This is a genomic window from Suilimivivens aceti (assembly GCF_025567405.1).
Lineage (GTDB): Bacteria > Bacillota > Clostridia > Lachnospirales > Lachnospiraceae > Suilimivivens > Suilimivivens aceti.
On record NZ_JAOQKJ010000001.1, the window covers coordinates 173,015 to 230,685 of the forward strand.

The window sequence follows — 57,671 nt, forward strand, 5'->3', positions numbered from 1 at the left end:
TTCATGCTGTCCAGGATCACCAGTCTCTGTGAGGTGAAGTGGCGGTAGATCCTGCCCACAATTCTAACTCACTGCTATGCTTTTGCAGCAAATTGTTCTCAGCATATCACAGAAGCCATAGATTCCTCCGACATCATCCACCAGCTCTATGCCATCCTTCCGGATACATACCGGGCAGTAGTCACTGATAACATCCTCTAAAAAGCCATCCAGCGCACTCTCTGTTTCTCCTTTCCCATTTTTCCATACACCGTTTTCCTCTGAATGATAAGTGTCCTCACAGGTGATCAATACCTTCCAGTTGTCACCATAATCATAGCTGTAGATCAGCCACTGGCAGTCTTTCAATCAGTTCACGGCAATAAATATCTGCAAATGCATGCTCCACCTGGTCTACTGCTACATCCCTCAGTTTTAGTTTCCTCTCCAAAATCTGATATACCTGTTCTTCCTGCCCATTGGCCGGTGAGAACTCACTGATTACCTTCTGCAGCCTGTCCCACTCCTCACGGATGAGGAGTGGAAGGGTAGAAGGAATTGGTTTTAATTTGATCCCTTTAAAATGGTGCCATTACATAATTCGCATTTTACTTCCTTCTTTTTCCAATACGGTCTATTGTATTCTATTCTTTCAACATCTTCCGGATCCAACATAAAAGTTTCTTTCTTGGTTGTTTTATATTGCACCTCATTTTCCTTTTGAATATTCTTCCATCTATGTTATAATCATTTTAATTAATAAATTTACCAACAGAAAAAGGATCTTATTTTATGTTTAAAATACTTCATTTCATTTCAAAGAACAAATTACTGTTTTTTTCCTTGCTGTTTGCCTTATCTTTTATCTATATTATCCATGATGATTATATTGCCGCCGATGCTTATATCATCCCTTCTGACAGTTATACTTACATAACCAATGATAACCCTGTTGAAATCTCTATTCAACCAACTATGCCCATAAAGAAACTTAACTCAATTCTTTTCAGCATAGCCAACCCAACCACATTAACCTCTGATTATGAAACCACAATAGATCTCTATGGAGATAATAATATTATCTCCTCTATCTCATTTTCTAATGATACCTGTTATGAGATAACAGACTCTCTTGGAAATGCAACTGAGCTCTTTTTCGACACTATTGCTCCTATATGTTCCTATTCCGATTATAAATTTAAAATATCCAGTTCTGCCCCTACAGTCGAAAATGCCTATGGATTTCGGCTGAACAATGAGGGAACCATATGGAATCGCCTTACCTATGTGCTTTTAACAAAAGATCAGCAGAAACTTGTTTATACTCTGATTTTCATTGTACTCATTTCTTTTATATATGTTATATTATACATTTTAAATCGTAATTTCACTATCCCCCCTGAGAAAATATTTCTTTTTCTATCACTGGTGCTTTGTCCCTTCTACCTGTTCATAGTCCCTGTTTTTCAAACCCCTGATGAAGTAAATCACTTTGTCAGAGCTTACACTATTGCCCATGGTTATTTCTTGTCACCTTCCGGTGGCAATGTTCCTATCCCTCAAAATCTTGTTCCCTATGAATGGTATACCTATACCCCTTTTATATTGTTTCAAAATTTTCATATGACAATCGACTCATTCAACGCCATTTTACATAATAACGTCAACATGGCTCTATATTCTCCTGTCTCATACATTTTTCAGGTTATTGGCATTCGTATAGCTGATATTTTCTCAGATAACACCTATATTCTTGTTCTAGCCGGAAGTCTTGCTAACATTACAGGTTGTACTGTCCTTATTTATTACGCAATCAAATGGATTCCTTCCGGAAAAGAACTGCTTACATTTATTTCTCTCCTCCCCATGGCCCTTCAACTCAGATGCAGTCTCTCTGTTGATGCCATCACTTATGCTATACTGGTTCTTTTTCTGGCCTTTTGCCTTTGCAAACGCTGCCAAAATTCACTACTAAATAAGAAGGATATCATTATTCTTTTCACTCTGGTTTTCATTCTTTCATCTTGTAAAGTTGTTTACTTTGTTGCTATTCTCTTTATCTTCCTATTGCCATCACCCTGCTTTCAAAGCACAAAAAAGGAAGTACTTCTGAAAGCATTTGGCTGCTTTGAAGCACTTCTTTTATCTGTCGGATGGTTTTTTATAGCCAACTCTTATTTAGGTAGTACCAGAGCTGGTGGTGACGCATATGAAAAAATACATTTTATCCTGACCAATCCTGGACGTTACTTATATATTCTCCTAAAAACCCTTTGGCTTGACGGACACGATTTTATTTATGAACTTATTGGTTATAAACTGGGTAGCCTCAATATCGTTATCAATTCTCTGCTCATTTTCTGTATTATAATACTCTTTTTCAGAATTTATTATACGGAAAAGCAAAATAGGTTCTATCATGATTACGTAACAGAAGTAATATCCATAATTTCCTGTACTGGTATGATACTCCTGATTGCAACCAGCCTCTACATCCAATGGACTGATCTGTCCGCCTCAACCTACTCTATTCAGGGTCTTCAGGGACGTTATTTTCTTCCATTAGCGCCACTTTTATTCTGTTGCTTCTGTGTATCTGCAAAGACCGACTCAGTTACTGTTAAAAGCAACAAAAAACCTTCTGTTTCTCTCTTTGGATTATATGTTTTAAATCTTTTAGTACTAATTGAAATTTTCATCTTTAGTTCGTATTATAATAGGCTGTAGGATGTTTATTTATGCCTCCAAATCTTATATATTCCTATATGTTCCAAACATATATACTCTATATCGTTTTCAATTTTCCTGTCCATTTCTTCCTCACATGCTTCCGGCACAATATACACAGCTCCATCCTGATCTGCAATTCCATCCTCCGGATATCCATCTGCATTTGTCAGCCATTTACAGATATCCATAGTTTCGAAGGAATTGACTGCATACACATTTACCTTTCCATTCGATAATGCTGTCATTTTGTTTGCATTTTCAAAAGTGGAATATGCCACTTCGTATCCATTTTCTTCCAGATAATTTACAACCTCAAGCGCATCCGATGCTGTCGGTTCCTCCGCTTTCAGAATTGGCTGATAAACTGTATGTACATTAATTCCGATCACAATACCGGCAGTTGTAAGCGTTATTACAGTCAGCGCTTTCCATGCAGATATACCCGCCGTCATTCCTTTTCTTAAACATTCAAAGCTAAGAATTGCTGCAAATGCCATGGAGAAAATCCACATAAAATAATATCTTTCAGAACTTTCCACCGTCGTAAAAGCCACAATAAGGGCTGTTACAACCGGTGATGCCGCTGTAACCAGAAAACACCATTCAAGGCTGCTAAGTTCCTGCCATTTCAGCATATGTATCAGTAGTACAATTACCCATATCACTACATTCAGAACCAATAAGCCAAGACAAATATTCCTCACTGGATCCCCTTCACTGAATCCAACCGCTTTCCATGTACCCGGCAGAACCACCTGAACCAGCTTTGCAAAACCATTCCTGATATTTCTTGATATTTCCTGACCTGAGAAAAAAGGCATTTTAGTTCCAAGAAAGCTGAGTACCAGTAATCCACTTACCCACAAAAACGGTATTTTTTCATGCTGTTCTCTTTGAACGATTCCTTTCCCAAGACACTTTCTCCGGCAAATCTTCTCATACAGAATTCTTATCACTTCTATTCCAAACAAGGGTCCAAATGTAATCAGAATTCCTCTAGTTCCCTGCATCCCGAGCAGGAAAGCAAGTATCAGTCCAATTATACACTTCCCATACATCTTCCTGCGAAGACTTTTACTCTTTTTCCATTCTTTCTGAAGCAAAGAGCTGTAGCAATTCAGAATAAAAAAGAAGGCTATTACATGAATGGCGTAATATCCAGCAAATACATAAAGAAGCTCCAGGATTATTATATTTCCGGCAAATCCAAGACAGAATAAGCACATAAGCAGGCAGCTGATCCTACTACTGCCTGCTTTCTTCATGAAAAGCCATATAGCTAATACAATACCTATTGTCATCGTGCAGCAGGCAAGTCCCATGGAAAGATCCATATTTCCTGTTAATCCGTAAAACAGTGCCGCAGCCTGCGGTGTTGCTATGATCCTGGTTTCAGTAGAGGGATACCATGACACCGGAATAATCTCTTTGCTATCCCAAATTAACCTCCCAAGAACTGCCTCTGCACCAATATCAGAGTTCATCTTATAATTATAGTGAAATATATTGCATCCAAATACAACTATCATTGCTGTAATCAGGATAGCAGCAACCGGCCATTCCATTTTTTTAATTTCATTTCTTTTCATTGTACTCCCCTTTATAGCGTAAATATTAATTCCCCTAGCTGTATTCGGTATTATTCTTGAAATACCCCCATCATCATGCTAGAATAAAGAACATATTAGTACATTAGGTATCTTAAATATACTGATGAATGAGAAGGGATCTCTACAAATACTATGAACAAATTCAGCAAAATAAATCTTTTCAAATTAGCAGCAGCTTTTACATGTATATTCATTATTTTGTTTTCTGTCTTTACTATCGTCAAAGCATCCTCTTATTCCGTGTTAGCTGATGACGATTTCTGGCATGGCTATGACGTAGGTGTGTTCCATACAGATTTTATGAGTTATTTTATTGCCTCTCTCAAATATGCAAAGCATATGTATCTTACCTGGCAAGGAACATACTTTTCCATGTTTTTGCAGGCTTTCCTAAGCCCCATGAACAATTATGGCATGCCTCAGCTTCGCGCTGTTATGATTTTTAATTCCCTGAATTTCTTTGTTTCATTAATTGTATTTATCTACACTCTGCTCAACAGACTATTTAAGAAACAGTGGCTGCCAAAATTAGCAGTCTGCACCTGTGTTGTTTTCGCAATTACATCCTACAGTGCTTTCCAGGAAGTATTTTACTGGTTCTCCGGTGCTACTTCCTATACCCTTCCTGTTTCTTTTCTCTTTTACTCATTAACTGCGGTTTTATTACTGGATTCAACTACCAATTTGAAAAAGAAGTATATTTTAATTATCTGGTCTGTCTTTTCCGGAGTATTGGCTATGGGCGGCTCTCTCACTGTTGCTGCAGCCGGCTGCTACTTTATGCTCTTACTGACTGTATATGAGTGGATATCCTCTAAAAAATTACCATATATTAAACTGGTCATTTTTATCTGTTACTTTAGTGGGGCACTTATCAATGCCATAGCTCCCGGTAATTTTCTCCGTCAGCAAACCAGCGAAGGAAATGGCTTACAAATATTTGCTTCCTTAAAGAATTCATTTCTTGTATATGAATCAAACTTCAGATGGCTTTTTCACAGTACAAACTTCAGTTTAATCCTGCTTCTTATTCTTCTTTGTGGAATTTTTCTTTACAAGAATATAACTGTTAAAAACATTACTGGCTACACCTTTGTCAGCATTGCTGGTATCATTGCGCCTTTTGTTGTCATTTTCCCTGCTGTATTAGGCTATAATGTTCCCTGGATTCCCAATCGCTGTGTTTTTGTTGTAATCGTAGTTATGTCTGTTGCCTTCAGCAATCTGACACTCATTCTCAGCTATCATATCATGCGCACAATCACTGATTCAAACAGATCTCTTATTGTGATCGTCACTCTTATGCTGGCTTTTGTCACTGCTTCTGCAAACAGCTATACCCTGGCAGATTGTATGACAAGAAAACTCCATGATAAATTAATTGATGGCACCATTCCCAATTACTATTCCTCTTACATGGACATGATCCACTTATTTGAAGCTTCTGAAGGAGCTGATCTGCGTCTGGATCCTGCTCAGGTTCCGGCTGCTATTGATAACTTTTACTATTTTACATTATCTGCAGATCCTGATAATCGTACCAATAATGCCATTTCCTACTTCTACCATTTGAATTCCGTCAGTCAGACTGGCGAATAAATATTGTTCCTATTTTATATCCATCAATTTCTATATCATGGTAATCCTGATATCCATTTACTGCCACATCATTTCCCAGTAAGCCATGATAAGTTTCAATATAATACTTGGGATTTTCTGAAATATCAACAAGCTGGATCCTCTGCTTCTCCTCATCTGTCATAAAATTCATAAATATATTTCCGGCTGTACAAACCGTAATCTTTTCACTGTCATCATTTTCCAGAATGTATCTACAGAGATCCATATTTATCAGATTCCAATAATCTCTGTCAAATTCTGCTCCCCATTTTCTACAGGCTGCATTCAGATAAACCATTTCATATGGATGATTCCTTATGATCCATCCTGTCTGTATAACCATTCCTGCTATGCAGGCAAACACAATTACCACCTTCCAGACTTTATTTATGATACATTTCGTCAGGAAATACCGCATCCCATATACAATCATATAGACAAATAAAGGAAGAATAAAGTAAAAATGCCTCCAGCCATTATATAATGTAGAATGTAATATCACTGTCGCCAGCCATGGCAACAGGGCTGATAATCCTGCCCATATAAAATATTTATGTCTGAAAACAATATCCATATCTACAACACATTTTTTCTTCACTACACAGACTATTCCTGTCACTACAATAAGAAGAAACAATATATGATACCATACAGGAACAGATATCAGAACCCATACCGGTATATAATACCAGGGCAGCTGATCCTTATTTAATAGCTGTCCCATAAATACGATAATGCCATTCCATTGATCATAATCAGAGAATTTAGTAAAAACTTTTATCACTTCTCTTATAGGATGTTTCCATAATATGGGCATACATATAATATAAGTAAATATAAATCCTGCTGCCAAAATTGCAAATGCTCTTAAGCGTTTCTTCCTGCTTTTCCAACCTGTCTGACGCTTCATCTTCTGATAAATCATCTCGACTATAATATATCCAACAAGCAACATAGGAAACAAGAATCCTACAATCCTCACATTCGTAGTCAGCGCTGAAATGATTGAAAAAAAGATTATCCATGTTACAGCATAATCACTCTCTATCACCATGACTGTTGCATACATAGATATCATCACCATAGCAACAAATATCATATCTTTTATATTATAGAACTGTTCTGCAAAAAACCTTGGATACAGTGCAACCATTGCTGTACCAAGAAGGCTTAATCCCACTGACTCCAATGTTTTCCTGCAGGTTCTGTAAAAGCATATATATCCGGCAAAGCATACCAAAAATGTCCATAAATGCCGGATATGATACGCTTCTCCTCCTGGAAACCCCTTCATCCATTCCAAAACTGACGGCACAACCTGCATTGCGATTCCATAATATCTGTAATCATATTTTTCCAGGTCGCCATTTGCTCCATCCAGTGCATCCACACCCAAAGTATCTAGCGCATACTTTATATTAACAAAGGTACTCTCCCTTTCATCCCGCTCATCCGTTGATATACCATAATCCTTATATAAAAATATCCCAACAATCAGATATATCATAAATAAACCGCAGATAATACTCTTATGTATCCACTTCTGTTTCACAATCTGCTCCTTCCCAGCAGTCCTGTAGTTTTACCTCTTCTTAATACTCTGGCAACCTCCAGGCCTTTACACCCACTTTACCAATATAATCAAGGCTTACTTCTCCTGTATCCTGATTTATACGATACAGTGTACCATCATCGATCGTATCCGGATCAGCAAACAATTTCCCATAATCCTCAGAAAATATTTCATATGGATGCAAAATAAAAACATAATCATATGTTTTCAGTGTACTTTCCCATTCCTCTGCAGCCCAGATAAATGGTTCTTCATACAACTGTTCTTTCTTCTTCTCCAGTATCCTCTTCTGTTCTTCTATAGATTCTGCAGATCCCAGAAAATCACATCCGTGTTCTGTTTCTATTAATGGAGATACAAAATTCTTAAACATACAGATTTCCAATCCATCTGTATTATTACATACAAAAAATATCTTTTCTCCCCGTCTGGTAAATGTTCTTAACTCCTCCGACAATTCGTCCCCATAATATACATTTTCCTCTGTAACCTCATAATCCATATGTTTTAAGGCAAAAGCTTTCATTGGTGTCGCAACAAGAACAGCTCCCAGCAAACAGGTTAAAAGTATTTTTCTTTCCTTATTATTCTCATCATCACTTTTTTCCCACAATATCATTCCCAGCATGACTAACACGCTACCACACAGGTATGATCCCAAATATCTGTCATGAGAAGCATATGTAAGTGCTTCATTCTCCGGAAACGCAAATAAATACAACAGTTCCAGAAAAATACAATAAATAATTCCTCCTGCAAATACCATAATACTCACGAAAAAGATATTCTTTGACCGGTTATCCCAATATCTCCTTATCAATAAAAGAACCATCAATATGCCAAGTCCTATCCACATATCAAAATATGGTACCTCAAGATTACCAAGCTTAAATGTTTCTCCATCAAACATTTTAATCAGATAATTTTTCAATGAACGATAACGGTACTCTGGTGCTTCTCCTTTTATCAATTCTACTATTCCATTAACAGAAAGACCACTCGCCGATATTGTTTCTGCTGTTATATTCCTTCCTTTCTCATCCACTTCCGCCTCATCACCCATATCCTCTGCTACCTGTACTTCCTCTGTTTGTACAACTGGTAAAGATAGATAAAACTGCCAACTGAAGAAAATCAGGAATATGAACACTAACAACAGAGGTAACACTGTGCACATTTTCTTATTCCACTTTTTCTGAGAAATCTGTTTGTATATGCTGTCTGCCATCATAATAAGAACTACAAGTCCTGCGATAGCCAGCCCCATATCTTTTGTTAATACCAGTGCGGCCAACCCTCCTGCAATCCTCATATAATTAAATAACGATGCTTCTTCAGAAAGATAACAATATAATACATAAAACATCAATATAGCTAATAATGCATCTACATATATACTGTTATAAATATCTGTGAAGAAGATAACCGGTACCAATATACCTATTATCACTGCAACTACAACATTAGAAACCTTTTTGTTTCCTTTCTTGTAAAAAAGTACACTTCCTGCACTCAGCAGCATTGTCTGATATGCAATATAAACAATCTCCTGTGAATAAAGTCCATTCAAATAAACAAACAGATACTCTGCCAGTGTAGTAAATGGCATATATCTTACCAGTCTGACCGTTGTATCTATATGCTTTGCAAAGGAATCATAATAAAACATATCCTTTGCTGCTAATCCCCAATGAATGTACTCATCCCATCTGGCATAAAAGGCTCCATGACAATTCACCAAAATCACAATAAACAGGATCCCATAAATAAAAAGTCCCGGTGACACCAATGTCCTGATATCTATACGCCTTTTCATAATTATTACAAATGCTGCTATCAGGCAAAAAGCACTTATCAGATAAACAGTAGATATTCCCGTTGTCAATAAACTGAACAACCCAAACACATACAATATAAAAATCTCAATGATCAAAGACAGTCCGACTGTCTCCTCCCATTTTCTATCAAAGATCACCATGAAAAGCAGTGAAATACTGATCAACGGGAAAAATACCGCAAACATCCAGAATAATCTGGAGTTTTTTATAAACTCTATATCCAACGCAACTGCTTCATTGCAGGCTTTTCCATCTATCGTACAGCCTGCATAGTTACTTCCTGATGGCAGCTTCAACTCACCATATCCATCCGGCTCCACAAACCTGAATTGCAAACGATACCGTTCTCCTAAAACCACCTTTAAAGAAGGAAATTTGAATTCCAGCTCTCCTGATGACTGTTCTGTAAATTGCCTTTCTATCTCGGTATCAACTAACAATTCACTGTAATCATCATTATATATCTTTAGTTCGATCCCAGAACTAAAGCTCTCTTCCGTGAAATAGGAAACCTTTACACCCGTCAGCTTTTTTACATTAGGCTGCCAGGTCTGCTCTAAAACTTCCTGCGTTGTATTAAATGTTACTTCTGAATCTGGATGAGATACTAATGCTTCACTTAAATGGGCATCCTTTCGCAGAATGCAAATGCCAAATATCAGAATAATCGCAATAATAAAAATAATATTTATCCATTTGTTTTTATTCATAACACCTTTATCCCCTTTTTCTTTTAAGATTTTCTCCATACTATTCTGTCCACTCATCACCATAGGCATTTAGATGCAATGAACAATACTCCGGCTTAATCCTAAAACCATCTTTTAAGGTTGTTCCACGTAGTTCAACTCTTTCAACCATTTTTCTGTAAGGAACACATGGAAATACATCTGCACTGCATTGATCCCCTTCTGCCGGTATCCATACTTTCACTCCAGGTGCTAATTCCATTTCTTCTGTCAGATTCCACTCATAATCATCCTGCATTATAAGAGACTGATACTGCAATGACTGTATACTTCCCAAATAGCTAACCCCCACCGGGATAAGTACCACCATAATTGCAGCCTTGATAAGTAACTTCCCCTTTCGCATATTCAAACAATATTGTGCACATAAGCAGATAGGGATCAACAAGTATACCATTCCATATCTTATCAATGGAGCAGAAAAGAACCAGCTTAACAAAGCCAAAATACCATAAATCCCCAGGATATCCTGCCGCATATCTGTCTTCTTTTTTATTATCCTGTTAACAAACATAGCCAACCATATAATTCCGCATACAAATCCTAATACAATCAACGTTCTCATGGAATGATCAAACCAATGCGGAACCCATTCCCATAATGCCTCCTTTTTTTCGACACTGAATATGTCTCTTCCCCATGCTATAATTTCTCTGCTATCATATTCCAGTACTGATGCAGGCATCTTCCAGTCCACGTTAAAAAGATCTATCTGAGGATAAGGATACAATAAATATCCCGAGATTATAACATTCCTTGCAAGCCAGGGAATAACTATCACCAATCCTCCCACTATATGTAAAACGATTTCTTTCCATTTCTTCTCCTGTATAAGCTTTATTGCCGGCCAAATTGCCAGTATGACGCAAACAGCTGCAGATAACTTTAATGTAATTGTATAGACACCCAAAATGCACAAAAAGCCGTACATACTGCTATCCATAACATCACTTTCTATCAATTCACACCACTTTGTGCAGATATAAAGTATCATAAGCATGGGCAATATATCCGATGACGGCGAAGATATCAGCCCACTTGTATAGCATACATATATACCTGTCATCACCTTAAAAAGATCAGATAATCTGATTTTCCCATTCCATAATTGATTTGTTATGATTGCATAAATCAAAAACACCCCAGCCACAAATCCATTCACAGTATGTAATGGCTGTCCAACCAGCCAGTCCAGACTAAACAGCGCTTGCAAAGGCATAAATGCACTGTTATATGCAAACCTGTTATGTAAATTTCCAAGTCCAGGTACAACACCATATTCTTCAATCCATTTAATCGCCTGAAAGTGATACAACATTGTATCATAATGTACCGGTTTTCCAACTGTATAAACCAACATGCATATACATACAAAAAGAACCACAATCCACTGATATATAGATAGTCCCGGCCTACAAAATACGTTTTTGCGCCCCCCCCCTGTTCTTAAAACAGTACGTCATGACCAACACTATCCCAATTATCATCAATCCCAGACAGGCTTTCGCTCCAACCTTATAAAAAATGCTGAATACCTCTGCATAAATATTAACCATCATCAATCCACATACAAGATAAACATCCCATTGATCCAGATAATTTTTCTCTGCATGTCGATAGCCATAATGAATCATTCCATATCCCAGTATCAGGCAAATCCCTGCAATAATAATCCAACTAACCAATACAGACAGCATAGCTCCTACTCCTCTCTTATTTTGCCATAAATTTTATCCTGCTTACCGTCCATCCCATATAAGAAAACTCTTTTTCCTCCAGGATTTCTGTCTTCTGTGATAATTTTTCTGCTATATCCTGACCTGCACACGGTATATAATAATAGTACCCTACTCCATCAGCCAGTAAGCTCCTTATATCTGTTTCCTCTGTAATATTACACAATTCAAATGGCACACAATTCTTATTTTCCTGAAGAACCCTTTTTCTATGCTTCTGATCCCAATATTGTATCTGCGGTTCATCAGGTTCTGCGTAAATATAAACTCCTTCAAAAAACCATACTCTGCCATTTACAACAGGGAAGCAATTCATTGCTTCTTCATCTATTATATCTTCCATCGCCAGATCAAGTGCCTTATCAAAATACCTGTATTGTTGATTATAAACCATAGAATCGCTCAGATATTCCCACTCTTCTGTACTGACCATCTCTGTATTCCCCACATCATACTGTTTAAATACCAGATGTGTAATCGGATCCAGTATATAGTAATTCGATATTGTCATTAGTATTATAACGCTCATCAATACCCCGTATCTTATTTTCTCTGACGATATCATGGCTATTCCCAAAATAGCAAACAGATTTAATGCAACAATATGTGTGTCAATATATCTGGCATGATTTACAGTTTGAAAAGTAATGCTAAACACTACAAAAAAGAAATCACTGATCAGAATTGGTACTACCTGTTCAGATACCCTGTCTTTCTTTTTTACTATCCATACAATTGCTATTATACTCAGCAGGACCAATATCCAGTTAAAGTTAAGTAAAAACAGTACTTTTGATTTTTTCCATATATAATAAATATTTAGTGCAAATCCACCTACTCCATTCCAGTGTGGCATTATCTTATATGTATATAACCATATCAACCCTACTGCCAGCATTCCCCAATATTTTCTCTGGCACATGATATAGCGCACTTTTTTGTGTCTCCAGTAATCTACAATAACATAGCCAGCGCAATATGCTCCATATGCAACAACCGCCGGTTCTTTCACAAAGCACATAATAAGTGCAGCAAAAAAGTGAAAAATCCACCGATCTTTCATTGCAGAATAAATTACTACAGGATATAACATCATCACCCAATAATCCCAATAATTATATCCTGCCAGTCCAAGTATAAACGGTGATACTGCATAGCATACTGTCAGTAAAGCATACTCCCATTCTTTCCTGTCTTTAAATATCAGTCTGATAATTCCCCATACACTATAGATACTCATCAAGAGAAGAACTATTGTACCAATAGTCATCCCCAACTGCTGGCTTCCTACCATAACCCTGAGAATCTCGTTAATTCCTGTATATGACATGCATATATGATCACAAAAGGAAAGCGTCTCCAGATTAAAAATATGGGCAAGGCAAAGATCATCTATATACTGAAATAAATATGAGGCATCCCATCTTGGTTCTGAATCAGACTGAATCACAGCTATAACTGCACATGCAAAAAGCACTATAGCAATATACTTTCTCTCACTGATCCATCGTTTACCATCTTCTTTATTAATATGCACAAGGTTTCTTTGCCTGCAGCATATTAGAAATGCTATAAAGCATCCAAAAATAATCATCACATAGGAAATAAGATACTTTTCCCTTCCTACCTCCTGCAATTGATCCTTTCCGATTATAGCTAGTAATGAGAACATCACACCAATTCCAATGTCTAATAGTACCAGTTGTCGCAATTCACGTACTGAACCACTTCTCATCAACAGGTAATGTCCTATCCCCCATAATAAGACACCTAATCCCAGAAATAAAAAATGTAACCGGATAGGCTGTTCTCTATTTGCATAATTTGTAGACGCAAATAATGATAACATCGTGAACACAAGCGAGCATATTAATGCTACTGCTGCTAGATTTCTTTCTCTATTCTCTCTCATGTTTCTCCTCCCTGCAAACCATTATCATTGTATCAAATATTTACGATGCAGGAAAGTCTAATCCAAGTTTCTACATATAAAAAGTACAAGCCATTACTTTATATAACGACTTGCACTCATATTATACCATAATATAAAAATATAACTTCAAGATTTCATTGTTCTATCGAAATCTTCTATATATTCGGACACTTGGGACAAAATGGGCATTGTGAGATTTACAATTCTTCAAAACCGTTTTGAAATCATACTTAATTTATCACACTAACTATTGTCATTGCTATTGATATTATAGAAACGAATATTGAAATCACATTAATTTTCGAGTTTTTCTTTGTTTCCAAATTCAGTCTCAAAAATTCTTTTTGTATTCTAGTAATCAAATTTTCAACAACAAAACTTTCCCTCAATTTCTCATCAATTTTCTCTAATTTTTTTAAATCCCCCAACATTTCCTGCTGCTCCTTTTCACATTCAAAATAGGGATATTTTTCCAAGAGCTTATTTCTGGCACTTTTTATTTCTTTTATATACGGTTTTAATTTTCTCGCATATCTAAAATCTGCATTAACTCTATATATTATATCGTCCAGCCATGTCATTACATTTGGATATACTCTTTTCACAGATTGAACATTATTAGAATATCCTATATATATTTTTTCTATTTCTATATCCAAATCTACTATTTCATTTTCCATACACTGAATTGTGGTAAACAATCGTTGACACGCAATCTTCATATACGAATTTTTATCTCTTAAGTACAAGCTCGACAAATATATTGCAAAGATAATTATTATTACAAAATATGCTACAACCATAATTTCCATATGTATACCTCCTAGTTTATCTATCATTACCATCTCACAAAAATATTTTTATGCACATCATCTCTGTATTCACATTTTTTAGTCAAAATACCCAGAATCGCATGCAGCAAGCAATGCAAAAGCATATTTTTTAGCGCTATTTTTTACTAGTTTTTTGTTAATTAGAAAAACCCACATTAACAAATATCCTATTGTAAAAATCATGCTAAGTAATAGCTCTGCATTATCTACTAAAAAATAAGTTTGCTTCTGCAATTTCATTATTACAATATTACCAACTGCAGAAACAACACATATCATTATCCCAAATGGTTTTACACCCAATATGTTATAGGCGAATCCCAGATTAGTATTCTCTTCTGCAATCAATGGAAATTTTGTGCTATTTCTTGTTCTTGCTATCAGCCACTTAATTGCACTTTCAGATTTTTGCTTCATATCTGCAGCATTATCTGTTACTTTAAATTTCCTTAAATGCTTCTGAAAAAATTTATAATAACGTTCCTTCGTGAACTCATCGAGTGTAGTATCCTCTGGAATGAGAAAACTTTGTGCCGGCAATCCATCTGGAAAACATTTATGTAAAACTTTTCCTCCATTTAATCTAGCTATTAGGATTAGCAAATTTGAAAATGAAAAGGTGATCCCCGTAATAATAAGTGTGCTTGAAATATTACGAGCTACTGGAAATAGTATATATATTTGAATTATCAAAGGTGCCAACACAATGACTCCTACACTAATGCGGGATCTCATATTATACACCCCAAAAACATCCCTCATGCCAGTCCTCCTACTTATTAATAGTTATTTAACTCTAGTAAATGCACTATTTATCCGAGTTGTAATATCTGTAAGATGTCTGTTACCATAAAAAATCAATTCTGACTCTGTCAGATCAAAAGAAAAACCATACTTTGCTCCATTTAAAAGATTCGCAATTCTCTCTTGCCCCTGATGTGTCAAATATATGTTTTTACATAATTGACATAATCGAGAAAGCTGAATACCGCTATTACACGTAATAACCACAACGTTATTTTCATATATCTCTGATAAGCAATTATCTAAATAGTGCTCAATCTGAAAATTATGTCCTATAATAAACAGAACATCCAGAGAGCATGCAGGTATGCTCTCCAGAGTTATAAAGCCATTCTCCATTGGGTTCTGTTTTGTCCACAAATTCATGGAATCCCAAATATACTTCTGTCGTGCGTGAACAGTTGCTGCAAAACTTTCAGATATCAAATATCTCATCTTGCTCCTAAAGTCCTCCCAGTATATGTTGATTCTCTCATAAAAAAACTGGTATTTAGACAGATATTTCCATAATCCTTTGTATTATATACTCTATGTCCCGTGGTATTTAAATCATTAGACCCTCCATTAGTATTACCGGTATTGTCCGACACGATATACACTGTATCAATCTGATCACATTTTTGAGCAAATATTTTATCCGCCTGACACGCTTTACCATGATGAGGTAGCTGAATAATATCATAATCTCTCACTTTATCTTCAATAGCTGCGTAGGAAGCATCCCCTGATAAAAGCAGTGTATGACTACCAATTTCTACACTTAATTGGACACTGGTAGCATTATACGCTGTTTCACCATCCATGGTATCCCCTTCTCTACTGTCCAAATGCTTAGCCACAGTATTCAACATATAATCAAAATCTGGTCCAACTATCGAAATCTCATCTGCTTCATTAAATTCTTCCTCATAAATATCATGCAGATTACATCCCGACAAAGCAGCTATATTATCGTATTTCTCTAAAATTTCTTTTTTTATAGTGTCCTGCTTTCGACGTCCATCACCAATACGCTCAAAAATCTCATCCACATACTTTAAAAGCAACGTTGTCCATATTGCAGATATTCGACCACTATTAACAAGTACAGGAATTCCATCAAAATGATCAGAATCATTATGAGACAGAATCAAAGTTGCCTTTTCAAAGCAATTCTCGTCCATATACTGAATTACTTTTTCTGCGTGTCTTTCTGCCCCACAATCATAAATATACAATTCCGTACCAGTATTGATCAGTGTGCAATCGCCATAGTTCGTACTTTCCGCATTTTCATAATCTTTTGCGCTAAATACAATTATTTCTTTCATCTTTCTTATTCTCCTTCTTTAATATATTTTTATATAATAAACAATAATTAAAGAATTGAACAAACGTTCTTCTTGCAACGCTGTGCATCCCATGGTACTATACTTTTAGATTAATGCTTGTAGTACTTCAGGGATCAGCAGTTGGCAGCTGCTGATTTCTTTAGTTATTGGGTTTTTAACAAGTAATTATTTTTTTTATCATCTTATTTCAACATTAGAATACACTATATGCCATAATATGTCAACCAGGAAGTTTATTTTTTGTTATATTTTATAACATTCCACTAGTTTTTCGCTCATTTTCTATTGACCAAAGCCAAAAAAGGTGATATTTTATAACAAGCAGGAGGTTTTTATGTTTACCTATCTTGAATTAAAAAATTTTAAATCCTTTAAAGAAATCAGTATTAATTTTGAGAACAAAAAAGATGCTTTTAAACATATAATTGCTATTTATGGTGCAAATGGAAGTGGTAAATCCACAATTGTAGAAGCTTTTTTGGCATTGGAAAAAACATTGGGTACCATGCGTGTTAAGGATATGCTCCTAGATATACTAAACAATAAAATAACCCCGCCAGATGATATTCCTATAAAGCAAGAATTAATGCTAGAGTTTATTAAAAGAAGACTTGAGAATAACACTGTCGAAAAAATTATAGATGAATATAAGACGATTCATTCCACAGATCCTATGAAGTTGGAATTCGGTTTTATCATTAACGACTCACCCGGCTCTTATTTGATGGAATTTGATAATAATCATTTAATCAGAGAACGGTTAGAATATAAAATCTTGAAAAATAAAGGCTGTTGTTTTGATATTGAAGAAGATAAACTCGAAATAAATTCCAATATATTTGAATCAACAGATTTCTTGGAAGAATTCAAAAAACAGCTTCAAATGTACTGGGGAAAGCATACCTTCTTATCAATTCTTCAACATGAAGTAGATGATAAATCAGTGTCATATATTAGTTCGAATATTTCAAAAAACCTAATGTGTGTGTTAACCAGTTTTAATAGCATTAGCTATAAAGTATCCAACAGTAATGATGAAAGCAGCATTTATGCGAATCAGCTTCTGGCAAACCTTGAAAGCGGAACTATTGAAAAGACGGAAGAAAGGCAACTTGCTGCAGTAGAACAGTTTATAAATGATTTTTTTGTAAATCTCTTTGATGATGTTAATAAGGCCTTTTATCATAAAGAAGAAAAAAATAGCAAAATCAAATATTCGTTATTCCTCAATAAAAAAATGGATAATCATGATTTTGATATTGATTTTCAATACGAATCAAGTGGCACTCAAGAAATATTGAATTTGTTACCCTATCTTATGTTAGCTATTACTGGAAAATGCGTCATTATTGACGAATTTGGAAATGGCATTCATGATTTAATGGCCGCTGAATTAATTAGAGCGATTTCTCACAATATCAAAGGCCAATTAATTATTACAACTCACAATACTTTAATTATGGATCACTCAGATATAAGGGCAGATGCACTATATTTTATATTTGCAGACTCATCCAAAAAAAAGGTGAAATGTGTTACTGATATTGAAGAAAGATTACACCCAAACTATAACTATAGGAATCGATATTTTAACAATAAACTATACACATATGGATTACCTTCAAATACTAACTTTGATTTTAACGAATTTTCTAAATTATATGTAAATTAAATCATAACCACCCATCCAACGGGTGGTTTGCTCTAACCCTATAAGGGCTTGTTACCGGCCAGCGCCTAAAGACGCTGGCTTTCACTTCGTTCCAAGCCATCTTGCCTTTGCGTAAAGTAAATGCTCCATAGCAAGTACCTGTCAATAGCCTCACCGTAAATGCTCCATAGCAAGTACCTGTCAATAGCCTCACCTATCTGCCATAATAGTCTCACACTACACACAGTCAAAAAAGTTCAGCACTCAACTTTTTTGACCAGGGTCAGGAGGTTAGACTATGAACACTCAAACCAGTTTAGTTGCAGAACAGATCCGCCTACAGAAGTGGGCTGACCAGATCAGGGACTGCCAGAATCGTCCCTCTGGTATGAAAGTCGATGCCTGGTGCCAGGAACATGGCATCACAAAGGAGAATTATTACTATCGTCTGCGTCGAGTCAGGGAGGCATGTCTGGAACTTTGTGATCCATCTCCTTCCTTCGTGGAACTCACAGCACCTACAGAAAGTATACCGGCTAACGTATCTCCTACACATTCCCCTGTGGCTGCAGCACTTTATACAGAAAGCGGAATCACCATAGATATCTATAATGACGCTTCAGCGGAGTTTCTCAGAAACCTGATAGGAGCAGCCAGCCATGCTTAATGATGCTTCTGGATTTCAGAAAATATATCTTGCCACCGGATACACGGATCTGCGCAGAGGCATGGAAGGACTGGCAAATATCATACGCTTCCGTTTTCATCTGGATCCTTATGACAGAAATACCCTGTTTCTGTTCTGCGGCAAGAGGAGTGACCGTATCAAAGGTCTCCTTTGGGAAGGGGATGGTTTTCTGTTATTATACAAACGGCTGGATACCGGTGCTTTCAGCTGGCCACGAAACAGCGAGGAAGCGCTGGCAATTACTTCTGAGCAGTATACGATGCTCATGCAGGGACTGGAAATCATAGCCAAACACCCCATAGACCAGATTCAGGATCCAAAGAAGCTCTTCTAAGTTTTGTGCATTTCGCAGAATTTTTTTGTGGACAGTTTTGTCTCTCGGGGATTACTGTCCGTTGTTTATCCACAACGGTTCTGTCCTGCCACCCATACGGCCGGAATGGCAGGGCATTTGTGGACAACAGTACTGAAAATCTGAAAAAAGCAGTGATATCCCAGGTTTTCAGTACTGTTATCCACCGTCATAATGACGAACGGAAAACAGCCGCCAGCTGGTGGAAATGTATCATATCTGCTATAATGGGCTCAGTAAGAAAAGGAGTTCAGCTATGGCAGTCAGATACACGGAAGAACAACTGAATACCGTTGACAAGTCCCTTCTGATCCAGATGTTTCTGAACCAGCAGGAGCAGCTTCAGACACTGACCGCCGAGGTCGCTTCCCTCAATGAAAAGATGCAGCTCATGATGGAACAGATGATCCTGGCAAACAGAAACCGCTTTGGACGTTCTTCCGAAAAGATGACGGATGCCAGCCAGATCAGCTTCATGGAGGTGGATGGAACTATCGTCTTCTTCAATGAGGCAGAGGCCGTCTGTGACCTGGATACCCCGGAACCGGAACATCTGGAGAAGTCTGCTCCACGTCCGGTAAAGAAAAAAGGCAAAAAAGAACAGGATCTTTCCGGTCTTCCTACACACCGGATCGACCACTACATGACAGAGGAAGAACTCACTGCAGAGTTTGGCAAAAATGGCTGGAAACAGCTTCCGGATGCCATATCCCGGAGATACCGCTTCGTTCCTGCCAAAGTAGAGGTGGAAGAACATCACATCGGTGTCTATGCCGACAAAAAGGATGGACATATGGTAAAGGCAGAGCATCCAAGAGGGCTGCTTCATGGCAGTGCTGTTTCCCCGACACTTGCGGCAGCCATTATAAACGGCAAATATGTCAATGCCATTCCGCTGTACCGCCTGGAGCAGGAATTCAAACGCTATGGGCTGGTCATCACCAGACAGAACATGGCAAACTGGATGATCCGTCTCGGAGAGGAATACCTTTCCGTTCTCTATGACTATCTCCACCGGAAGCTGTATGATTACCATGTCATCCAGGCAGATGAGACACCAGTGCTCGTAAACCGTGACGGCCGTCCGGCAGGATCCAAAAGTTATATGTGGGTCTACCGTTCCGGATATATGTATCCGGACAGACAGATCGTCCTATATGAGTATCAGCGGACTAGAAATGCTTCCCATCCCCGGGAGTTCCTGAAGGATTTTTCCGGGATCTGTGTCACGGATGGCTATCAGGTCTACCACACGCTGGAAAAGGAGAAGGAAGACCTGACGATCGCAGGCTGCTGGGTGCATGGACGCCGGAAGTTTGAGGAAGCCCTTGCCACCATACCGGCCGAAGGGAAAAAGGAATCCGTTGCCTTTCTGGTAATGAAGCAGATCCAGGCAATCTACCGGGAAGAAGGTAAACTGAAAGAGCTCTCTTCCGAAGAAAGACTTGCGCAGCGTCAGGTGGTCATCCGGCCCCTGGTAGATGCTTTGTTTGCGTACCTGAAACAGAAAAAAGAACAGATCGTGGTAAAAGGGAAACTGCAAGCAGCCTTTACCTACCTTCTGAATCAGGAAAAATACCTCCGGGTATTTCTGGATGATGGAGACGTTCCGATGGATAATAATGCTTCGGAACGTGCCATCCGTGGCTTCTGCATCGGAAAGAAGAACTGGGAAGTCATTGATACCATAAACGGAGCCAAGACATCTGCTGTGATCTACAGTATCGCAGAAACAGCAAAGGCAAACAACTTAAAACCCTATGAGTACTTTGAACATTTGCTGACCGTGATCCCAGAACACATGGAAGACACAGACCGCAGCTTTTTGGAAGAACTGCTCCCTTGGTCACCAACTCTGCCGGAAAACATTCGAAAATAAAATTTACAGCAGGCCACGAAAGTGGCTTAAAGTTGTCAAGGTACTTGCTATGGTGCATTTACCTTGTTTCTTTAACTCATCTCTATTTTTATTAGACCAAAAATCTCCAATTACAACTATTTCTGCCTCAGGCGCTTTCCCTTTTATGTAAGTTATTAATTCCTCAAAATCAGACTCCCATGTTACTAAATCCTGTGCATTTTCACCTAATTGAATAGTAATTAAATCTATCTTTGGACTCAAATATGGCATTAACAATTCTAAAAACTCCGCTCTGTCTGTTCCAACCGTTTCCCAAGTCGAAAAATTATATACGTTAAGTGTAACATTATTATATTCCAAATAGTTTTTTATTCTGTGAACATAATCATTCTCATCACAAGTCGATGCCATACCCCTGTCATCATCCCACCAATATGAAGCTAAACCATGAACAGTTATACTATTTCCAATTGCCAAATAATTATATCCGTTCTCATTCCACTCTACAGATGGCAGTGTTTCTCCCAACGTACTTCTTAATATTGCCATTTCCCCAGAAAGTTTAGAAATATCAGCATTCAATTGTGCAATTTGTTCTTCCTGAGCTTTTTCATAATAATAAAACTTTCTAACTATAATTCCACTTCCCACACACATCATTGTACATATTATAGCTATGCCTATTTTCACTAAAAATCTTTTCATACTACCATTTTACCCTTCATTAACAATCGAACACTGTTCTCTGTCAGCAGCTTAGTGGCAGAACTTCTCATTTTATTTTGTGCTAAATCTTGACACAGGACCAATATACCACCATCACATACTTTCTCTCAATAATACAGTTCAATATATTTTTGAATTAATGTTAGCAAATATAATATTCTTTACTTCTTATTTCTTTCTATATTCCAACTCACTTTTACCAAACATCCTCTTTTTATTCAAACTTCCTTAAATATAATTTTATTTTTCATTATAACAAGGTAATGTACCATTTGATGCCATAAAAAAGAGTACATCATTTGTGCTATTTTTTGATATATAAATGTTTTCAAAATATTCTGCCAGTTCTTCTCTTAATGCTTCTTCACTATCAAGCAGTCCTATATAATACCCCCACTGTTTTCTATTTTTATCTCTTACTACTCCGCTTCCACTTAATATTCCTTTTTCTCCATCTAGTCTATCAACAATCTGCAAAAAAATTCTGCTTCTCTGTTCTTTTGTAAACATGCACATGGATGCAAACCATAAAACATTTGTAAACCCCTTATTACTTTTAGGCATATCTAGACACATATCTGCAACCATAAAATGTGCATTATAACTTTTTTTGTTTTTTTTCTCTTTAATTGCCAACTTAACATTTGCCTCTTTTATGGTTTCTTCTGATAAATCACACCCGATATAATTTACATTATTTAAATTTGAATAAAACTCCCTATAATACCAACCATTAGCACATCCCAGCTCCAATATATTTTTTTCCTTAAATGGCAACATCGCCTGAATACTGAAACATGGAACTTCTGCCCAAATAATATTTCCGTCTACTGGCCATCTATAATTTACATTTATATCTGGGTCATTAGAAAGACGTATATCCCCTTCTCCGTATAGTGCCGCTCTCAATTCATAAGAGTGTGTAGATAGTACTTTTAGCAAACGATTATTCTTGTCATTAATCTTCAAAAGAATATTATCTACTCTTTTATTTTTTGACAAAACATAAAATAATGTTATATAGATCTTCTTTAATGACATTTTTCTCATAGCATTTTACCCACCTTTTCTTGTAGAATCTATATATCAGATTCTTACAAATAAACTATACTTATTCATCTACCTGAATCTCACCATTCCTACTATTTATTGTAACTAATGGACTTCTAAAAATTTCATACTCACCCGATTCTATTCTTTCTTTTACACTATAAATAGCATTTTCTTTTGAAATATCTATATCTGCCAATATGTCCGGTCCATATTGCCACCATTGTATCTGTTCTAGCTGTTCAATAATCTCCTTATTAAACCTATATCGTATAATTTTAGCTGGATTTCCCCCCACTATCGCATATGCCGGAACATCTTGAGTTACTACAGCTCCAGCTGCAATTATAGCCCCATTTCCAATGGTAACACCATTCAGTATTATGGCTCCATACCCTATCCATACATCATTTCCTATACTGGGTAATGGCTTTTTCGCTTTCTTTACATAGACATCATGCATATACTGTTCAAAAGCTCTATCTTGACACTTCATAAAATCCTTTGCATAGGATGTCTTATCATCATATCTAAAAATTAAATGATTAGATAAGAAATCAGTTGGATGTCCTGCACATCCAATATGAACACCATGCGATATCATACAAAATCTTCCGATACTTTTTACTTCAATTGTACAATTTGTGGTTTCATGATGTATGGATCTCATATTAATAAAAGTAAATGCACCAATATATTCCGCTTCTATTTGACTTCTTCCTATATAAAGTGGAGCCTCCAAAATTGTTTTCTCGTACATTCCCCAAACACATATTTGAGGTTTTTCACATACTGTTAACAATTTTTTCCCCATTTTACTTTTCACATCAATAAGTTCTACCATATAATTTTCCTTTTCAGTTCGTTTACACTATTCACAGTTTCGAATTCATAATTGATACCCTCTCCGAATCCATAGCCGTATGTCACCCCTAAAAATCTAACATCTGCTCTTTCTGCCCCCTTTCTATCACTTTCACTGTCACCAATTAAAATAGTTTTTTCTTCTGTAGAATTACATAAATACACACATCTGCGTACCAACTCGGCTTTGTTCAAACTATCATCTAAATCCATACCACATACTGCATTAAAATATTTCAAAATACTATTTTCACTTAATATTATATTGGCAAATTTTTCTGCTTTAAGTGTAGCCATTCCTACCAAATAACCTCTTTTTCTAAGTTCTTTTAGCATATCTGCAACACCTGTGTAAAGCGAGGCCATATGTATACCCTTAACTGCATATCTTTCTCTATATATTTTTACAGCCTCTCTTGCCCCCTCATCTGTAAATCCAAAACAATTTATATATATTTCTAGCAGATTTCCACCTATCAATTTATACAATTCTCTATCGGTAGGTACTTGCCTCCCCATAGTTGATAATGTGTACTTGTGTGCATCTAAAATTCCTCCTGAGGTATCTGCTATCGTTCCATCTAAGTCAAATACAATTAATTTTGTATTTTGTTGGTGTAAGTAATTCATACTCCATCCCTTTCAATGCCATTTTTAATTGTTTAGAAATCTCCCTATTTTTTTTATTCACGGTATCATAATCAAGCATTTTTTTTATCTCATCCAATGCATAACATGATGAAGCATCTACATCATATCCATCAAATCCTGCCATATATACTTTCTTAACATCCAATTTTCTCAATACTCTTATTACCATTGCCCCTGCATTATCCAACGCATCTCCCTCTCCGAGTAACGAAGTATAATTAAAAAACAATCCCGCTTGTATTTTTTCTATCAAATTTGATGTTGCTATTACAAAATTACTTTTAGATATCTTCATATTAGTAATTCTTTTTTCATTTGATACAAATACAGCATCTACTTTGATATTTATGGGTATAAAATTTAGTGCAATAACAAATACATTCTGTTTTTTTATTATATTGTTAATATTCTTCTCATATTTAATTATACTTGCTCCCAACCCTAATATAAGTACATCTCTATCTCCAATCTTCCTAATTAGTTCCCGATATGACTCCTCATCATTAATTTCACATCCTTGTATTCTAATATATAATTGTTCAATCAACTCCGGATTATATTCATTTCTTTCATTCTCGGGAATTAAATTTAATATTTTTTCAATCTTTTCTATTTCTAATGTTTCTTTTTTTATCAAGTATGCTGCATAATTGGGATGGCACTTTACTGTCGCCGATATAAAATAAGGCAGGTCATATCCCCATCTATGCTCTGCATAAATAGGCATTAAATACTTATCTACTATCTTTAAAACTGGTGTCACTTCGTACTTTTGCTCAATATTTTTATTTGCATAATCTATAAACAATTCTGTTACGAGATTTCCAACTCCACGTCCCATTCCATAACATGCCGAATCTACAATGATTGTCCTCTTATTGTTCAATCTTATAAGCTCTTGTGCATTTGCAAATGACATCTGCAAATTATTATGTGAATGGAATCCTAAGCATATATCCTGAGAAAGATTATCATCAACCAAATAAAAAAGTTTTCTCATATCATATTGATACATAACACCCAACGTATCAACAAGATAAAACGCATAGGGTTTAAGTTTATTAACATCTTCTATTAATGTTAATAGATCTTTATCCTCATAAGAAACTGTTCCCACTGGTTGAACACACACTTTATACCCTTTATTCATCAATTCACGCACTGTATTTTGTGTCTGTTTCCATTCATTACGATGAAATGTAACTCTTATTATGTCTACAGACTTTTCGTCATGCTGAGAAATTAATTCAGGATTATAGTTGTGTTGTTCAATCATTGCCGCATACAAAATTTTAGATGCTTTGGGTGAAATCATATCTTTAATCTGATCTACATTCTGAAAAACCGATAAATCTTTGCAATAATCACACTCTCTTATAAATCCAGTTTCTATGATATCTACACCTGCCAATACAAGATTTTCAATAATCGCTCTAATATTCTTTTCTCCAAATTGCCAATTATTAATATAGCCCCCGTCTCTGAGTGTACAATCTAATACTTTTACCTTATTTATCATTGCCAATGTCTATCTCTCCATTTTTTATTTTTTCAGAAATGATATTTCTTACTTTTTCAAGATCCTTAAGTGTATCAACGGAAATTGATTCTGACTTCACATAATTAAAATGTAAATCAACTCCATTAGCCAAAAATCTAAGATGATCAATATCTTCCACTCTTTCTAAGTCATTCATCGGCATATTAACAAAAAAATCTAATGCTTTTTTATTAAAACACTCAACCCCAATATATTTTTTATAATCAAAATATAAAGATCCCTTAGGGTACGGAACGGGCGTTCTCGACATATATAAGCATCTTCCCGTCATATCTGATACTACCAATTTTATTTTGGATGAATCCATCGTTTCTGCCGGATCAGTTAACACCCTCATTGCCCCTCCGAAAAATGGTTCATTCTGTATTCGTGAGGGCAAAATTGGCAAAATACACTCCTTAGTAATTAATGGCTCATCTCCATTAATGCATATATAATAATCAGCCTTAATCTTTGTCGAAACCTCATGAATTCTAGATATATGATTTGGATGATCATCTTTCGTCATAATGTAATTAATCCCAAATTCCTGGCAAACTTTTTGTATTCGTTTGTCGTCTATTGCACATATAATGTCATCAAATACTTTCAACTGTATTACCTGATAATATACCCACCATAGCATAGGTTTTCCACATATGTCTTTTAATGGTTTTCCCGGTAGCCTTGTTGACGAATATCTTGCTGGTATTATTGCCACTATTTTCATGTCCATCCTCCATCATTTTTATTAGTTGTCATATTTTTTATTATACTTTGAAATTCTCTTTTAGTTTTGGGCAAATATGCCAATTTCTTTTCTTTACATATCTCACTGATCATTCTATAGTATTTATCATCTAATTGTGGTAAATAATAATCTATACAATTTATCAGCATAACACTTCTTTGATCTACATTCCAATATAACTTTGCTAAGAAAGCTGCATTGGAAGCAATACACACGGTTATTACATTCTGTAGGCAATTATTTAACGCTAATAACTCCCATGGTATCGATTTGTTTTCCAAAACCATAACTTCCTTAGTATCAAATCTATTTTTTCTTGTTCTCGGATGTAATTTCACTGCAATTTGATTATCGCTAGAAAACTCAACAAGATCTTTCATAATTTCTAATTCACATGAAGGCTTTCCGTCAGCGAAAAAACTCTCCTCTATAAATATTATTCCATTCAGTTTCATATAATCCGATTTATCGAATGTCCAAAATGAATTAAGGATTTTAATATATTCTTCTTTCTTATCTTTCGTTATTCTAGGCATATCAATCCATTCAAAATACCGTTTTCCCATCTTTTTATATGCTGTAGTGTAGGCAGCAAAAAATTTCCCATTTATATTTTTTATGCCTAAAATTTTCTTTAATAGATATTTCATCCCTGCGCCTTGGTAAAAAGATGAATCTTTAAAATGGTTTCCAGTATCCGCCATAACTACTAAAGGGCTCTCCTCATAGTAAAAAACCTTAATATCAGGATTAATCCTAATTAACTCCTCATAAATAACGTTTGTTGTATAAAATGTGTCACAAACATACAGTTCATCATATTTTTTTTTAAAATTTTTTATTATATCTTGGCATATTTTTTTACGTCGTAACATTTTTCTCAACGTTGTATATTGATTGTATTCTTTATTGTAATTTATCTCATATTCTTTACATATTATTACATTATTAAATGCATTACTTTTCTTGATATTTTTATATATTTTTTCTGCTCCTGGCAAAATATCTGACACTGAAATATCTACTTTATCTTCCTCTAAAATCGTCATTTTAAATTCTAATGCCATCATTATTTGAAATGATGTATTACACATAAATAAACATTCTTTACACATATCATTTATCTCCGCATTTTTAAGACAGCTTGCTTTATTTCTATCCTATAAAGTAACAAAATTCCTCCCATCATACAAACTTGTAATACATAACTTCTCTCTGGATCACACATCAATTGCACAAAAACCTGCCCCAAAAGTAAACCATATGCCTCAATGTCTCTAAAAATTGATATTCTAAAATCCATCATTTTTTTTACATAAAGAACTCTGACAACAAGTACAATTCCATTTGCAATCATAGTTGCTACCGCAATTCCAATAACTCCCCATAATACAACTAACGAAATATTTAAAATTATATTTATCCCTGCTCCTAATACCGTTGTAGCCGATATTACTCTGATTTTTTTTTCAGCAGTAAATATTCCCGCCAATACTCCTGCTCCTGCATTAAAAAGTGCAGCCATCATATAAAATGGTACCAGACGCCATGCCTCAAAAAACTCTCCCTTAAATAATACTAGCGCAAAAAAACGTACCAAAACAATTATAACTGAGGTAATTATAATCATAAAAAAGCTGTAATAATTATATATATTTATAAAAAAGTTATTTTCATCCTTCTGATTGTAGTTCTTTGCTGCTGATAAAATCCAAGCATTCTCGAATAAATTTTGAAATGTTCTTATTACCGTAGGTATTTTATTCGCCACAGATATTAACCCGTTTGCACCTATTCCACACATATATAAAACCACATAACGATCTGATGAGAGAGTAATCCACCAGCTTATTGTATTTACTAATAATCCACATCCATATTTACATATTTCTAGTTCCATTTTCTTATCGCATTTTACATACCCTAAATATTTCCAAAATTTTAAGCAAAAAAAATAAAAGACATTTGAAAAAGTTAGCCCCAAAATTGTTGCCCAAAAATATCCTTTTACCCCCCATTCAAACCACACTAGAAAAATCACATTTAACCCTATAGTCAATCCACCTGAAATAAGACTGGCAATAGAAATACTTACCATCTTTTCAAATCCTCTAGCAATATTGTTAAAGAATTGATTGATTGATGTTGATAAGTAAAGTAATGTAAAAAGTACCTTGTATTCATTTAATACTGGCAATAAATTAAATGTTATATTTATTGTATATACTACCATTAATAAAAGAAAAGATATGCACAAATACTTAACCCCTATCGCCACAATCTCCTCTTTAACGGAATCATTATCTAATAAATATATCACTATTGCATTTGCAGTACACAAGGTAAATAATGGGATCAATAAAGATATTGACGTACTATATATATCAAATATACCATACTCTTCCGTAGATAATATACTTGTATATAACGGCAAAAGAAAAAATGATAAAATATTAGTTGCAAAATTGCTTATTGTCAAGACCCCAATGTTTTTTACTAAATATCTGTATTGATTCAATGTTCTCTATCCTCATATAGCTTCGCATACATCCATGCTCATGTGTACAATATTATCATTTTTTTCTTACTAAATATTGAAAAATCTTTGCTATTACCATTTGGGGAACTGTCAAATAAGCCCGCACAATAACATTTTCTTTTTTTATAAATATCCCCATTGCCTCATCAAATCCTTTTAGGTTATACGAGCATGGTATATGCATAATATTGAACATACAATAAAATCTAGCAACACACTTTTCATAACACTTAATAATATATTTTAATGTATCTCCCGATATATCACCATCAATATATAATTGCAATGTTATGGTTATTTCTTCACACGCAAATGCCTTATATAAATCATATTTTCCTTTCTTTTCATGACTAGCGTCTATATCATGTGACCAAATAGTATCGTCTATTAAATATCTGCTTCTTCCTCTCTCTCTAAAAAGCACATCCGAATGTGGAGATATTTTATTATAATTCCAATCATTTGGCATTTTTTCAAAATCACTTTTCCATACTCCAACCCCAGTTGTCCAGGATGCATATTCTTTTAACCCTCTAACAAACTCATCAAATGTAGCATAATTTTGCGGCTTTTTATATCTCAGCTCTCCATTTGAAAGATATATAATAGGTTTCTCATCCATATTATCTTTAACAAGATTAAGCATCCACTGAAGTGCTCCATCTTCTAAAAGAGAACGATGGTTCATAAATTTCAAATATTCTCCTGAAGCCAACCGTAATGCCTCTATCTGATTTTCAAACAAAAAAGCTTTTGTCTTTTTATAAATCAGTTTTTCATGCTTCTCTTCATAATTTAACATCTTCTCATGAAACACTTCATTATCTCCATTATCAGTAACAATAACTTCCCACTGATCAGAGTTGACATTTTGCTCATAAATTCTATCTAAAACAGGAAATACCCATTCTTCTATTCCATTCGTTGGAATGCAAAGTGATAAATATATCATAGCTATCTTATCTCCCAAAAAACTCCCGTGTTTTATCAATCACCTTTTTCTGATCATTTATATCTAATCCATAATAAAGTGGCAATCTAACAAGCCTATCACTACTTTCTGTTGTGTGCTCATCAGCTCCATTAAATCTACCAAATTTTTCTCCTGCCGGAGCACTGTGAAGCGGAACATAATGAAACACACAAAGAATATCATTTTCTTTCATAAACTCAATATATCGTTGTCTTGTTTCAAGATTTTTACACTTCAGATAAAACATATGTGCATTATGTTTACATTCCTTAGGAATTGTAGGTAATTCTATTGCTCCCCTTTTTCCCAATTTTTCAAATTCCTCATAATATCTTTCCCATATTTGAATTCTATTTTCATTTATCTGATCTGCCACCTCTAATTGTGCCCAAAGATATGCCGCATTAAGATCGCTTTGCAAATAGCTGTCTCCAAAATCAACCCAATTATATTTAGCCACCTGTCCTCTGTAAAACTGAGAACGATTCGTTCCCTTTTCCCGTAAGATTTCTGCTTGTTCTACATATTTTTCATTATTAATTACAATAGCTCCTCCCTCTCCCATGGAAAAGTTTTTTGTTTCATGAAAAGAATAACATCCAAGATCGCCTATTGTTCCAAGTGCTTTTCCTTTATAGCTACTCATCACTCCCTGAGCGGCATCTTCTACTACTAACAAATTATGTTTTTTCGCAATTTTCATAATTGTATCCATTTCACACGCAACACCTGCATAATGAACTGGACAAATAACCTTTGTTTTCTCTGTAATTGCTTTCTCTATTTTGTTTTCATCAATGTTCATTGTATCCGGTCGAATATCTACAAATACCAATTCAGCTCCAGCCAATACAAATGCATTTGCCGTACTTGAAAATGTAAAGCTCGGAAGAATCACTTCATCCCCAGGTTGAATACCACATAATAATGCTGCCATATCAAGCGCGGATGAACCACTTGTAGTCAATAAAACCTTTTTTGCTTTGAATCGTCTTTCCATCCATTCATCACATTTCTTTGTGAATGGTCCATCCCCACAAATTTTATGATTCTCCACAGCTTCTTTCATATATTTAAATTCTGTACCAACAAAGGGCGGTATATTAAAACAAATCATTATCTTCTTATCTCCTTTAATGTTTCTTCTTAGGTATCCAACTAAATTGTTCAATTCCTTCCATCTTCTGATACAACTCATCAATATGTTGACTAATTAACTTCTCATCTATTCCTGTATAGTCAAATTCAAGTAATTTACCTATCATGTCTTCATCAAATCGATAATTAATTACCTTTGCTGGATTTCCTCCCACTATCGCATATGGAGGTACATCTTTTGTAACAACCGCTCCGGCTGCAATAACCGCTCCCTGTCCAACATGCACTCCAGACAAAACAATAGCCCTATACCCTATCCACACATCATCATCAATAATAATATCTCCCTTGCTATTTGCTTCCGCCTTTTCTCCCATACATTTTACTTTGAATGGATATGTGGAAATGTAATGATAGTTATGATCTGCACTCAATATAAACGTCACATCAGGAGCTATAGAGCAGTAATTACCTATTTTCAATTTCACAGCCTCTTGAAATGCCAGTACAGAAAAATAGCCATACGTCTTCTTCCCCACCGAGGCAACATCTATATTGAAATAATTCTGGATCATAGTTTCATTATGTCGATTTCTTTTTTTCCATTTTATCTTTACTATTGCAAGTTTGATTTTATCTATTATCATATTCTTTTACAACTCTTCTGGAAACTCATTATTGCGTCTAAGCACATTTTCTATTGCTTCTAAATATGCATATTGATATTTTTCATCTGGTTCTAAATAACCACCCTCTGCCCATTCGTTCCAAGCGAACATAAACATCATATCCTTATGATAATTGTTTTTTGCACTGATTACCTGTTGTTCAAAATATTTTTCAAATTTTACTGGTGAAGTTCCCAACATCAGGGATCCTTTTTCGCCTCTCCTTGGAGTATTATCCCAGTCAACGAATGCTCCCGGTATCATTTTCTCAGTATTATGCTCATATGATAAAATTGTCGACCATATCTCATCATAGTTCAGCTTCTGTACACCGGCTCTAGACAAGTTCAGCTTTCCCTTCAAATACTTCTCTGAAAAACCTCCTATTTTCAAAGCAAACTTACGAATTATCTTTCTAACACCAGTATCCCGTGCCAGTTGCGCAAATCCTGGTTGATACTCTATTCCAAAATCAAAAATTGAACTTACAGTATTATAAAAATAGTATTTATGATGCTGATACGCATAACAGATATCACCTATACCGTTTTCTTTTGCCAATTCACGCCAGTATGTCAGCATTTCCTCCATATGCTCCATTATATCAGGTCGATATATAATAAATAATGGTTTGCCATCAACTTTGATATATCTTGAATCCTTAAAATATGGTAATAAATATTCAAAATGCTCTTTCCACTGCTGTTTTTCTCCATATTTTTGTTCTATTAATACCTGTAAATCAGATCCCTCCCATGCATTAGTCCAAGCTTCATTAGCCCAAGAAATACAGAAAGGCAGATCCAAATCTGAGTTCTGAAGATAATTTTCTACCGGTTTTTCTAAAAGCTTTTTTCCATTAAACCAATAATGATAAAAGCAAAAACCATATATTCCATATTTCTTTGCCAGCCCCACCTGCCATCTTTGAACATCTGTATCTAAAAGATCATAATAATTATGATTCATAGGTACTCTAGGCTGATTATGCCCCTGGAACAGTGGTTTTGCCTTCTTCATATTAGTCCATTCGGTAAAACCATCACCCCACCATGCATTATTTTCTGGTATTTCATGGAACTGTGGCAAATAGTATGCTATTACCTTCATTTAGTTTTCTCCCGCTTTATATAACTTGATCACTCTTTTTTTCATTTTCTCAATACCATATTGCTCTGCTCTTGCTCTGATATCAGCACTCTGCAGATTATTTTTCATGATTTGTTGTATTGCATTTATATAATCTTGTGGCATATGCTTTGCTAAAATCAGTCCGCATCTTTCATCAACCAGTTCTTTTACCGCACTTGTATCCAATACAATTACCGGCGTACCACAAGCCATAGCTTCCACTGTAACCAGTGAAAAGGACTCCTCAAGAGAAGGATTAATAAATATACTAGCACTAGAATAAATCTTCACCAGATCTTCAATATTATCAGTTCTCTCTAAACCGGTTATATTATCAGGCATCTTTTTTATCTGTCTTTTTGTAAGTCCAACCAGAACAATATGATATTCATCAGATAGTGTATCTGCCAGTGAAAGGAAATCTCCAATTCCCTTCCTCTTATCCCAAATATTAGCTACTCCTAATAATATTTTTTTTCCAAACGGCACATTATACTTTTCCCATATATTTTTATCACTTTGAGGATGAAATATCGACAGGTCAATACCATTATTTACTACTTCGACATATCTATCTTTTAAAAAGGACTCCCTCACTATATCTTTAATCCATTGAGAGGGAGCAATAATCATCAAATTAGGAATACTGGTAAACCATTTCTGTTTCATTCTAAAATTTCTTTTTGATCCATCAAAAAAGAAACTAATTGGATATTCCTTCTTTTTAGGACACTTTCTACATTCTTTCTTCCACTGATTACAATTCACAGAAACGAAGTATGCGCAGTGCCCTGTCACCGGCCAACAATCATGAAATGTCCAAAAAACCTTTCCTTTATATTCTTCCTTTAAATACCTGCATAGCGTAGGAATATGCAGATAATAGCCATGCAGATTATGCAAATGGATAATATCCGGATTTTCTTCTCTAAGCCAACGAATCAGTTTTTTCGTTGCAAAATATGATCCGTACCCCTGTGCATCAAATACCGTAGTTAAAATCACATGACTCCAAAAGGATATCGGATTACCAAACACCTTTCCTTTTATATTTTTTGAAGCAGGGCCTCTTCCCACAAAGGATATTGTATCATATCCCTGTAATTCTGCATATTTCTGAATATCTGCCATGATTCTGCCTGTGCTGGCATAGAATACCGTATTAATCTGAACCAGTTTCTTTTTCTTCATGTGCTTCCTGCTCCCGGATTCTCTTCTCCATCATACCTATCGTCTGCGTCAATGATCTGATCTTTTCATTCTGTTTCGTTACGATCGAGGTTAATGACATCAATATGATGATCACAAACGCAATTGCCAGAATGAAAAGACCATTCATACTGCTTTCAATTCCAATCATCCCTATGATGATGGTTATCAGCTCCGGCCAGATCACCAGTATACCCATACATACTCCTGCAAATAACCAGAGCAGTGTATATTTTAATGATATCTCTCTCTTTTTTAAAAGCAGCAGTATCAGTACAAAATATAACACCAGCGCTGCTATCAGACTGAGACGTAATTTATCAGGTATCATTGCTTCTTCCCTCTCCGTATTCCAAAACTGATCCTGCATACCAGAATCGCCAATGTTACTTTTATCATATAGTAAACTGACCTTCTCAGGTTAATCGAGCTGCTCCCACCCATACGTTCCTTCATAACCACAGGAATCTCTTCTATCCTCCCCCTGTGCATGATAGCAGCTACGATAGCTTCCGGCTCCGGATAATCACTCGGATAATTCTCCGCATATACTTCGATGAATTCCTTATCCACTGCCCGGAATCCACTCGTGACATCCCTTACCTTCTGAAAGCACAGAAGATGAATCCATCCACTCAAGAAGGAAATACCCATTCTTCTGGTAGCACTGGACTGAAAACCTTCCTTTTCTATGAATCGTGATCCGATAGTAATATCTGCTTTTTCCTCCAGAATTGGCATTATCAGCCTCTCCACATAAGCGATATCATGCTGTCCATCACCATCGATCTGAATTGCTATATCGTAATGATTCTGTAAAGCGTAACGATATCCAGTCTGAACTGCTCCTCCGATACCCAGATTAATAGGAAGGCTGATCAGATTGTAATGATTGCGGATACAGATTTCCTCTGTATGATCTCTGGAACCATCATTCACTACCACATAATCGTACTGCGGATAATTCTGTATAAGATTATTTACTACTTTTTCTATATTCTCCTCCTCGTTATACGCCGGTATAATAAGAAGAATCTTCTTGTCACCACACACGATCTGTTACCTCTTTTGTTTCTAATAAAATCTTTGAATAGGAGAATATCCCTGTAATACCAGCTTCACGCCATTCTGTGTATTTTCCACCCTGTATATACCGCCATCCAGCAGTACTCCCTTACCAATCAGAGACCCATAATACTTTTCCTGTTTTTTAGAATAATTGGCCAGATATACATAATCATATTTGCCAATTATATTCTCGATCTCTGATATATCACTTACCTTTTCTTCATCAGCTTCATGGTAAGTGAAGGAACATCCTGTATTTCCAGACTGTGCATGAATTGGGCACATATAATACTGAAAAATATAATGTGACAACTTCTGTGAATCATCACACCAGAAGAATATGGCATCATCCTTATTCAGGAAACTCTGAAAGTTTTCTTCTATTTTATCATATCCCCACAGAATAGACTGTCTCTTCTCTTCATACTGGTTCATAGCAAACAGACCACTTGTTGGTGCCAGAAATAATACTGCAAGCCCTAAAATACCTATCCGTATATATTCTGTCTCTTTTCTTCCATAAGCTGCTATATAAGCAACTATCAAAAATACTATTCCACTTACATAAGAAAATAGATACCGGTCAAGTGAAGCTGCTGTCAGCGCATCCTGTATGGGAAATACTGTAACATACAGAAACACAATACATAAAAAGTATACCACACTTCCCGTTATAAGCAATTCCATTATTACCCATTCTTTTTTTCTGTCTGTTCTCTTCTTAATGCTATAGGCCGCAAACAGAAATATCACTAATATTGTCAGCACAGAAAAAGGCCCTATTTTTATCCCATTCCAAACACTGTTAATGTTACTTAAGACTGTCTGAAGGAAAAATGATAGCTTATCCTCTACGTCATGGCCTCCCCCGCTGATCATCTGTATGGCATCAGCCATACCCTTTTCTGTGACATTACCGATATGCATCTGGCAATAGATCTGCCAGCTACCGAAAACAGCAAGTGCTATTATGCCAGTCAGTATGATCTGCCATTCCTTCCTGGTGCCAAGCTTTCTTTGCTCCCACACCGTATATATAAGGAATACCATACCAGCAAGTCCCGCAAGTACAACCCCCATTTCCTTCGTTAATACCAGTGCTGACATTCCAAATATCAGCCGGACCAGATTAAAAAGATCCATTTCTTCAAAGAAAAAGCAGTACAATACATAAGCAAACAGAATTCCCAGGAATCCGTCAATCATTATTTTATTATAATAGTTTGTATTAAACAACAGAGGGAATAAAAATAACACCCCACTCAGAACAACCTTCTTTTTTATACCATCCCGCTTTCTCAATATAACTGAAAGCAGCAGAAATCCAAATAACTGGTATGCAATAAACAGAAATTTATCTGAGAACAGTTGATTTACACTCATAAAATAATACTGGAAAAGTGACATGAGCGGAGGATACCTGGTGAACATAACTGTTGTCCCCTCATGGGAATATAACTTATCTGAATAAAACAGATCCTTGGTCGCTAATGCCCAATGAGAAAATTCATCGGATTCTGTTATAATCGTCCCATAATTATAAACAATCGTGAACAGGAAAAAAATCCCGACTGCTGCCATTCCAAATGAAAGTATATTCTTCACCTGACATCTGTTTGTAAATAGACAATATAAGATATATATCAACCCGCAAGCAGCCAAACCCTCAATCAGGTAAATTCCAACCGAAGCATTTCCTGCCATGGCACATATATAAAGCACCAGGCAGATACCAATAGCAATAACACCACTTGTATCAGCAAATTCATGTTTGGTCAGAAGTGAAAGACTAATAGCTAAAGCAAAAATGATCCCAAGTGATACCATAACCACAAAGACAGCACTGTTTTTCACATAAATAAATTCTGATCCCAGTCCACAGTCTTTGTCTTCCCCATTTATTTTACATCCGCTGTAATCATTATTAACTTTAAGTACAACTTCCGCATTAGGATCACCGTTCAGCTCCAGCAAGACTTCCAGTTCTCTGACCGGTTTCATTTTTATCACAGGAAAGCGGAAGCTAAGAGAGCTTCCCTGTAATTCTGCCAGTACCCTTTCTTCACTGACAAGTATTTCTCCACTTTCACGATCCTTTAACTCCATTTTTATGCTGCCACTTTCCACTGTTTGTGGCACATTAGCAAGCTGGAGTACAAATCCCCCAATCTTTTTCTGCTCTGATAACCAGCTTTGTGACAACACCTCTCCCGTATGTAATATAATCTCATCATTGGCATTGGAAGCTATATAAGCCGTACTTTCTGTATCTTTTACTGCCAAAATTCCCACTAATACTAATATTAATATAATACCTGCGATAACATTCCCCTTTTTCATGCTTACTTTACCCAAATATCTCTTTTTTATCCTTTTCTACCACTTTTCCATCTTCTACTTCATAAATAATATCAGCATTTCGTATCGTAGTCAGCCGGTGTGCAATGATAATGATTGTTTTCACACCCTGCAGGCTTTCTATGGACTCCATAACTGCAGTTTCCGTCTCATTATCAAGCGCAGAAGTGGCTTCATCAAGCACCAGTATCTCTGGGTCATGATATAATGCTCTTGCGATACCTATACGCTGTCTCTGTCCACCAGATAAACGTACACCTCTGTCTCCGACTATTGTTTCAAGTCCTTCCGGAAGAGTATCGATAAACTCACTGAGCTGCGCCTTCTGAATCGCCTTTTTTACTGCTTCATCATCAATCTCGTTTTCCTCTATTCCAAATGCGACATTATTCCTGATGGATTCATCTGACAGATAAATCGTCTGTGGAATATAACCGATCTGTTTATGCCAGCCGGAAAGATTCTTAAAGACGTTAATCTCACCTGCCATAACCTTACCGATCTGTGGAGCCAGAAGCCCGAGAAGAATATCTACCATAGTTGTTTTGCCCGCACCGGAACCGCCTATGAATGCAACTGTCTTTCCCTTGGGTATCCTACAGGCAGCGCCATCCAGGATCCACTTCTCTGTATTGGGATAAGCATAGCTGATTCCCTTTGCTGTAATTCCCTCTGTAAATTTCCATTCCTGATTTTCATCTACTTCCTGCTTCTTCAGATCTTCAATTTCCTTCAGATCGTTATAAATCAGTTCCACAGAAGGAATGGCAAACAGAATATTGGAAATATGTTCATTAATCTTCCCTACTGAAGGCATCAGCTTGAATCCTGCCACCGCAAATACAGCGATCTGCGGTATAAATGTCACAATATCCTCTCTCTGTCCCCAGAACATTTTTCCTATAATGGCACCGAGAAGTCCCGTCATACAGGATGCTTCCACGATATACTTGGGTGTAATGGAGATCAGTTTATTCAGTCGAAGGATACGGGCATACAGGCCATAGTATTTATCATAATTCCTGACAAAATATTCTTCTCTTCCCAGTACCTTAACTTCTTTAACTCCTCCCATGGACTGATTAATCCACTGATACAGCTTCGCTTTATAAATCTGGCCTTCCTTACCAAGATTCTTGCTGAATTTACGGGTAATAGACACAAATAGACCCACACAGAGGATCAACACACCAAGAACCACAATAGTGATTGACTTACTTGTTATAAACAGATATACACCAAGAACAATGCAGACCACAACCTCAGCAATCAACTGCATGGTGTGCACCAGCATCTGTGAAAACAGGCCTGTATCTTCCTGCAGACTTCTCTGCAATTCTGCAACATTCTTATTCAGATGAAAAACATAGGGTTCATACAGATAGCTGCGGAGCAGTCTGGTTGATATTCTCTTCTGCATATTGTAAGAGAATTTAAGAATACAATCCTGCTCTGACCAGAGAAAGATATTTTTAAATACATAAATAAAGATAATACACCCTGCCAGATATGCCAGAAATTCCTTCGAACTACTGCATCCCAGAAGATCATAAAAATAGGAAAGATAAGGATTGCTGCTGATCTTATCCGCATCCATGATAATATCTACAAATGGAGAAAATATAGCCACTCCAAACAGTTCCATGATACTTCCAATTACTACCATAACCAGCAGTAATGCGATCTTTACTTTATCCTTGGTTCCAAAAATATAATTCAGCTTCCTATACATGCTTTTCCTCGTTTCTAATCAGGACAGTTCTCTTTCTGATGATAATTAATCCCTTTATTTAAAATGGACAAGTCTCTGTAATCGTGTCCAGTACTTTTCTTCTGTATTCTTGCTGCATAGCTTACCTGGGAAAGACCTGCTACAAGTCCTCCACAGGCTGCCAGCGCATACATATCCCTGAGCACTTCTACTCCCAGCATATAATGATGATCTTTCCTATCCACAATACTGTTCATAACAGTCTCTTTTCCCTTGCTTCGGATCACATCTGTATAATAAACAAGCCTGTCCCCAAATTCCTTTTTAAAGATACCTATCGCATCTTCATCATCTGTTGCAAGAAAAAGAAGTCTGTAGTTTCCTCGATCATATACCGTTCTGGCCTCCTGCCGGTACTCCTCTATAGTAACCTGCACGGGATGTCCATTATAATTCTGTTTAAAATCAGTCCCTCTGACATGAACCGCCAGGATATCTGCTTCTGCCTGTTCTCCAAATAATTTTTTCTTTTCACTCTCTATATACTCTTTCAGAACCGGATTCAGATGAATATACTTCTCTGTGATCCTCCCCATCTCCTGCAGATATTTTTCATTTCTCATATAGCCATTAGCATCTTCATTTAATAAGACTGCCTGTTTGCTGTTCTCTTTTCTGCTTTTCAGGACATGCTGATACTTATTAATGTCTTCTACTGTAATACCTGCAGGCTGTTCAAAGTAATATTCAAACGGATTGTCTGTTCCATTTACAGGATGATCCTCTGCATAACAATACCCTTTGTGGAATCTGACTACCGGCTTTAGTCCATATTGATCTGCAAAGTATAAGAAGCCAAGCAATCTGTTATGTTCTGCGAAGAAGCCGGAATGAGACTCTTCCATATCAATAAAGTAAACCGGCTCCTGTATTATTCCATTATCTGTTTTTATCAGTTCTACCAGATTATTATCTTTTCCCAGTTCATTTACTCTTTTTACAAAGCGGCTGTCCCCTGATTGCCTTAAGCAGTACAACGCAAACCGTATCCTCTGTATTCCCTTTTTCAGTCTGTCCATATTTATAATTTCCCTTTTATAAGGTTATTTCCGCCCTGATCTGTTCTAAATAAGCAGTATAACCAGCCTTTAAATTCTCTTCTCTGCCTGTTACAGAATGCTTTGGAACAGGCACTTTAGATTCTGCCTTTTGCAGATACCATTCATACTCCATATCAAGATTGCCAATATCTATAGCCCGATATCCCTCTGCAACCAGATCACATACTAAAAGCTTAGCTGTATTCCCAAGTGCAAAAAGAAATAATTTCCCCTTGTCAAATTCCAGGCATTTCTCTTTGATTTTACCATATGCAAAATATGCATTTAACCCAGGGCATATAATTCTCTCTATCGCATTAGCTGTGTCCAGAAGATCATTTCCAACACCACTGTGTGTTCCTTCTCCTTCAACTATAACAACATCCTTTCCTTTCCATATTTCTTTTATCTTTTTAAACCATTCTGCTGACTGCATTTTGTCTTCATATATATAATATGGTCTTGAAAAGAAGGCATTTTCATATACTTTATCCCTGTTACAATATTTCTCATATGTTTTTCTCGAGAAGAATACATGCTCCTCCCAAAATTTCCTGCTTTTCTTTGTATAGGGATCCAAATTTTCAAAAATATCCGGTATACCTACCAATATATCATCTGTCTGATAACTTATGATCTCTTTCAGTCTCACAGCTAATTGTGGATCATAGTTCTGAAATTTTGTGGTTCTTCCCTCTATGATCCATATTTCTGCATCCCCAAACCGAACCAGACTCTTATCTGATCTGATCAGGTCATCAATTGTCTCGTCAATTGATTTTACCCTGATGGACGTTTTTCCTTTCTTTTTCCATTCAAATGCAATATGAAATACGGCTTCTTTTATTTTATCCTTCAAATGACTCATTATATTATTTTCTTTCCTTTTCTAGTTCACCGATACGCTGCAGACACTTCTGTATCCCCCTGTAATACTCCTGAAAGCTGCAATGCTCCTTTATTTCATTGTAGCCCATTTTCCCCATCTGCTGCAGTCCTTCTCTATCTTCCAGAGCATTCTCCAGTGCTTCTTTTAAAGCTATCCTGTCATTGTCCCGAAACAGGTATCCTGTCACTCCATGTTTGACATAACACGCAGATCCATTCTGATCACTGCAGATCACAGGAGTTGAAAACGCCATTGCTTCAAGCTGCGATATGGATGCCGGTTCTGCTGTACTCGGAATCACAAACAGATCTGCGCCTGCATATAATTCATCCATTTCACTTCTTTTGAGATTTTTAAGCAATGTTACATGCTGCTCCAGATGATGTTCCTGTATATAAATCTGTTGCTCCTTATAGTACGCTTTATGAAATTCGCTGGAACATTCTCCTGCAACTGTAAGCTTTATCGGGAAATGATCTCTGATCTCATCTATGATCTCCAAAAGCATAGCAATATTTTTTCGTTTTTCATATTTACCAACACATAAAATATGAATCATCCCCTGTTGAAACCATGTTTTATTTTCCGATGGCAACCTTGGTTCCATTACAAAGGGCACAAAGAATGCATTATCTTCTTTTTCTTTATTTACGTCCTGCTTTCCTAAAACCGGTGTGATCCTCACCGCTGGCAACAGTTTCTTCACAACACGGTGTGGAAAATCTTTTTTTATCTCATTCTCCCAAAGCGGGCTCTGATTGTACAGAATCATAGGGATTTTCATATGACGGCATGCCTGACATACAACAATGGAATAAACGGATCTTTCCCGGATAATCATTACCTCAGGCTTAAAATCCCTGACAATATGTCTGATTCTTCTGGCACTGGGAAACCCGAATTTCAGTTTCATATCCCCGGCATGACTATTCTTTTTATGCATTTTTAAGTATATGGCATTTCCAAGCAGAAATAAAGAAGAATATCCCGCAATCACAGGTTTTACATAGGAATAATCTTCTACCGTTCCCTGATAATGACTGACAAAACAGACACTATCCCCATTTTCAGTCAGCCCTTTCATGATCGGGATCTGGTTTGTATGATATCTTGGTGCTACATACAAGAAACGCATAAATTTACAACCTTTTCCTTATTCTTCTACACAAAATGCTTTAATTAACGCTATCCACTCACCGGAAATATGCCTGATGGAAAACCTTTCTGCAATTTTCGATGCCGTTTTCCCCATGCTATCAGCCTTTTCCGGTTCCGCCGCAATTCTGCCCATTGCCTCGGCCATTGCCTTGTCATCCCCTACTGGAACAAGCAATCCATTTTTTTCATTCTCAATACATAATCTGCATCCACCACAAGGACAGTCCGTAGCTATCACTGGCAATCCTATCGCCATCGCTTCTAACAAAGAATTGGATATCCCTTCATAATCAGAAGACAAAACATACATGCCAGCCCTCTGTATCCGTTCTGCTATATTACTGCAGAATCCTTCCCATATAACTTTTGAGTCTATATCAAGCTTTTTTGAAAGCAATTTTAACTCTTTTTCTAATGTACCCTTTCCATACATATGCAGTGTATATTCCGGATACTGCTGTGAAAATATCTGAAATGCTTTTAAGAGCATTCTGTGATTTTTCTGCTCTTCCAGCCGTCCAACACATACAACTGTGTTTTCCCTCTCTCCATTGTAAACAGGGATATCCGGTACAGATACCGGGTTGGGAATCACAAGCCCTTTTTTCTGTACATTCACTGGGAAATATGCTTTCGCATCCCCTGTTTGGAATACAATTCTATCAGAGTGACGATATGCAAACTTCCTTGTCTTTTGTTTTCCAAACGAACCAGGATCATTTCTTTCAGATGAAATCATTTTCATTGACAATCCCGTCTTTGCAACTGCCGCGAAAAATGCAGCATCCGGCTCAAAGACGATCAGAATATTGTCCCTGTTCTTCCTGAAATATCTTCTCATATCAGCAAGCCGTTTCAGACGTTTTCTCATACTGCCGCCACTGATCCCCCCAACTGAAACAAGCCTCACCCGGCTATCCAGTGTATACACACATTCATCCCCGGCCGTCATCAAAATTGTTGTATCTATTTTTTCTTTTACAAATTCATTTGCCAGTTCAGAAATTACTCTTTCTGCCCCGCCTCCCGCCATGCTGGGAATAAGAAAAGTAACTTTCATCATGCCTGTTCTCTTTCTCGTCCGCATTCTTTGTAGATACCAAGTAATTTTGTACAATATTGCTCTAACGTGTCAAAGTTGATTTCTGTACAGTTATCTGTATAATATTTTATTCTGTTTCTGTCATTCCACAATAATTCTATCTTACTTTTCAATTCATCAGCATTCCCAGGTTCAAACAATTCTCCCTGCGTTCCTGCTTCCAGAAGCTCTGGTGCCCCTCCAATATCTGCGCAGAGAACCGGTGTTCCACAGGTAAGTGATTCCATAACGGCAAAAGGACAGTTTTCATAACACTCTGACGCAAAAACAGTAAATCTTGCCCCTGCTATCAATCTGTACAATTCTCTTCCTGACAGATATCCTCTGTTCTGGATATTGGCTGTCCGGTCAACCATTTCCTGCAGTTCTCCACTTCCTGCAAAAATGAATGGAATTTCCGGCACCTCTCTGCATGCCTTAACTAAAGTCTCTATTCCTTTTTCTCTGGAATATCTTCCAAAATACAGAACATAGTTTTCTTTTATTTTTTCCTCTTCCGTAAGTGTAATATCTCCTACAAAATTATGAAGCGTTATAATTCTCCCCTTTAGCTGATCATTGTGGCTTAAAACTTCCCCCAGAAAGAAGCTTGGCGCAATAACCTTATCAATCTTCTTATATGGTTTAAAAATACGATATAATATACCTTCTGCTGTTCCAAGCAGGCTTTTAACTGTCGATCCATGTATACATTTATATTTTGTGCAGTTCCATAAATTACCGTTCAGACATTTCTGGCATCTTTCTCCTGATATATATTGCTGCATCAGATGATTTGGACATACAAGCTGTCCGTCATGTGCTGTATAAATAATTGCTGTCCTTCTGCCAGTCTGCCGGTCATATTTCTTTATCGCATAAATAATGGATGGCGTTAGCTGAAAATTAAAGTTATTAATATGCACGGTATCCGGATTAAAATCTTCTAATACACGAAGCAGCTTCCGTTTAGCTTCTCTGGAATACAGAATCTTAAACGGATATAAAAACCGTGCCACTCCACTGCTGTGAAAATCTACCTCATCAGTGTAACATCCCAGCCGGTTACCTCCGCATCTGCCTGTATGCTCCATTCCAAAATACTGTACCTCATGTCCAAGTTCTTCCAACTTTCTTCCTATACTGAACATATAAGTCTCAGATCCACCATTCATAAAGAGGAATTTATTTATAAACAATATTTTCATTTTGTCTCCCATGACTCATCCATAACCACAGAATCTTTTCCATAGAATTTTGCTACTACACGATTGGTAAATGCCCCTGGGTCACCCGTTACTGGCATATGCATCAGCGGCCCCTGCTGGTCATTGATCGGACATAAATGAGCTTCCCTGATACTGTCATCTAGCAGTATCTCCATCTGTGAATGTATTTGTCTTTTGAAATCCGCTGCCTGTCCACTTCTGATATAATCTGTTGACATCTTAAATACACTGTTTTCCAATAATGTTCCCCGACCTATAAAGACTACCAGACAGCAGACAATCAATGCTGGAATGACTATTCTACTATGATAATCGTCCTTCTTCATACCAGCATCTTTCCGTCTTCTGAACTGGATCCATCCTTCCCAGTAAACAATAGTTGCCGTTCCTGTAAGTATGAATGTCAGATACTGCATGGATGCTGGACCTAACGATACTTCTACTGCCGCGTATATTTCCGGCGCAAACATTGCCGAAAAAAATCCATACATCAATATAGTGAAAATGATCGGATGAGGAAATTGAAATTCCATCTGTCTGCCATTCAGACATTCCCATGTCAGGATTGCAATTACAATAAAAGCCAGAAATATAAATGTTTTATCTGTAAAATATGTTCCTATAGTTTGAACTGCTTGCACTAAAGATCGTATGATCGTATAAACTATCATACTGCCGCTGAGGGTAAGATGACTCCCCTCTTCTGCTGCCCTCGCTGCATTTCCAGGCATAATCACCTGTATAACTGTCGCTGCAATTCCTGCTGTCAGTGGCACTCCTGTCCAAAACAGTTTTCTGTTCTTCCTGCCCCAGCACAACATTGTCAGCACATATATCATTAAAACAAGCAGGACTGAGAAATAACTGCTCCCTCCCATCATGATTGCAGCAGGTACAGATAACCAGATATATTTTATCCTTCCTGTTCTCTCAAATTTTGACAGAGCTGTAAGCGCAAACATCGCCACAATATGGGGCAAAATATAATGGATCGTCCCTACATACCAGTACATTGCTATAGCCGTACTTGGGATAAACTGAAAACTGAGCATCAATACAAGTGCCACAATCATGGCACTCTGATACTTCTCTAATTTTAATCTGTTCACCAGAACTTCTTTGGCCAGACAATAATATGATATCATCATCAGTAATGACATAGTAACCGGAACTATCCAGAAACTGTATGTAATAAATGCCTCCGGCATCAGAGTAAAAATAAACACAGTAAACCAGTCCCCATTCCATGTCATGCACATACTCTTTGTTGTTTCCAGACTTGTTTTCAATACCTGCAGCAGAGAGTGCGTTGCAAGCCATATTCTATGGGTTGCCCCTGAATAGCCATAATCATCTCCTGATGGTCTTGCAAAAAAAGCCAGATACCATAATGGCAGCATGGTAATAATATAGATACCTATGGTAATAACAGCAATTTTTTTTAAATCAATCCATCTGGCAAATCTATCCCATTGCTTCATTCCCTTATCTCTCCATTGCATAAAAATAATCCCTGATCTCCTTAACCTGGGGTTTTTCTATTTTTTCTTTTTTTGTCCAGATTGTCATGGAACCACACTTCGTAATATCAAACCCACTCGCATCAAGGGATGGATCATAGCACCAGTGTCTATCGTCCTGATTGTACAGAATAACAATATCCATTTTCCCAAAGTCCTGTTGTTCTGATACACTATTGTCTGCAATCCACATATTGGGATCGAATACCTGATTAATTACACCATCATCTTCATACCAGTAATATACATTATTTTTCCCATGCAGATCATACCAGTAGTGAACTGTCATATTTCCTTCTATATTAGGGAAAAAACAGGAAAGGATATTTGTTTCTTCGTCAGATATTTCATCTACCGCTTCCAGCATGGCTGTTACACTCTCTCCCCGATAACGGTAATAATCTGCTTCTATTGCCATTGCCCTGATATTTGCTGCAAGCATAAGAATCAATCCTGCCGTATATACGATTCTTCGCTTTCCTGACAACGGTTTCCATTTAGATATCACTATAATGAAAAACCATGCATATCCGATCGTACTTGGAAGCATATACCGTTCTCCAATTCCTGTTCCTGAAAAAACCAGAAACTGTGGTCCCAGAAATGCCAGCAGTAAAATTATCTCTTTCCATAGCTTCTTGAATTCCTCCCAGTAAGTAAGCATGATCGCAATAAAAAGAGGTGAAAATCTTGCATACCATTTCAGATCCCCGGAAAATGAATGTATATGATTTTCTATACATCCTGACAAACTGCTTATACCAAAGCCATCATAATTATCACCGCCTCCTGATATCAGCATAATCACGCTAACCAAAGCTATAAACACCATTGCCAGGACTCCTATAATCCAGTAATCCTGCTTAAGTTCCTTCATGATCACTTTAATTTCAGGTAATCTGTCAAATACTTTGATCCTGTCATACACAATATATAAAATTATAAAGGGCAGTAATAAAATAAAAGACTCCTTATACTGGCACATAACAATAAAGAAAAGAAGGCTTATTACTCCCTGCCATATTTTTTTATTCTTCAGATATCTGAGCAGGAAGAAAAAACCAACAGAGAACAACATTGTACATTGGGATTCCTGTGGTCCAAGCTTCCACCATGCTGCTGACTGATATCCCATTAATGCTGTTAAAGAAAACAATACGGAAAAAAACCGGCTTGCTCCCATTTCTTTTCCGCATGCATACAGAAAAACCATACTGATTACTATCTGTATTGCTTTAATAATACTAAATGCGACTGTATTATATCCAAACAGATAAGTACCAATAATCCTCATCATATAATAAAAGGGTTCATAACGTAGTGTAATATCCCTGCTTAGGACAGATCTGATCAGTTCTAACAGAGAATACTGCCCTGTCTGTAATCCATAAGTCCACTCCAGGAACTCATGATCATCCACCATATGAAATCCTGCTGTAAGTGTCCCAAGTCCAAGTACCACTGCAAGAACTATTCCTGTGGAACCTAATATAACAATAAAAATCTCTAATAATCGTCCTTTTTTTAACTTATCCATGATTCCCTCTTTACAATCTTATCTTTTCCATCTGAAATCTGGATATAGCATCCATCTCAGATATTTACTCTTGCCCAACAGCTTTGCTATCACGCAGGAGCCTGCTATACTGATCACGATCCCCCCTGCAATATGTATTACTGAATTTCTTATCCCCATCTTCAGCAGAATACTTCTGAAACCCGCTGCACATATTGTATGCATAAGAAATACTGGCATTGTGTATTTTCCGCAAAGAGCAATCAGCCTGTCTGATATCCTGTCTGTCAGGAAGCACCCTGTCTGAAATACCAGCAGACATCCCAATACTCCCATTACCATACTATACAAAATCCACCTTATCACACTTAACTCTCTTCCAAATCCTATAAACGACACTGGAACCAGGCTCAATGACAATAAAAATGTGATCCTACGAAATCTTATTTTTCTTTTACTCCACGCTATGACCATCCCTGCATAAAACCAGATGCCCCAACGTAAAATACCCTGTACCGGAAAAATTTGTAAAACATATTCATTTCGCTGAAACATAAACAATATAACTACTATAATTCCGGTAATTACCACCTGTCTCTTCTCATTTAACGTAGGATAACATACAAATAAAAAAAAGAGAATATACAAATACCAGTATGGTGAGAGTGGATCTGTAAATAACACTCTAAAAATTCCACCATCCTGTGTCTCATTAACACTATTATTGAAAAGCAATTTCATCATATAGGTTATCACACTGAACACCATATAGGGAATTCCCAGGTTAACTGCCTTTTCCAATATGTTAATTCCTCTGGCTTTCCATGTTGAAACCCTTCTTTTCTTCTGATATAAATACCCACTGCAGATAAAAAAAACCGGTACATGAAAAAAATAAATCGTATACTCAAACCATGAATACATCCCCGCGTCCTGTATGATCTGACTTTTTTCAAGTCCCTGCAGCAGATGTCCCAACAGCACAAGGATACAGGCTATTCCCCTTGTTGCATCAATCCACGTCTCTCTTGTCGTTCCTTCTTTACTTATCATAAACGACATCTCCATTATACACTTTAATTGTCTTTTCTACTACAGCATCCCAATTGTATTTATTGCAGATAAAATTACTGCTTTTATTTCTGTAGCCTTCTGCGATATCCGGATTGTCTACCAGATACTGCAACTTTCTCTTTAAATCTTCCACATCACCTTTCTTAAAGTGTTCTGCATATTCCTCTACAACTTCCATATTTTCAGGTATGTCACTTACAAGGCAACAGTTTCCATAGCTCATTGCCTCAAGAAGACTTAATGCCATTCCTTCTATATCACTGGGAAGCACAAAAATACTGGCATTTGAATATAACTCTTCCAATATTCTTCCCTGGACAAACCCTGTCATAATAATATTTTTATTTTGTTCGGCATACTGATAAATTTTATGCATGTATTCCGCTGCATGACTGTTGCCTCCGGCAATAACAAGCTTTTTATCTGTATTTATTTTCTGGTATGCTTCTATCAGATAATGCACTCCTTTTTCCGGTACCAGTCTTGCCAGAAACAGAATATAGTCATCCCTTTCCAGTCCATATTTTTCTCTGATATCTCTGCAATCTCTTCTGACTGGTTTCTCTATTCCATTTGGTATAAATACTGTCCTTCTGTGATAAGTATTCCAAAAATACTCCTGGACATTTCGAGACAGCACTATTACTTCATCAGCTTTTCTTGCTGCCTGCTTTTCCCCATACTTCAGTACATGTGCTGCCAGATTTCCCCACTTCGCCCTTTGCCAGTCAAGTCCATGGATGGTAGCAATTGTTCTATACCCAAACAATTTAGGCAATCCCAGCATCACGCAGGGACCTTCAGCATGATAATGAATAATGCCATACCTGCCAAACAGTGCTCTTAATGTTGCTAAAAAGGAATATACAATAGCATTGAGACTGCTGCTCTTAAAAGTAGGTATTGTGATCAGCCGAATCCCATTATATATTTTTCCTCTTTTTTCATCAAACTCTTTTCCTGATACATGATATCCGGATCTGTTATAAGCATCTACATGATATCCAAGTTCCGTAAGTCTTGTAGCTATTTCATCTACCACAATTTCAACTCCACCTTCTCTGGACGGAATTCTTTTATGTCCGATCATTGCTACTTTTTTCTTCCGGTTCTTCTTACGGTCTTTCCGGTTTTCTCTGACCACGCAAAAAATAAAACTGGCATTTGTTGATAGATATCGTGTAAATAGCCGTTTGGGATCCTGGGTAAGCCGGTACAACCATTCCATACATAATTCCTGCATCCATCCGGGTGCTCTCTTTACCGTTCCTGCGCAAAAATCAAATGCCGCCCCAACGCCAATCATTATCCCATTTATTTTATTACGATGCTCATACATCCATATTTCCTGTTTCGGTGCTCCCAGTGCAACCCATACAAAATCAGGCTTTGCCTCATTGATCCTTGCAATAACCTGCTTATCCTCTTCTTCAGTCAGCTTGCGAAAGGGCGGCGAATACATCCCTGCAATAACCAGCCAGGGATACTGTTTTCTCAGCTCTGCTTCCAGTTTATGCAGTGTATCCTCAGAAGAACCATAAAAGAAATGGCGATATCCTCTATTTTCTGACAATTGAAAAATTCTGGGCATCAAATCAGGTCCAGGTACCCGTTCTGCATCATAAAAGCCTCTGCTTCTGCAGACCATTGACAAAGGTTTACCATCAGGCAGCGCCATCGCACCACTATTCTGGACTATATTATAATCTTTATCCCTGTATGACATCATTGTAGTATGAACATTGGAAACACATATATAATTTCCCCGTAATTCATCCAGATTTTCCGTTAAATATTCTATTGTTTCCTGCATATTAGTTACATTGATATTTGTATTTAATATTGGGCAATATCTTAATTTCTTTTTCATCTTCTATACCTGTGCCGCTACACCAACTTTTTCTTTTTTTCTTTTATAACCAGATAAATAATTCCTGCCCCATACACTGCAATTGCCGTTGTTACTCCCGCAAATAACATATTTCTTATCTGTTCCACTCTTGCAATATTCCCGGAAAAAGGAACCATTTCTGTTTTCTGATCAACATAACCAATTACTTTATCCCCGGGCTGCGGAGCATCATTTTCATCTTGCAGATAATAGCTTTCTTCTATATCATTGGTGTACTCAAAGGCTGTTCTTGGGAAAAGATATCTGTCGGGTGCCTTAAAGATGCCAAACACAATTCCACCTACTATTATTCCTGCTATGAATGATATGCCAAGCAGTTTCTGTTTTTTCCCACAAACAGACTGTCTTATTCTTCTGTTTGTCTTTCCCAAGTCTATTTCAGGAAATTCTATATTTCTATCAAATTTTCCACCACAATATATAATCTTTCCCTTCTGCATTTTTTCATATACTGCCAATCCCAGAAAAACCAATGATATATTTTTGAAGGATGTATTAAACAGAAATGGCTCTGTAATCCCTGCAGTCAGACATGCAATTGTTACACAAAGAGCCTCTCCTTTCTGTTCCTTTCCTAATTTCCAGATCAACTGCAGATAACCAAATATAATCAAGATAAAAAAGACAGATCCATACGTAATCAGTGCAAACACATACGAATTATCCATCGTCCTCAAAGAAGTTACTATATCTGTCATTTTATTTCCAAATAAATGTATAGGTACATTAGTCAAAAACCATTGTGATAAAATCAGCCTGTTATTTACCAGTTTATTTACCAGTTCAAATGCCCTTCCTTCAAGTATTAAAGGTGCTATCACCGATATAAATACACACCCTGCCGCATATAGCATCAGCAGAATCTTTTCTACCTTCCCAATCTTCTTTCTATAACTCCAGTATAGTGCTAGTATCAGATACAATGTAGCTACCAGAAAACCTGTTGAACTGAGCGAATATATAAACACAAATCCATTTATCACTTCAAGTGCAAAGAACCATCTGACATTATAGCTTTTTCCAAGCAAATACACTATAAAACACAATAATAACAAAAGGGATACATGTAAAACATTGGGATGTGCATATCCAAGATTCCACCTGATTATTCTTCCAAGTCCAAATTTGTCATGTACTTTCACTGAACTGTTAATTAAATGAGATGCAGTCAAAAAGAACAGGCTTCCAAAAGATAAGATCCAGGTTATTAAACCTGCTCGAAATATCTGTTGAACGTTCATTCCTTTCACACTGATTAGAAGCATAATGCAAAATAATGCTCCCTTTTCCCCGCTTATTAAGTAAATAACCATGCCTAAAGCCAACATTGCTATGGTATACATAACTTCTCTGAGTGTAAAGTCCGTTAAAACCAATTTCACTGCAAATGCAAAGCAGGCTATTAACAGAAAAACCTTAAAAGCTAACTGCCCATCATAAAGTCCAATCCCCTTTGCAAATAATAATATGCAGAAGAATACATAAAAACAGACCTGTGAAATTGTAAGTTCTCCATTGTTTTTTTTATTTGTCACTGATCCGAATTCTCCTTTTTATAAAACATATCCTTCTGGGCTCACAAATGTCCAACCCCGCCATAAATCTTCCATTTCTTCTTTCACAAAACTCTGGCCTTTTTTGTGGATCGATGGACGAATCATAATTTTATCCGAATTTTTGTTTAACCGGGCGCCCCAGAAGCTAAATGTGGAATTGGCACAGATAATATTTTTACACCTGCTCATTAACCACATATCATAATAACTGTTTTCTCCATGGTTAATGTCTACAATCGTACAATTTTCCCCCTGATATTTTTCCTTTATATATTCGCTGTCGTCAGAAAAAACAAAAAAGTGAGCATCCGGATTGTTCTTTTTCATATAATCCATAGCCGTCCTATAATATTCTTCCGTACAGATTCCACCAAACATCTCTGCATTATGGGCATTCAGATAATCTCCTCTTCGTATATGCACACAAACTGATTCTGTCTGCTGTATTTTCTTCTCCATTTCTTCGTTTAATGGATTACTGCTTGGGGGAAACTCTATTTTCGTGCGGAGTCCTGGTAGGATATCTCTATAATACTTTTCACAGGCAAAATATCCAGATATATACATATTCTCAAATTCAAATATTTCTGGATGATACATTTTGCTTTCATGGAACCAGTGTACAGATGCCGGAAAAATCTTTCTTCTTAATTTTCCTTGTATTCCACCGCTTCCAATAAGCATGTTTTTTTCTTTTTCTGTACATTGTACATATTCAATTCCACTAAGCAAAGCAAGTTCCAGTTTTCTTGGTGTAATATCAGTCTCATTCTTCTGGAACCAGGAAATATCAATTTTCACATCTTTTCCCAATGTTACAAATTTCTGATACAAAGCATATTGTTGCAATTGATTGCCCAATCCGCCTGCCAGCTCTATAATAAGCATTTCTTATCCTCTCATCCACTATCAATGTCTTATATATATTTTTTTACAATCGGGAGCCTTCTCAAAATACAGGAATATAGTAACCCTGTCAAAAAAACCACACCAACATAAGCACTGCAGGCTACTACCCCAACTGTTTTCTCACATAACTTAAGATAAAGAGATAGCCATTGCCATCTGCAAAAATTATCCAACAGATAAATACCAAATACACAGCTTCCTATGTTCAGGATCGTTCTTCCCGTCCAGCCATCCTGTGATATATTATCAGTTACCTTTTTTACCAATAGCCAAGAACAGGGAACCATAATAACTGTCAAAAGATCAAATCCCAAAACATCATACTGTCCCTTTAATTTGAAAATTACATACATGATAACGATATTTATCACAATTGATGCAACTAAAAATAATGAGGTTTTCCAGGTTTTAAGTTTTTCAAATATATGATCCGGATCTTTGTCTAAATACCACCCCAGTATCATATAACAAATATAATCCCCAACAAATCCAAGATCTAAATAAATATGCACCCGAAAAAGGATCTGGATCAAGGGCATTCCAATGTCATAAACCACCTTGAGAAGCAACAAATATTTTATCAGAGCCCCATCTATATTTAATATCATTTTTTGAAAAAAAGGCAATATCATCAGCATTCCCAGATATGCATATAAAAACCATAATGACTCTCTGATTCCATTTGTCAGGAACTTTTCTACAAAGTCCGCAATTGAAGCCTTTTCCATACCATATCGAACGATATCCATGCTATAATAAAATAACGATACCCCCAAAAGAACAACTACAATTCTACCGATTCTTTTGCGAAATAACTGCTTCACACTTTCTTTTTTCTCCAGCAACAATGCTCCTGATATCATAAAGAAAAGAGGTACTCCCATTCTGCAAAGGATCGTTCCTGTCATAGAATATAACCAGGTTACCGTATTGGATGTTGCGTGATAATACTGCGTACCATCTGTATGATTAAAGATAATACATACCACCGCAATAATTCTGATCATCTCTATATACACTTTTTTCCTCTGATTCATATACTCCCCTTCAATTACTGGTTTTCTCTCTGTTCACCAGCCATGGAAATTCCCACCAAAAACTTTCCGCCCGGTTATTGCCTGGTAACATATCACACCAGTATTTTCCTAATAAAAACAACGTATAATCACGCGCTATATATACCGAGACCGTATGAGCCTCCACCAGCATGTATAAAAAAATACATGCCAGCATGACCACACCCATATAATCTTTTTGAATCTTCAGCTGTCTTATTAATACAACCAGCACACAGATATAAAGAAAAGCTGGTATTATTCCATACCAGTAAAACAAGCGGACCCATCCCATATCAAAATAATACTTATTTTCAGGTACACCAAACCATCTCCAGGTTGTCAGGATTCCCTCATGAGTGGCAGAACCATAATATAAGTTAATAATTCTATCTGAAAGCAGTCGATCCAGCATTCGAAGATTATCATGATAAGGAAGTATTCTACTGCAGGCTGCGGCTACCCAGGCAAGTCCAACGCAGCCAGCCAGTTCCATCACTGTCAGTCCATATATCAAACTTTTCTCTTTAATTTTTTTATATCTTCCAATTAATGTTATCACTACTGCAAATATTGTCATTGCAGCTCCTGTTTTAGATTTTGTCAGAAGAAATAATCCACAATTCATAGCAATTATTATTAAGCTCTTCCAGATTTTTATATCTTCTCCCCACAAATAAAGCCACAATAACGTCAACATGAAAAACATACAGTGAAGTGCATTCGGATGCCCAAGTCCGAAACAATATCTGGTTTCTATCACATCTGCCCTGAAAATATCAGTCATCTTTATCGTTCCCAAAACACCTGTTAATGACAGTATAATCAGACATGCACATCCACATAGCGTTACCCAGAATACGTATTTCAATACGTCCTTCATGTTCAGATTTTTACAGGCTGCTATGAAGATAACGATTCGAATAATTTCATTTCTTCCTGTAAATGTATATGATATAACTCCCAATATTGCAAAGGCTACTATAGTCAGTTTTTCCCTGCCTGTATACCTTGTCAAGAAAACCTTACTTAAAAAAAACAGAAAGGTTATTTGAAACAGGCGTCCTTCTATAGGATTGACGAATGAACTTTTATCAATAATCAAAATTGCCAGTTCTATACTAAGTGCTATATAAAATAGTATTTCTCCTGTTTTTTTCATTCTTCCTGGTTTATACCTTCCTATAAATCATTTATCTTTATTTTCTTCTGTTATGGTGAACAGAGATAATGCCGGTGCCAGCGACCACGGATAGGCTCCATACACCTGCGGATACATGGAAAAACCCTGACATTCTGCAAGGCATCCATAGATCCTGCCCTCCTTTACTGAGTTCCAGAGAGCTTCTCTTCCCCGGACCATACGGGATTTATGTATACCGATAAGGACATTGGTCTGCAGGGATCTTGCAATGGCATACAGGATCATAGCCGTAGCCGAAGTATCTACCGGTCCCTCCTTGGCTCCAAGCTGCCAGCTGTAAAGTCCTCCCTCCAGCTGATAGGCCTCTACCTTGTCAACAAGACGGCGGTATGCCTGTTTAATCGGCTCATAGCTTGGTCTGTCGGTTTCCATATAAGCAAGGCTGTCAGCCATACCGATCATCAGCCAGCCTACAGCCCGCCCCCAGCCTATGATACCATATTTCACACCGCTCTCATATTCAAATCCGTGATAGGGAAGGCCTGTCTTCTCATCCATTCCCATCTGGATAAAGTTCATCATCTGGGTAACTGCCAGGTTGACAGCATTCATATCATCATAGACTGCCCCGTATTTGCAGAGAAACGGACAGACCATTCCAATACCATCAGCAAAAATGTATCCATTTTTCTGTTCCGGTCTGTAGGGCAGATTTCCGCCGTCATCTGTTTCATGGTGAAAAAGATACTCTGCTATCCTGTCTGCTGCCTCTTTATACTTTTCTTCGCCTGTGATCTGATGAAGATCGATCAGTGCCATGCCGCTGACAGCATCGTCCAGATAATACATTTTACACTTTCCGGCAATCCATCTGTCATAATATTTCTTCAAGACGTCCAGGATCACTCTGGCTTCCTCGGAATTCTTATGATCCTGATAATAATCTGCAAGTGCCTTGGCTAGAAGCCCGTTCGGCCAGTTAAATCTGTCTGCCGGTGGAACCTTCCTCCCGCAGATCTGCTTCAAAGCCCGTTTCATATAATAGGTACCAGTATATCCCGGATAGTCGATCAATTCCCTTTCTGCCTCTTTTACCATATCCAGCATTGCGGATCACTCCTTCCTTTTTCTGAACTTTCCCTTTACAATCGTAACCAGATACTGAAATTCTCCCGCTTTCCTGAATACCATCAGGAAAATACCATTAAACACCAAACAGATGATCACAAACATCACAAGAAATGTCAGTATCGTAATTTCCTTCATTATAATCCCTGAAATGCCATAAAAAATCCCATATTGGAGCACCAACAATAAGCAATACTTCACCGAATCCCTGAAATATTCTCCGGCCTTCCGGTCCAGTATCACATGGTAAATGATGATCGGCTTGGTCACATTGGCGATCAGTCCTGACACGATCGTTCCGATATATACCCCGACGAGGCCGATCCTTACGACCAGTACAATGGAAATGACCAGATTCACTACGCCCTGGATCAGTGCCAGATATTTATCCTGTTCAAAAACACCTGCTGCCGTCTTGAAGTTCGACAGCACGATCCTTTCTCCTTTAAAATAAAAATCGATCAGAATACAGCCAATGACTGAAAACGCCAGTGTTCTCTCTGCACCCACCCAGAGTGTGATAAATGGTGTCAGAAGAATGGCAAATCCAACAGCTGCAAAGCCGTAGATCCAGCTCGCTGCAAACCGGTATACCTTAAAGAGCTCATACTGTCTGTCCTTTGACTCTGTGGCGATCAGATTGCCAAAGCTTGACAGCACAGAATTAAAGACAATATTCACCACATTGGCTGCAGAATTCATGATCATATTGTAGTTGTCCACGAAGCCATTGACGGTAACATTGATAAAGCTGGAAATGATCATGCTGTCGGTC

General features: G+C 36.8%; 49 protein-coding genes (1 of these 49 cut by a window edge). 6 read left to right on the forward strand and 43 right to left on the reverse strand.

Annotated features, from left to right (window positions below; all coding sequences use genetic code 11):
• Positions 1-63: 63 nt before the first annotated feature.
• Positions 64-348: a plasmid pRiA4b ORF-3 family protein gene (locus OCV77_RS00750; protein WP_262572395.1), complete on the reverse strand. Its 285-nt coding sequence runs from the start codon at positions 346-348 to the stop codon at positions 64-66.
• Positions 349-771: 423 nt separating this feature from the next.
• On the opposite strand from OCV77_RS00750, the gene OCV77_RS00755 reads away from it, so the two are divergent.
• Positions 772-2,706, forward strand: a complete 1,935-nt coding sequence (locus OCV77_RS00755) for a DUF2142 domain-containing protein (RefSeq protein ID WP_262572397.1) — start codon at positions 772-774, stop codon at positions 2,704-2,706.
• A gap of 5 nt (positions 2,707-2,711) precedes the next feature.
• Here OCV77_RS00755 and OCV77_RS00760 read toward each other — a convergent pair whose 3' ends face one another.
• The gene (locus OCV77_RS00760) at positions 2,712-4,298 is read right to left on the reverse strand and encodes a hypothetical protein (RefSeq protein WP_262572399.1); all 1,587 of its coding nucleotides are present in this window, start codon (positions 4,296-4,298) and stop codon (positions 2,712-2,714) included.
• Between the two features lie 153 nt (positions 4,299-4,451).
• On the opposite strand from OCV77_RS00760, the gene OCV77_RS00765 reads away from it, so the two are divergent.
• Positions 4,452-5,918 carry a DUF6056 family protein gene (locus OCV77_RS00765; RefSeq protein ID WP_416910125.1) on the forward strand — a complete coding sequence of 489 codons (1,467 nt, stop codon included), beginning with the start codon at positions 4,452-4,454 and terminating at the stop codon, positions 5,916-5,918.
• On the opposite strand, the gene OCV77_RS00770 is transcribed toward OCV77_RS00765, so the two are convergent.
• From OCV77_RS00770 to OCV77_RS00810, 9 genes are all read right to left on the reverse strand, one after another.
• The gene (locus OCV77_RS00770) at positions 5,899-7,491 is read right to left on the reverse strand and encodes a hypothetical protein (RefSeq protein WP_262572404.1); all 1,593 of its coding nucleotides are present in this window, start codon (positions 7,489-7,491) and stop codon (positions 5,899-5,901) included. The two genes, OCV77_RS00765 and OCV77_RS00770, sit on opposite strands and share 20 nt — an antisense overlap.
• Before the next feature lie 40 nt (positions 7,492-7,531).
• The gene (locus tag OCV77_RS00775; protein ID WP_262572406.1) at positions 7,532-10,060 is read right to left on the reverse strand and encodes a hypothetical protein; all 2,529 of its coding nucleotides are present in this window, start codon (positions 10,058-10,060) and stop codon (positions 7,532-7,534) included.
• A gap of 40 nt (positions 10,061-10,100) precedes the next feature.
• Complete coding sequence (locus OCV77_RS00780) at positions 10,101-11,498, reverse strand: LIC_10190 family membrane protein (protein WP_416910162.1); 1,398 nt, start codon at positions 11,496-11,498, stop codon at positions 10,101-10,103.
• Between the two features lie 13 nt (positions 11,499-11,511).
• On the reverse strand, positions 11,512-11,796 hold the full coding sequence (locus tag OCV77_RS00785) for a hypothetical protein (RefSeq protein WP_262572410.1): 285 nt from the start codon (positions 11,794-11,796) through the stop codon (positions 11,512-11,514).
• Between the two features lie 16 nt (positions 11,797-11,812).
• Positions 11,813-13,747: a hypothetical protein gene (locus tag OCV77_RS00790; RefSeq protein WP_262572414.1), complete on the reverse strand. Its 1,935-nt coding sequence runs from the start codon at positions 13,745-13,747 to the stop codon at positions 11,813-11,815.
• A gap of 251 nt (positions 13,748-13,998) precedes the next feature.
• Positions 13,999-14,580, reverse strand: coding sequence for a hypothetical protein (locus OCV77_RS00795; RefSeq protein ID WP_262572417.1), 582 nt, complete (start codon positions 14,578-14,580; stop codon positions 13,999-14,001).
• Positions 14,581-14,658: 78 nt separating this feature from the next.
• Positions 14,659-15,363, reverse strand: coding sequence for a hypothetical protein (locus OCV77_RS00800; RefSeq protein WP_262572418.1), 705 nt, complete (start codon positions 15,361-15,363; stop codon positions 14,659-14,661).
• A gap of 24 nt (positions 15,364-15,387) precedes the next feature.
• On the reverse strand, positions 15,388-15,840 hold the full coding sequence (locus OCV77_RS00805) for a hypothetical protein (protein WP_262572420.1): 453 nt from the start codon (positions 15,838-15,840) through the stop codon (positions 15,388-15,390).
• Positions 15,837-16,715 (reverse strand): MBL fold metallo-hydrolase, encoded by an 879-nt coding sequence (locus OCV77_RS00810; protein WP_262572422.1) that lies wholly within the window; start codon positions 16,713-16,715, stop codon positions 15,837-15,839. Before OCV77_RS00810 ends, OCV77_RS00805 begins: the two co-directional genes overlap by 4 nt.
• 355 nt (positions 16,716-17,070) lie before the next feature.
• Here OCV77_RS00810 and OCV77_RS00815 point away from each other — a divergent pair, with 355 nt between their 5' ends.
• The 4 genes from OCV77_RS00815 to tnpC all read left to right on the forward strand — a co-directional run bounded on the left by OCV77_RS00815 (position 17,071) and on the right by tnpC (position 21,306).
• Positions 17,071-18,408, forward strand: a complete 1,338-nt coding sequence (locus OCV77_RS00815; RefSeq protein WP_262572424.1) for an AAA family ATPase — start codon at positions 17,071-17,073, stop codon at positions 18,406-18,408.
• Between the two features lie 277 nt (positions 18,409-18,685).
• A complete protein-coding gene (tnpA, locus tag OCV77_RS00820) occupies positions 18,686-19,054 on the forward strand; it encodes an IS66 family insertion sequence element accessory protein TnpA (RefSeq protein WP_262572426.1) in 369 nt (122 codons plus the stop codon).
• The gene (gene tnpB, locus OCV77_RS00825) at positions 19,047-19,409 is read left to right on the forward strand and encodes an IS66 family insertion sequence element accessory protein TnpB (RefSeq protein WP_262572428.1); all 363 of its coding nucleotides are present in this window, start codon (positions 19,047-19,049) and stop codon (positions 19,407-19,409) included. The genes tnpA and tnpB overlap by 8 nt, the downstream gene beginning before the upstream one ends.
• 274 nt (positions 19,410-19,683) lie before the next feature.
• Positions 19,684-21,306, forward strand: coding sequence for an IS66 family transposase (gene tnpC / locus OCV77_RS00830; protein ID WP_262572430.1), 1,623 nt, complete (start codon positions 19,684-19,686; stop codon positions 21,304-21,306).
• A gap of 3 nt (positions 21,307-21,309) precedes the next feature.
• Here tnpC and OCV77_RS00835 read toward each other — a convergent pair whose 3' ends face one another.
• From OCV77_RS00835 to OCV77_RS00995, 32 genes are all read right to left on the reverse strand, one after another.
• Positions 21,310-21,993, reverse strand: a complete 684-nt coding sequence (locus OCV77_RS00835; RefSeq protein WP_262572432.1) for an SGNH/GDSL hydrolase family protein — start codon at positions 21,991-21,993, stop codon at positions 21,310-21,312.
• A 261-nt stretch (positions 21,994-22,254) separates the two neighbouring features.
• Positions 22,255-23,064, reverse strand: a complete 810-nt coding sequence (locus OCV77_RS00840; RefSeq protein WP_262572434.1) for a class I SAM-dependent methyltransferase — start codon at positions 23,062-23,064, stop codon at positions 22,255-22,257.
• A gap of 61 nt (positions 23,065-23,125) precedes the next feature.
• Positions 23,126-23,908: a CatB-related O-acetyltransferase gene (locus tag OCV77_RS00845; RefSeq protein ID WP_262572436.1), complete on the reverse strand. Its 783-nt coding sequence runs from the start codon at positions 23,906-23,908 to the stop codon at positions 23,126-23,128.
• Positions 23,902-24,558 carry an HAD family hydrolase gene (locus OCV77_RS00850; RefSeq protein ID WP_262572437.1) on the reverse strand — a complete coding sequence of 219 codons (657 nt, stop codon included), beginning with the start codon at positions 24,556-24,558 and terminating at the stop codon, positions 23,902-23,904. Before OCV77_RS00850 ends, OCV77_RS00845 begins: the two co-directional genes overlap by 7 nt.
• Complete coding sequence (locus tag OCV77_RS00855) at positions 24,515-26,098, reverse strand: aldolase catalytic domain-containing protein (protein ID WP_262572747.1); 1,584 nt, start codon at positions 26,096-26,098, stop codon at positions 24,515-24,517. Before OCV77_RS00855 ends, OCV77_RS00850 begins: the two co-directional genes overlap by 44 nt.
• Positions 26,088-26,849 carry a 3-deoxy-manno-octulosonate cytidylyltransferase gene (locus OCV77_RS00860; RefSeq protein WP_262572440.1) on the reverse strand — a complete coding sequence of 254 codons (762 nt, stop codon included), beginning with the start codon at positions 26,847-26,849 and terminating at the stop codon, positions 26,088-26,090. Before OCV77_RS00860 ends, OCV77_RS00855 begins: the two co-directional genes overlap by 11 nt.
• On the reverse strand, positions 26,846-27,985 hold the full coding sequence (locus OCV77_RS00865; protein WP_262572442.1) for an alpha-2,8-polysialyltransferase family protein: 1,140 nt from the start codon (positions 27,983-27,985) through the stop codon (positions 26,846-26,848). The genes OCV77_RS00860 and OCV77_RS00865 overlap by 4 nt, the downstream gene beginning before the upstream one ends.
• Before the next feature lie 5 nt (positions 27,986-27,990).
• On the reverse strand, positions 27,991-29,388 hold the full coding sequence (locus OCV77_RS00870) for a lipopolysaccharide biosynthesis protein (RefSeq protein ID WP_262572445.1): 1,398 nt from the start codon (positions 29,386-29,388) through the stop codon (positions 27,991-27,993).
• Positions 29,389-29,443: 55 nt separating this feature from the next.
• Complete coding sequence (locus tag OCV77_RS00875; RefSeq protein ID WP_262572447.1) at positions 29,444-30,361, reverse strand: glycosyltransferase; 918 nt, start codon at positions 30,359-30,361, stop codon at positions 29,444-29,446.
• Positions 30,362-30,368: 7 nt separating this feature from the next.
• Positions 30,369-31,499 carry a dTDP-4-amino-4,6-dideoxygalactose transaminase gene (gene rffA / locus OCV77_RS00880; protein ID WP_262572749.1) on the reverse strand — a complete coding sequence of 377 codons (1,131 nt, stop codon included), beginning with the start codon at positions 31,497-31,499 and terminating at the stop codon, positions 30,369-30,371.
• Positions 31,500-31,515: 16 nt separating this feature from the next.
• Positions 31,516-32,127, reverse strand: a complete 612-nt coding sequence (locus OCV77_RS00885; protein ID WP_262572450.1) for a CatB-related O-acetyltransferase — start codon at positions 32,125-32,127, stop codon at positions 31,516-31,518.
• Between the two features lie 6 nt (positions 32,128-32,133).
• Positions 32,134-33,258: a glycosyltransferase WbsX family protein gene (locus tag OCV77_RS00890; protein ID WP_262572453.1), complete on the reverse strand. Its 1,125-nt coding sequence runs from the start codon at positions 33,256-33,258 to the stop codon at positions 32,134-32,136.
• Positions 33,259-34,470 (reverse strand): glycosyltransferase, encoded by a 1,212-nt coding sequence (locus tag OCV77_RS00895; RefSeq protein WP_262572455.1) that lies wholly within the window; start codon positions 34,468-34,470, stop codon positions 33,259-33,261.
• Positions 34,442-34,819, reverse strand: a complete 378-nt coding sequence (locus OCV77_RS00900) for a DUF2304 domain-containing protein (RefSeq protein WP_262572457.1) — start codon at positions 34,817-34,819, stop codon at positions 34,442-34,444. The genes OCV77_RS00895 and OCV77_RS00900 overlap by 29 nt, the downstream gene beginning before the upstream one ends.
• Positions 34,816-35,541 carry a glycosyltransferase family 2 protein gene (locus OCV77_RS00905; RefSeq protein ID WP_262572459.1) on the reverse strand — a complete coding sequence of 242 codons (726 nt, stop codon included), beginning with the start codon at positions 35,539-35,541 and terminating at the stop codon, positions 34,816-34,818. Before OCV77_RS00905 ends, OCV77_RS00900 begins: the two co-directional genes overlap by 4 nt.
• A gap of 21 nt (positions 35,542-35,562) precedes the next feature.
• Positions 35,563-37,896, reverse strand: coding sequence for a hypothetical protein (locus OCV77_RS00910; RefSeq protein WP_262572461.1), 2,334 nt, complete (start codon positions 37,894-37,896; stop codon positions 35,563-35,565).
• 7 nt (positions 37,897-37,903) lie between these two features.
• A complete protein-coding gene (locus tag OCV77_RS00915; RefSeq protein ID WP_262572463.1) occupies positions 37,904-39,646 on the reverse strand; it encodes an ABC transporter ATP-binding protein in 1,743 nt (580 codons plus the stop codon).
• 14 nt (positions 39,647-39,660) lie between these two features.
• Positions 39,661-40,704, reverse strand: a complete 1,044-nt coding sequence (locus OCV77_RS00920; protein ID WP_262572466.1) for an O-fucosyltransferase family protein — start codon at positions 40,702-40,704, stop codon at positions 39,661-39,663.
• A 16-nt stretch (positions 40,705-40,720) separates the two neighbouring features.
• The gene (locus OCV77_RS00925; protein WP_262572468.1) at positions 40,721-41,584 is read right to left on the reverse strand and encodes a GT-D fold domain-containing glycosyltransferase; all 864 of its coding nucleotides are present in this window, start codon (positions 41,582-41,584) and stop codon (positions 40,721-40,723) included.
• A 13-nt stretch (positions 41,585-41,597) separates the two neighbouring features.
• Positions 41,598-42,749, reverse strand: coding sequence for a glycosyltransferase family 4 protein (locus OCV77_RS00930; RefSeq protein ID WP_262572469.1), 1,152 nt, complete (start codon positions 42,747-42,749; stop codon positions 41,598-41,600).
• Between the two features lie 18 nt (positions 42,750-42,767).
• Positions 42,768-43,835, reverse strand: coding sequence for a glycosyltransferase (locus OCV77_RS00935; RefSeq protein ID WP_262572472.1), 1,068 nt, complete (start codon positions 43,833-43,835; stop codon positions 42,768-42,770).
• Complete coding sequence (locus OCV77_RS00940) at positions 43,832-45,061, reverse strand: glycosyltransferase family 4 protein (RefSeq protein ID WP_262572474.1); 1,230 nt, start codon at positions 45,059-45,061, stop codon at positions 43,832-43,834. Before OCV77_RS00940 ends, OCV77_RS00935 begins: the two co-directional genes overlap by 4 nt.
• A complete protein-coding gene (locus OCV77_RS00945) occupies positions 45,058-46,563 on the reverse strand; it encodes a DUF6056 family protein (protein ID WP_262572476.1) in 1,506 nt (501 codons plus the stop codon). Before OCV77_RS00945 ends, OCV77_RS00940 begins: the two co-directional genes overlap by 4 nt.
• A gap of 4 nt (positions 46,564-46,567) precedes the next feature.
• Positions 46,568-48,139: a glycosyltransferase family 39 protein gene (locus tag OCV77_RS00950; RefSeq protein WP_262572478.1), complete on the reverse strand. Its 1,572-nt coding sequence runs from the start codon at positions 48,137-48,139 to the stop codon at positions 46,568-46,570.
• A gap of 18 nt (positions 48,140-48,157) precedes the next feature.
• A complete protein-coding gene (locus OCV77_RS00955; RefSeq protein WP_262572480.1) occupies positions 48,158-49,171 on the reverse strand; it encodes an acyltransferase family protein in 1,014 nt (337 codons plus the stop codon).
• Positions 49,161-51,062 (reverse strand): WecB/TagA/CpsF family glycosyltransferase, encoded by a 1,902-nt coding sequence (locus tag OCV77_RS16405; protein WP_317246608.1) that lies wholly within the window; start codon positions 51,060-51,062, stop codon positions 49,161-49,163. The genes OCV77_RS00955 and OCV77_RS16405 overlap by 11 nt, the downstream gene beginning before the upstream one ends.
• Before the next feature lie 17 nt (positions 51,063-51,079).
• On the reverse strand, positions 51,080-52,639 hold the full coding sequence (locus tag OCV77_RS00970; RefSeq protein ID WP_262572483.1) for a hypothetical protein: 1,560 nt from the start codon (positions 52,637-52,639) through the stop codon (positions 51,080-51,082).
• Positions 52,640-52,657: 18 nt separating this feature from the next.
• The gene (locus tag OCV77_RS00975) at positions 52,658-53,548 is read right to left on the reverse strand and encodes an alpha-1,2-fucosyltransferase (protein ID WP_262572486.1); all 891 of its coding nucleotides are present in this window, start codon (positions 53,546-53,548) and stop codon (positions 52,658-52,660) included.
• Between the two features lie 29 nt (positions 53,549-53,577).
• The gene (locus OCV77_RS00980; protein WP_317246609.1) at positions 53,578-54,606 is read right to left on the reverse strand and encodes an acyltransferase; all 1,029 of its coding nucleotides are present in this window, start codon (positions 54,604-54,606) and stop codon (positions 53,578-53,580) included.
• Positions 54,607-54,616: 10 nt separating this feature from the next.
• Positions 54,617-55,786: a hypothetical protein gene (locus OCV77_RS00985; RefSeq protein ID WP_262572488.1), complete on the reverse strand. Its 1,170-nt coding sequence runs from the start codon at positions 55,784-55,786 to the stop codon at positions 54,617-54,619.
• Positions 55,787-55,813: 27 nt separating this feature from the next.
• The gene (locus OCV77_RS00990) at positions 55,814-56,875 is read right to left on the reverse strand and encodes a glycoside hydrolase family 88 protein (RefSeq protein ID WP_262572490.1); all 1,062 of its coding nucleotides are present in this window, start codon (positions 56,873-56,875) and stop codon (positions 55,814-55,816) included.
• Between the two features lie 6 nt (positions 56,876-56,881).
• On the reverse strand, positions 56,882-57,671 hold the 3' portion of the coding sequence (locus OCV77_RS00995) for a lipopolysaccharide biosynthesis protein (RefSeq protein ID WP_262572493.1). Its footprint extends 740 nt past the window's final position; 790 of the gene's 1,530 nt are visible here — the last part of the coding sequence; the start codon falls outside the window, past its right edge; its stop codon occupies positions 56,882-56,884.

What these genes read in the sequence shown, in the direction of transcription:
- OCV77_RS00755 (WP_262572397.1), top strand. Translation starts at nt 772, where the DNA reads ATGTTTAAAATACTTCATTTCATTTCAAAGAACAAATTACTGTTTTTT.
- OCV77_RS00760 (WP_262572399.1), bottom strand. Translation starts at nt 4,298, where the DNA reads ATGAAAAGAAATGAAATTAAAAAAATGGAATGGCCGGTTGCTGCTATC.
- OCV77_RS00765 (WP_416910125.1), top strand. Translation starts at nt 4,452, where the DNA reads ATGAACAAATTCAGCAAAATAAATCTTTTCAAATTAGCAGCAGCTTTT.
- OCV77_RS00775 (WP_262572406.1), bottom strand. Translation starts at nt 10,060, where the DNA reads ATGAATAAAAACAAATGGATAAATATTATTTTTATTATTGCGATTATT.
- OCV77_RS00785 (WP_262572410.1), bottom strand. Translation starts at nt 11,796, where the DNA reads ATGCTGTCTGTATTGGTTAGTTGGATTATTATTGCAGGGATTTGCCTG.
- OCV77_RS00790 (WP_262572414.1), bottom strand. Translation starts at nt 13,747, where the DNA reads ATGAGAGAGAATAGAGAAAGAAATCTAGCAGCAGTAGCATTAATATGC.
- OCV77_RS00795 (WP_262572417.1), bottom strand. Translation starts at nt 14,580, where the DNA reads ATGGAAATTATGGTTGTAGCATATTTTGTAATAATAATTATCTTTGCA.
- OCV77_RS00800 (WP_262572418.1), bottom strand. Translation starts at nt 15,363, where the DNA reads ATGAGGGATGTTTTTGGGGTGTATAATATGAGATCCCGCATTAGTGTA.
- OCV77_RS00805 (WP_262572420.1), bottom strand. Translation starts at nt 15,840, where the DNA reads ATGAGATATTTGATATCTGAAAGTTTTGCAGCAACTGTTCACGCACGA.
- OCV77_RS00810 (WP_262572422.1), bottom strand. Translation starts at nt 16,715, where the DNA reads ATGAAAGAAATAATTGTATTTAGCGCAAAAGATTATGAAAATGCGGAA.
- OCV77_RS00815 (WP_262572424.1), top strand. Translation starts at nt 17,071, where the DNA reads ATGTTTACCTATCTTGAATTAAAAAATTTTAAATCCTTTAAAGAAATC.
- tnpA (WP_262572426.1), top strand. Translation starts at nt 18,686, where the DNA reads ATGAACACTCAAACCAGTTTAGTTGCAGAACAGATCCGCCTACAGAAG.
- tnpB (WP_262572428.1), top strand. Translation starts at nt 19,047, where the DNA reads ATGCTTAATGATGCTTCTGGATTTCAGAAAATATATCTTGCCACCGGA.
- tnpC (WP_262572430.1), top strand. Translation starts at nt 19,684, where the DNA reads ATGGCAGTCAGATACACGGAAGAACAACTGAATACCGTTGACAAGTCC.
- OCV77_RS00835 (WP_262572432.1), bottom strand. Translation starts at nt 21,993, where the DNA reads ATGAAAAGATTTTTAGTGAAAATAGGCATAGCTATAATATGTACAATG.
- OCV77_RS00840 (WP_262572434.1), bottom strand. Translation starts at nt 23,064, where the DNA reads ATGAGAAAAATGTCATTAAAGAAGATCTATATAACATTATTTTATGTT.
- OCV77_RS00845 (WP_262572436.1), bottom strand. Translation starts at nt 23,908, where the DNA reads ATGGTAGAACTTATTGATGTGAAAAGTAAAATGGGGAAAAAATTGTTA.
- OCV77_RS00850 (WP_262572437.1), bottom strand. Translation starts at nt 24,558, where the DNA reads ATGAATTACTTACACCAACAAAATACAAAATTAATTGTATTTGACTTA.
- OCV77_RS00855 (WP_262572747.1), bottom strand. Translation starts at nt 26,098, where the DNA reads ATGATAAATAAGGTAAAAGTATTAGATTGTACACTCAGAGACGGGGGC.
- OCV77_RS00860 (WP_262572440.1), bottom strand. Translation starts at nt 26,849, where the DNA reads ATGAAAATAGTGGCAATAATACCAGCAAGATATTCGTCAACAAGGCTA.
- OCV77_RS00865 (WP_262572442.1), bottom strand. Translation starts at nt 27,985, where the DNA reads ATGTGTAAAGAATGTTTATTTATGTGTAATACATCATTTCAAATAATG.
- OCV77_RS00875 (WP_262572447.1), bottom strand. Translation starts at nt 30,361, where the DNA reads ATGATATATTTATCACTTTGCATTCCAACGAATGGAATAGAAGAATGG.
- rffA (WP_262572749.1), bottom strand. Translation starts at nt 31,499, where the DNA reads ATGATTTGTTTTAATATACCGCCCTTTGTTGGTACAGAATTTAAATAT.
- OCV77_RS00885 (WP_262572450.1), bottom strand. Translation starts at nt 32,127, where the DNA reads ATGATAATAGATAAAATCAAACTTGCAATAGTAAAGATAAAATGGAAA.
- OCV77_RS00890 (WP_262572453.1), bottom strand. Translation starts at nt 33,258, where the DNA reads ATGAAGGTAATAGCATACTATTTGCCACAGTTCCATGAAATACCAGAA.
- OCV77_RS00895 (WP_262572455.1), bottom strand. Translation starts at nt 34,470, where the DNA reads ATGAAGAAAAAGAAACTGGTTCAGATTAATACGGTATTCTATGCCAGC.
- OCV77_RS00900 (WP_262572457.1), bottom strand. Translation starts at nt 34,819, where the DNA reads ATGATACCTGATAAATTACGTCTCAGTCTGATAGCAGCGCTGGTGTTA.
- OCV77_RS00910 (WP_262572461.1), bottom strand. Translation starts at nt 37,896, where the DNA reads ATGAAAAAGGGGAATGTTATCGCAGGTATTATATTAATATTAGTATTA.
- OCV77_RS00915 (WP_262572463.1), bottom strand. Translation starts at nt 39,646, where the DNA reads ATGTATAGGAAGCTGAATTATATTTTTGGAACCAAGGATAAAGTAAAG.
- OCV77_RS00920 (WP_262572466.1), bottom strand. Translation starts at nt 40,704, where the DNA reads ATGGACAGACTGAAAAAGGGAATACAGAGGATACGGTTTGCGTTGTAC.
- OCV77_RS00930 (WP_262572469.1), bottom strand. Translation starts at nt 42,749, where the DNA reads ATGCGTTTCTTGTATGTAGCACCAAGATATCATACAAACCAGATCCCG.
- OCV77_RS00935 (WP_262572472.1), bottom strand. Translation starts at nt 43,835, where the DNA reads ATGATGAAAGTTACTTTTCTTATTCCCAGCATGGCGGGAGGCGGGGCA.
- OCV77_RS00940 (WP_262572474.1), bottom strand. Translation starts at nt 45,061, where the DNA reads ATGAAAATATTGTTTATAAATAAATTCCTCTTTATGAATGGTGGATCT.
- OCV77_RS00945 (WP_262572476.1), bottom strand. Translation starts at nt 46,563, where the DNA reads ATGAAGCAATGGGATAGATTTGCCAGATGGATTGATTTAAAAAAAATT.
- OCV77_RS00950 (WP_262572478.1), bottom strand. Translation starts at nt 48,139, where the DNA reads ATGGATAAGTTAAAAAAAGGACGATTATTAGAGATTTTTATTGTTATA.
- OCV77_RS00955 (WP_262572480.1), bottom strand. Translation starts at nt 49,171, where the DNA reads ATGATAAGTAAAGAAGGAACGACAAGAGAGACGTGGATTGATGCAACA.
- OCV77_RS16405 (WP_317246608.1), bottom strand. Translation starts at nt 51,062, where the DNA reads ATGAAAAAGAAATTAAGATATTGCCCAATATTAAATACAAATATCAAT.
- OCV77_RS00975 (WP_262572486.1), bottom strand. Translation starts at nt 53,548, where the DNA reads ATGCTTATTATAGAGCTGGCAGGCGGATTGGGCAATCAATTGCAACAA.
- OCV77_RS00980 (WP_317246609.1), bottom strand. Translation starts at nt 54,606, where the DNA reads ATGAATCAGAGGAAAAAAGTGTATATAGAGATGATCAGAATTATTGCG.
- OCV77_RS00985 (WP_262572488.1), bottom strand. Translation starts at nt 55,786, where the DNA reads ATGAAAAAAACAGGAGAAATACTATTTTATATAGCACTTAGTATAGAA.
- OCV77_RS00990 (WP_262572490.1), bottom strand. Translation starts at nt 56,875, where the DNA reads ATGCTGGATATGGTAAAAGAGGCAGAAAGGGAATTGATCGACTATCCG.